This is a genomic window from Micromonospora sp. NPDC048170 (assembly GCF_040652795.1).
GTDB lineage: Bacteria > Actinomycetota > Actinomycetes > Mycobacteriales > Micromonosporaceae > Micromonospora.
The window spans coordinates 1-41,661 of record NZ_JBEZMR010000046.1 but is presented as its reverse complement, the minus strand read 5'-3'; the positions used below and the strand labels follow the sequence as shown (position 1 = coordinate 41,661).

Genomic DNA, 41,661 nt, shown 5'->3' with positions numbered 1-41,661 from the left:
CGAAAAGCATGCGACGCTCAAAGACCTGCCCGCCGTCCGGGACAAGCGGTACGTCGTCCTGGACTTCTCCTCCACCTCCGCAGGCGTGCGGAACGACGTCGCTCACCTCGATGTAGCCGGCCCACCGCAGGCCCAGACGGGTGTTCGCGTCGTACTTCATGTCGAGGTAGGACCTGCTGGCCGGCGACATGACCACCTTGTTGCCCCGCGCGGCGGCCTCGGCCAGGTCCGCGTCGGTGGTGCCGGTGCCCCAGAACTGGGGTACGACGTCGGCGGGCGGATCGACCTGCAGGATCTCGTGCCAGCCCGAGACGCGCTTGCCGTACTTCGCGACCAGTGGCAGCACGCGCCGCATGAACGTGCGGTACTCCTCGTCGGTGGTCGCGTGCGCCTCGTCGCCGCCGATGTGCAGGAACGGCCCGGGCGTGATCTCGGCGATCTCACGGATGACGTCCTCGACGAAGCGGTAGGTCAGTTCGTCGCCGATGCACAGGGAGCTGTAGCCGACCTCGATGTCGGTACGCGGGGGCGGCGCGACCCCGTCGCAGTTCAGTTCCGGATAGGTCGACTGGGCGGCGTTGGTGTGTCCCGGCATGTCGATCTCGGGCACCACGGTGATGTGCCGGGCGGCGGCGTAGGCGACCACGGCCCGGTAGTCGGCCTTGGTGAGGTATCCGGGCCCGACACCGTCGACGCCGGTGCCCGGGCCACCACCGACGGCGGCGAGCTTCGGCCAGGAGTCGATCTGGATCCGCCACCCCTGGTCGTCGGTGAGGTGCAGGTGCAGGTAGTTGATTTTGTACTGGCTGAGCAGGTCCACATACGCGGTGATCTCGTCGACGGAGTGGAAGTGCCGGGCCAGGTCGAGCATGGCCCCCCGGTAGGCGAAGCGCGGATGGTCCACGATCCGGCCGCCCGGCACCGTCCAGGTCACCCGCTGCCGGTCGGGCGCCTCGATCCGGGCGGGCAACAGCTGACGCAGCGTCTGGGTGCCGGCGAACAGCCCGGCAGCCGTGTTCGCCCGGATCGTCACGCCGCGACGGGTGACGTCGAGTTGGTACCCCTCCTGGCCGAGGCGCCCGTCGGCGCCGCCGAGCACCAGGGCGATCTCGGGTAACGGTGTGGAGCGGACCGGCAGCACCGGAAGCTGATAGCCGGTCGCGGGACGCAGTGTCTCCGCGAGCTGCCGCCCGACCCGCAGGGCGGCGGCGGAGCCGGGTGACGTACGGATGACGGTCTTTGGGCGGAGCGTGAAGGTGTCCCGAGCGGCGGGGCGCGTCTCCACCGGCGCGGGGATCACCTCGCTCAGCTGTCGGGCGGGGGCTGCGGGCGCGGCGACGGCCGCGGCTCCCGGGAGGGCGAACGGCAGTCCGATGGCGGCTACGGCGAGCAGCCGCGTGATGGTGTTCCGGCGACGCACGGATACCTCCAGCCTCGTAAAGATCGATGCCTTTCGATCTAATCCCGCACGCTACCCGCGCCGACTCCAACTGTAAACCTTCCTTACCGTAACGGGGGGAGGTGGCGAGCCGCTGGTCGGACACCGGCAGGGATCCGGTTGTCGGTGGCCTTCGGTATGCTCCCGCGCGGCGAGGCCGTAGCGCAGAGGTCGACGCGCCTTGACAGCAAGCTGGAGGACGCCGGTTCGAATCCGGCCGGTCTCGCCCCCACCCCTCACGAAGGAGCGTCGTGCCCGTCGATCCCGCCGAGCTGGCGGCCTGCCTCGCCGTGCTCAACCGGCTCGACGACGCCGACCTGGACGAGGCGATCCGGCAGGAGCTGGAGCGGGCGGTCACCGCCGCCCACCGGGGGGTCAAGAGGCGCGCCAAGGCCCGCCGGGACGCCACGACCCGGGCCGCGGACCGCGCGCTGCTGGCCGGCGCCACCCGCTTCCACACCGAGATCCCCGACCCCGCGCCGCCATCCGGCGTCGATCCCGCACCGCTGCCCGGCGCCGCCGCGGCCGGGAGCGCGCAGCTCCGCAGGGCACGGCACTGCTACGTGTGCAAGCTGCCCTACCGGCGGGTGGACGTGGACTACCACCTGATGTGCCCGCCCTGCGCGGCGGAGAACCGCGAGCGGCGCCACGCCCGCTGCGACCTGACCGGCCGCACCGCCGTGGTGACCGGCGGCCGGGTGAAGATCGGCTTCCACACCGCGCTCAAGTTGCTCCGCGACGGCGCCGACGTGATCGTGACGACCCGGTTTCCCCGCGACGCGGCCCGGCGCTTCGCCGCCCTGCCGGACGCCGACGAATGGGCCGGCCGGCTCTACGTGCACGGGCTGGACCTGCTCGACCTGGCCGGCACCCTCGACTTCGTCGCGCTGGTCGGGCGACGCTTCGCCGGGCTGGACGTCCTGGTCAACAACGCCGCGCAGACGCTGCACCGGCCGGAGGCGTACCACCGGGCGGTCCGGGCCGCCGAGTCCGCGGCGCTGGAGGGGCCGGCGGCGCGGATCGCAATCGGCGCCGCGCCCGCCACCACCACCGTGGCCGGGCTGCCCGCCGGGCTGGACGCGTTCTTCCCCGCCGGGCAGGTCGACGAGACGGGCCAGCCGCTCGACCTGCGCGAGGTCAACTCCTGGGTGCTCAGCGACGCCGAGGTCAGCCCGCACGAGTGGTTGCAGGTGCACGTGGTGAACGCCTTCGCGCCCTTCCTGCTCACCTCCCGGCTGCGCCCCCTGATGCAGGCGAGCGTCCGGCCACAGCGGCACGTCGTGCAGGTGTCCGCGATGGAGGGCAGCTACTCCCGCGCCGGCAAGACGACCCGGCATCCGCACACCAACATGGCCAAGGCCTCGCTGAACATGCTGGTCCGTACGGTCGCGCCCGACTACCTGGCCGGTGGCATCCACATGAACAGCGTGGACACCGGCTGGGTCACCGACGAACGGCCGCATCCGGGCAAGACCGCCCAGCGCGACCTCGGCTTCCGGCCACCGCTCGACGTCGTCGACGGGGCCGCCCGGGTCTACGACCCGATCGTGCGCGGCGTGCGCGGCACGCCGGTGAGCGGCCAGTTCCTCAAGGACTACCGGAGCGTGCCCTGGTGACCGACCCGACGCCGGTGCGCTGCCCGGCCATCGCCGACCCCGACGCCGGTCTCGCCGACCCCGGCGACTTCGATCCCCTGCTGCTCCGCCTCGCCGCGCCGGAGACGGTCGCCGGGCCCGAGGTGTTCCCACGCGGCACGGTGCAGCCCGACGGCCGGCTGGACCTGTGCAAGCAGGGCGTCGGCCCGGTGCAGACCGCCCGGCTCATGGCCGCCGCGGTCGACTCCCCGCTGGTGCGGCACCTGCTGCTCGGCACCAACGGGCTCGGTGCCGACGGCGCCCGGGCGGTGGCCGAGGCGCTGCGCCCCGGCCACCGCATCCAGACGCTCTACCTGGGCTGCAACCGGATCGACCCGAGCGGGGTCGACGCGCTCGCCGACCGGCTGGCCGGTGACGACACCGTGCGGGCGCTGTGGCTCAAGCGCAACCCGGTCGGCGACGAGGGTGTGCGCCGGCTCGCCGACGCGCTCGCGGTCAACACCGCCATCCGCACGCTCGACCTGGTCAACGTCGGGATGGGCGTGCCCGGGCTGACCGCCCTCGCGGAGGCGCTGGCCGCCCGCGAGCAACCCGTGCGTCGGCTCTTCCTCGGCGGCAACGGCTTCGGGCCGGACGCCGTCGGGCTGCTCGGCGCGCTCATCCGCTCCGCCGGCGTCCGGGAGCTGTACCTGGCGGCGAACCGCCTCGGTGACGTTGGCGCGGCGGCCCTCGCCGAGCTGGCCGACGGGGTGGAGCTGACGCTCGGGCTGGGCGGCAACGGCATCACCCCGGTCGGGGTCGCGGCACTGGCCCGCCACCTGGGGTCCTGGCGGGCGCTCGACCTGGCCCGACCGCCGTCGGAGCGGGCCCTCGGGGCACGCGGCAACGTGGTCGGCGACGAGGGAGCGGCGGCACTCGCCGACGCGTTGCCCGCCGCCCGGCTACGACGGCTCGACGTGCGGCGTACGGAGATCGGCGGCCGGGGCGCGCGGCGGCTCGTCGAGGCCGTCGAGGAGCACCCCACGCTGGAGTATCTCGGCATCAACGGCGGCGTGCCGCGCCGGCAGCGCCGCCGCGCCTCCGCGCTGCTCGCCGAACGACCGGTCACCGCGCCGCACGAGGACATCCGGGCGATCGCGAGCGTCTACCGGTGAACCCGCCCGTCATCGACGAGATCCGCACCTGGCAACGCGTCCGCCGGTACGCCGTGCCCGCCCCGATGATCGAGGCGTGCACCGCCGCCCGGGAGGCCGGCGACTGGCGGGCCGCCTGTGCCGCCGGGCGGATCGACGTGGCGTTCGACCTGGCCGAGGTGGCCCGGGAGCACGGCCGGTCCCGGGCCGGCCGGATCGAGGCGGACCTCGGCGTACTCGCCCCGGATCTGCTGCGCTGGCATCTGCCGCGGGTGCTCGGCGGCCGCACCGGTGTCGCCACCCACCAGCAGATCCTGCTGTCCACGACGGACGAACGGTTCGGCGACGACGCCGTCGCGCTGGTGCTGGAGACGCCGAAGACCGTGGACGGGTCGCAGCGGCTGCGGTTGACCGTCAGCCCCGTGCAGGCCGAGGAGACCATCCGGCCGGACCTGCCGCCGGCGTACTGGAGCGCCGCGCACGTCGACGGTCTCGCCGTCGCGTACGGCGGCTCGCCGGCCCGGCTGCCCGGCTTCGAGGTCGACGGCGCCCTCCGGCCGGTCGGGTCGTACGCGACGGCGGTCGACCCGTACGATCCGGCGAGCCGGGCCGAGGTCTTCGACCGGCTCATCGCCGCCGGCGAGGTGCGCGAGGCGTGGGCCGTGGCCGGCGTCGACCTGGACCCGGAGATCCACCATTTCGATCGCGGGGCGGCGGACGCGGAGCGGGGGCACCTGGTCCCGCTGGGGCTGGACGCCGAACTCGCCCGGCTCCATGCCCGCTACGGCGCCGACCGGGTCATGATCGGCTCCGGGTGGCAGCTGACGGCCGAGGTGTACCGGCAACGCGACGGCACGGTGGCCGCCTCGTTCGTCGGGTACGACCGGCAGCACTTCACCCGACCCCGGTTCGCCCCGGTGGTGCACGAGCGGCCCGCCGACCTGGACCTGATGCGGCACGGCCTGCTCGACCCCGCCGAGCTGCACCCCCTGGTGCGCCGGGCACTGTTCCCGACGACACCGCCGCCGCCGGCGGCGGGTCCGGCGGCGACGTCCGGCCTACGGGTGAGCGTGCCGGTGCGCTGCGGGAGCGGATGGCACACCCTCCTGCACGGCGACGGCCGCCTCGACCCGGTCTCGCACACCCCCGAAGAGGTCGCCGCCGAGGAGTTGCTGCGCGCCCTCGGCGGGCGGTCGGCGGGCTGCTTCGCCACCGTCCAGGCGTGGCGGGGCGGCACCGGCCGGCTGCCCCGGTCCCTGCGCCAGCTACGACGGGACGTGCTGCTCCGGATCCAGCACGGCGGCGCGGCGGCGCTGGCCGCCCTGCTCGACGCGGGGCTCGACCCGAGGATGACCGACGGCCGGGGCGGGACGCTGCTGCACCACCTGCGCGCCGTGGAGGACGTCGCGCTGCTGCGGCGACTGTGCGACGCCGGCGTCCCGATCGGGGCCCGGGACCGTCGGGGGCGTACCGCCCTGCACGTGGCCGTTGGCGACGGCGGCACCCCGGAACTGGTCCGCGCGCTGCTGGCGGCCGGTGCCGATCCGCACGCCCCGGACGGTGACGACCTCACCGCCCGCGACCTGGCGGAGGGAAAGGCGGGCATGTACGACGACGACGGGGACGACGTGCGGCCGGTGTCCGAGATCCGGGACGTACTGGCCGAGTGGACGGGCCGATGACGGCGAGCGTGCGGGCGCTGGCCGCGGCGGACGACCTCGTCGCCGCGACCCGCGCGTGGCGGACGGAGCCGGCCGCCGATCCGAAGGTCGAGGCGCTGGCCCTGACGGTGTCGGCGAACCTGCCAGTGCTGCTGTGGGGCGAGCCGGGCATCGGCAAGTCCGCCACCCTGCAACAGCTCGCCGACGGGCTGGGCCTGCCGCTGGAGACGGTCATCGCCAGCGTGCACGAGCCGTCGGACTTCGCGGGGCTGCCGATCGTCGGGGACTCCCCGGCGACCGACGGGGTGCCGATGGCCCCGCCGGACTGGGCGGTCCGGCTGGCGCGTACCGGATCGGGGTTGCTCTTCTTCGACGAGCTCTCCTCGGCGCCGCCGGCGGTGCAGGCGGCGCTGCTGCGGGTGGTGCTGGAACGCCGGATCGGCAGCCTCTCGCTGCCGCCTTCGGTGCGGATCGTGGCGGCCGCGAACCCACCGACCAGTGCGGCGGACGGCTGGCACCTGGCCCCGCCGCTGGCGAACCGGTTCGTCCACCTGCACTGGACGCACGACGCGCGCACCGTCGCACGCGGCCTGGCCGGCACCTGGCCGGCGGTCGACGTGCCCGCGGTCCGCCCCGGGCGCACCGGCACGGCGTTGGCCCGGGCGCGTGGGGCCGTCGCGGGCTTCCTCACCGCCCGGCCGGGACTGACCCACCACCTGCCCGCGGACGCCGAGGCCCGCGGCGGCGCCTGGCCGTCCCCGCGCACCTGGGAGATGGTGCTGCGACTGCTCGCCGTCCACCACGCCGCCGGTGCCGGGGCGGAGGCGCTGGCGCTGGCCGTGATCGGCGCGGTGGGCGACGGTGCCGGGTTGGAGTTCGTCACCTACCTGGAGAACCTCGACCTGCCCGACCCGGAGCGGGTGCTCGCCGACCCGGAGGCGTTCCGACTGCCCGAACGCGGCGACCGCCAGTTGGCGTTCCTCACCGCGGTGATCTCGGCGGTGCAGGCGAAGGTCGACCGGTCGCGCTGGGAGGCCGGCTGGGTGGTGCTGGGCAAGGCGGTCGAGGCGGGCGTGCCGGACGTGGCGGCGCGCGCCGCGATGGACCTCGCGGCGCTGCGCGACACCTCCTGGCCGGTGCCGCCGGCCATCCACGCCTTCGCCGAGGTGCTCGGGCTCTCGGGTCGCCTGGCCGGATGAGCCCCGACGGTCCCCGGCTGGACCGGACGAAGCTGCTCGCGGCCCGGTTCCGGGCGGCGCACGAGCGGCCCTACCTCGCCACCGCGCTGTACAGCCTCACGGTGGTGGAGTCCCGGGAGGTGTCCACCATGGGGGTGGACCGGCGGTGGCGCTGCCACGTCTCGCCGGGGTTCGTCGACCGGCTGCCGGTGCCGCAGCTCGCGGCGGTGTGGATCCACGAGGTGGCCCACCTGCTGCGCGACCACCACGGCCGCGCCGACCGCCTTCCGGCGGGGCAGCGGCGCGACCATCACCGGGTCAACGTCGCGCAGGACTGCGAGATCAACGACGACCTGCTGGCGGACCGGCTGCCGCTGCCGGCCGACCGGATCGAGCCGGCGACCTTCGGGCTGCCGGCGGGTCTGCTGTTCGAGGCGTACCTGCCGCTGCTGCCGGCACACCTGCGAGGGCACGACCCGCCCGACTGCGGTTCCGGGGCGCACGGCGTCGACCGGGCGTGGGAGAGCGGCGGCGCGGGCGGGGTCAGCGCGGTCGAGGCGGGGGCGATACGGCGGGAGACGGCGCACGCGGTCCGCGCCCACGTCCGGTCCCGGGGCACCGTCGCGGCCGGCTGGCAACGGTGGGCCGCCCAGGTGCTCGAGCCCCGGGTGGACTGGCGGCGGGCGCTGACCGGCGTGGTACGCGAGGCCGCGGCCTGGGCGAGTGGCGCGGTCGACTACACCTACCGGCGCCCCTCGCGACGCTCGGGGGCGATGCGCGGGGTGGTGCTGCCCAGCCTGCGACGCCCGGTGCCCCGGGTGGCGATCGTGGTGGACACGTCGGGTTCGATGGGCGACGGTCAGCTCGCGGCGGCGCTCACCGAGGTCGCCGGGGTGCTGCGGGCGGTCGGTGTCGGCGGCAACCGGGTCACCGTGCTCTCCTGCGACGCGGCCGTGCACGTCGTACGGCGGGTGCACACCGTCGGCGAGGTGCGGCTGGCCGGGGGCGGCGGCACCGACATGCGGGTCGGGATCGAGGCCGCGTTGACGGGTCGGCCGCACATCGTGGTGGTGCTGACCGACGGGCTGACGCCGTGGCCGGCCACGCCACCGGAGTCCGTCCGGGTGATCGCGGGGCTGATCGGCGCCGGCGCGCCGCAGCCCCCGTCCTGGATCGCCAGCGTCACGATCGACGACTGAGCTGGCACCAGCCGGTCGGCGGGCAGGTCGACTCATGCTGGTCCAACCAGTTGACGGGTTGATGTGCGACGCGCCACACTCCTCGGCATGACCTTCGCTCCCGTCCCCCGTTCCTCGGTCTCCGACCACGTCTTCGGCCAGATCCGCGACGCCATCGTCAGCGGCGGCTACCAACCGGACGAGGCGCTGCCCGGCGAGCGGGAACTGGCCGCCGCCTTCGGGGTCAACCGGCACGCCGTCCGGGAGGCCCTGCGCCGGTTGCAGCAGCTCGGCCTGGTACGGGTCAGCCAGGGCGGCGCCACCCGCGTGCTGGACTGGCGGGTGCACGCCGGGCTCGACCTCGCCCTCTCCCTCACCCGCTTCCACGACACCCTCCCGGTGGACACCCTGGTCCGCGACATGCTGGAGATGCGGGCCTGCATCGGCGTCGACGCGGCCCGGCTCTGTGCCGAACGCGGCGACGCGACGGTCCGGGCCGCGATCCTGCGCGCCGTCGAGGAGTACGCGGGCCTGGCACCGGACCTGACCGGGATGGGCGAGGCCACCATCGTGCTCTGGCGGCACATCGTCGCCGGCTCGGGCAACACCGCCTACCTGCTGGCCTTCAACAGCCTGGTGGCCGGCGCGCTCGCCGTCGGCGAGGTGCCACCGGAGCGGCGCGCCGCGGAACTCCTCGACGTCGCGGGCCACCGCCGGCTCGCCGACGCCGTCGTCACCGGCCGGGCCTCCGACGCCGTCCGCGAGGCACGGGCCCTGCTCACCGCCCCCCTCACCGCCCCCGCCGCAGCACCGAGAAGGGAAGCCCGGGCATGATCCCCGCCGTGCTCTACGCCGTACCGGCGTTCCTGCTCCTCATCGCCGTCGAGGCACTCTCCTACCGGTTCGCCCCCGACGACGACGAACGCGGGTACGAGCTGCGCGACACCGCCACCAGCCTGACCATGGGTGCGGGCAGCCAGGTCATCGGCGTGCCGTGGAAGCTCCTGACGATCGGCCTCTACGCCGCCGCGTACACCGTCACGCCGATCCAGCTCTCCCCCACCAGCGTCTGGACGTGGGTGCTGCTGTTCTTCGCCGACGACCTCGCCTACTACTGGTTCCACCGATCCCACCACGAGGTGCGGCTGCTCTGGGCCGGGCACGTGGTGCACCACTCCAGCGTCTTCTTCAACCTCTCCACGGCGCTGCGGCAGAGCTGGACCCCGATGACGTCCATCCCGTTCTGGCTGGGCCTGGCACTGCTCGGCATCCCCCCGTGGATGATCTTCCTCCAGCAGTCGGTCAGCCTGCTGTACCAGTTCTTCCTGCACACCGAGAGGGTCACCGTGCTGCCCCGTCCCATTGAGTGGATCTTCAACACGCCGTCGCACCACCGGGTCCACCACGGCGCCAACGCCGAGTACCTCGACCGCAACTACGGCGGCATCCTGATCGTCTGGGACCGGCTGTTCGGCACCTTCGAGCCCGAGCGCGCCACCGTCCGGTACGGCCTGACCAAGAACATCGACACGTACAACCCGCTGCGCGTGGCGACCCACGAGTACCGGGCGATCTGGGCCGACGCCCGGGCCGCCTCGTCCTGGCGGCACCGCCTCGGCCACGTGCTCGGTCGCCCCGGCTGGCAGCCCGCCCCGCAGCCGCAGCCGGCGGTGGCCCGATGAGGCGCCTCTGGCCGTTCGGCGTGGTGGCCGCCGTCGAGCTGGTCGGCGTCGCGGCCGACTCGGCTCTCCTACAGTGGCTGGCCAAGCCCCTGCTCGCGCCGGTGCTGCTGGTGTACCTGCTGCGGGTACGCCGACGCGTCGACCCCGTCGCCGTCGGCCTGGTCTTCGCGACGGGCGGCGACATCGCGCTGTTGCTCTCCGGCGACACGGCGTTCCTCGTCGGCATGGGGTGTTTCCTCGGCGCCCAGGTGGCCTTCCTGACCGCCTTCCTGCGCCACCGTCGGCCCCCGGTCGTCGCGGTCGCCATCTACCTCGCCTGCTGGGCGGCGGCCAACCTGGTGCTGTGGAACGGCCTCGGCCCGCTGCGGTTGCCGGTCCTCGGCTACAGCCTCGCACTCACTCTGATGGCCGCCGCCGCGGTCGGCGTCTCCCGGCGGGTGGCCCTGGGCGGCGGGCTGTTCCTGATCTCCGACCTGCTGATCGGGATGGGCGTCGCGGGCTCCCGGGTGCCCGGCCACGGCCTGGCCGTGATGACCACCTACATCGCGGCCCTGCTGCTCATCACCACCGGCTGGGTGGCCGCCAACCGGGTCACGGCCGGTGCCGGCAAACCCGCGCACGTCCCGGGGCCGGTGCCCGGCAACGCCCGGTAGCCGACCCGGCGGCGCCCGCCGGTCCGCCCCGGGCCGGCGGGCGCCGTCGTGGGCGGGCACGGCGGCACCGCGCGTTCACCCGGGATTCACAAGGCATCCACACGCCACTCACAGGTCGGCGGGTTTGGCTGGCGCCTGACCTCGTCCACCTACGAGATCGGCAACCGCCATGCGTCTCTCCTTCCGTGCCCGACCCGCGCCATCCGGTGCGATCGGCGACGAACCGCCGGCCCCCGGCGCTGGCCCGGGCGCACCGGCCACGGCCCGGGACACCGACCGGGCCGGGCACGCCCTGCGCGCGCCGAGCAGGCTGCACGCCTTCAACCGGTACGAGATCAAGTATCTCGTCGACAGCGCCGCCGCGCGGGCCCTGCGCGACGAGTTCGCGGCCCGGATGGACCTCGACAGCCACGGCGGCACCGGCGGGTACGGCGTGTGGAGCGTGTACTACGACACGGCCCGGCTGCGCTTCTACTGGGAGAAGATCGAGGGCCTCCGGTTCCGCCGCAAGCTGCGGATCCGGCACTACGGCGACCGCCGCACCGTCACCGACGACACCACCGTGTACGTCGAGATCAAGCAGCGGGTCAACCGGGTCACCCAGAAGCGTCGGATCGCCCTGCCGTACCGGCTCGCCCGCGAACTGTGCGACGGGCGGGTGGCGGTCGAGCACGACGAGTCCCAGCGCGCCTTCGTCCAGGAGGTCCTCGAACTGGTCTCGGGGCTGGACCTGCGACCGGTCGCGATGACCGGCTACCAGCGCGAGGCGTTCGTCGGCCGCGACGCCGACGCCGGCCTGCGCGTCACCCTGGACCACCGCGTACGGGGCCGCGACCGGGACTTCCACCTGGGCGCCGACGCGGAGAACCGGCTGATCGTGCCGGCGAAGCTGTCGGTGGTGGAGATCAAGGCCAACGAGCGGGTGCCGTACTGGCTCACCGACCTGGCCGCCCGATCGAACATGTCGGTCGTCCGGATGTCCAAGTACTGCCAGAGCGTCGAGGCCTTCGGCCGGGCCCCCCGATCCGTCTTCCACGTCGTCGACGAGGATCCCGCCGCCGGCCTGTCCCCCACCACCGTCACCAGCGAGGCCTGAGAAACCATGGACTTCACCTTCCAGGATCTGTCCGGCACGTTCAGCGTCGCGGACATCGCGATCGCCCTGTCGTTGTCGTTCCTGCTCAGCGCCGCCATCGGCTGGGTCTACCGGTTCACCCACCGCAACGTGTCCTACAGCCAGTCGTACGTGCAGACGCTCGTCATCCTCGGCATGCTCATCTCGCTGATCATGCTGGTGGTCGGGTCGAACATCGCCCGGGCCTTCGCGCTGGTCGGCGCGCTGTCCGTGGTGCGTTTCCGCAACGCCATCAAGGAGACACGCGACGTCGGCTTCATCTTCCTGGTGATGGGCGTGGGCATGGCCTGCGGCACCCGCTTCTACACCCTCGCCGTCGTCGCCGCCCTCGTGATCGGCATGGTCATCCTGGTCATGTACCGGTTCAACTGGTTCGCCTCTTCCGTGCAGCGGCAGGTGGTCAAGGTGCAGGTTCCGCCGGACGGCGACCACACCGCGTCCATCCAGGACGTCCTCATCCGGCATACCAGCGAGTTCGAGCTGGTCAGCATGGAGACCATCCGTGGCGGTGCGCTGACGGAGATCATGTACACGGTGCGGCTGCGCAAGGGCCACGAGCCGGGCCAGCTGATCTCGGCGCTCAGCGAGCGTACGTCCGGGCAGCGGGTGACGGTGCTGACCGGCTACGACCAGACGGACCTGTGATGCCGGCGCCCCCCGGCCCGGGACGGCGGCTGCTGCGTCGGATCCCGGTCCGCGTCCGGCACCACTGGCGGCTGCTGGCCGGCTGCGTCGCGCTCCTCGTCGTGCTGACGGTGGGGTTCAGCACGGTGCGCGTGCAGCCGTACGTCACCAGCGGCGGCAGCCGCGCCGGCGACGAGGTCACCCAGGACCTCGCCGGCACCCGGGAGCTGTTCGACCCGACCGTCGCGCACAGCATCAGCCTGACGTTCCGGGACTCGGACTACGAGCGGATGGTCGACACCTTCGCGAAGGAGGGCGAGAAGGAGTACCTGGAGGCCGACCTGACGATCGACGGCACCACCGTCCCGAGCGTGGGGATCCGGCTCAAGGGCAACTCGACGCTGGCCGGGCTGACCCGCGACGGCGAGGTCATCGGCAGCCGGCCCGGCGGGCAGGGCGGGCCGGCCGACGGGGAGGGTCCGGCCAGGGGCGCACCCGGAGCCGACGGGCCGGGTGGGGCACGGCCCGGCGACGCCGGAGCGGCGGGGAACCAGCCGGGGGCGCCCGGAGGTGCCGCCCGGCCCGGCGGCGCCGGCCGTACGGCGCTCAAGGCCGAGGAGCCCGAGACGCTGCCCTGGCTCATCCGGTTCGACGAGTTCGTGGCGGGCCGCCGCTACCAGGGGCACCGGGAGATCGCCGTCCGGGTCGGCGGCATGGGCGGCGGCTCGACGGTGCTCAACGAGGCCGTGTCCCTGCGCGTGCTCGCCGAGGCCGGGGAGGCTGCCCCGGCGTACGCGTACTCGCGGTTCGTCGTCAACGACCGGCCGGCCACGGCCCGGCTCGTGATCGAGCACCCGGGCAGCACCTTCGCCGACGGCCTCGACGGCGACGGCGTGCTCTACAAGGCCCTCGCCTCCGGGAGCTTCACCGACCAGGGCGACGACCCGACGGACTACCAGGACGACTTCCGCCAGATCACCGGCAGGGGCGACCACGACCTCCAGCCCGTCATCGACCTGGTGCGGTGGGTGGCCGACAGCAGCGACGCCGAGTTCGACGCACACCTGGCCGACCACGTCGACGTAGATTCCTTCGCCCGCTACGTGGCGTGGCAGAACCTGCTGCTCAACTTCGACGACATGTCGGGGCCCGGGCGCAACTACTACCTCTGGTACGACCTGACCACGAAGAAGTTCACCATCGTCGGCTGGGACTACAACCTGACCTTCAGCGGCAGCGCCGACCAGGGGCCGCACGACGCGGGCCGGATGGGGGGCGGCCTCCCCCGGCCCGGAGTCCAGCCCCCAGCCGGTGACCGGCCCACCGACGCCGACCGGCCAACCGCCGACAGCCAACAGCCGCAGGACGGGCAGGCTCCGCAGGACGGGCAAGGTTCGCAGAGCAGGCGAGCTCCGCAGAGCGGGCAGATGCCGGAGGGGGCGCGGCCGTCGGGCCGGGTGCCCGGGCAGGGTGACGGCGAGCGGATGGGCGGCGGGCCCGGCGGCGGCCACAAGCTCAAGGAGCGGTTCCTGGCCAGCTCCGCCTTCACGAACGCCTACGAGCAGGCCTACCGCGAGCTGTACCGGGAGGTCTACGCGGACGGCGCGGCGCTCACGGCCCTGGACGACCTGGTCGGGGTGGTCTCGACCGTGGAGGGGCACGGCGCGCAGAGCCTCGCCACCGAGGCGGAGCGGCTGCGCACGCTGATCCGCGAACGCACGTCGAGCCTCGCCGGGCACGAGGTCGTCACGGGGAACTGACGGCGCCGTACGTGGTGGCAGGCGCCCGGGGCGCCTGCCACCCGGTCAGTTGTACGGCATCGTCGGGAACCATCCCACGCCGAAGATGGCCGGCACGCGCAGGTCCCAGTACACGACGGTGAAGACGCCCAGCGCGACCAGCAGCGAGCCGGTCACGGTCGCGGCACGTCGCGGCGACGCCATCCAGCTGAGGAAGCGACCCCGGGTGAGGAGGATGAGCGCCGCGAAGAGCGCCGCCACGATGAGGATGTTGCCCAGCGACTGCAGGGCGAAGGCGAGGGCGCCGTACCCGGGGTTGCCGGTGTCGACCGCCCAGTGGAACAGCTTGTTGAACAGCGGGTACGGCCGGCCGACCAGGAAGCCTCCGACCAGGGCGCCCATGACGACGACCCGCGCCACCGGGCGGGTGGCGAAGACGTCGGGCAGCAGGCCGAGGGCCGCCAGGCCGAGGTACGTCAGCGCCAGACCGATCAGGCCGAAGACCACCGAGGACTGGATGAGACGGACGGGCATCCCGCCGACGGTGTCGGTGGACAGCTGCGGCAGCCGTTCGCCGAGGAGCACACCGACCGCGCCGTAGGTCGCCGACACCGCCAGCATGCCGACGGTCAGCCAGGCGACGGGCCGCAGCAGCGACCGTACGCCGTGGCGGTGGCCGGGCGCACCGGCCTGGCTCAGCGGCCCGACCGAGGCCGCCATCGCGATGTTGCAGGCGGTGAAGGTCCCGGCGAAGCCGGACACGAAGGCGAACAGCAGCCCCGCCGCCGTACCGCTGATGGCGACGCCCTTCGCGTCGTGGCCCAGCAGGGTGTCGGCGACGGTGTCGCCGATCACGGAGTCGACCAGCTCGAACGACCAGAGCACGGCGAGCAGCACGCCCGCCGCGGCGCTGATCAGCGCCGTCCGTCGACGGCCTGCCGCCGGCGGGGGTACGGATCCCACCGGTGCACGCGGTGGGGCCTCGGGGGTGGGGTGCACGTCGCATCGCCTCGCTTTCCTCTCTGGCGCGGGCCGGTGGGGCGGCGCGCGGGCGGCGGTCCGCTCCGGCGCGGCCCGACCGGCCCGGCGGCGCCCTCGCGGCGCGCACAGGCCTGCGCCGGCGGCGTCCGCTACGGTGCCCGGATCCGTCGGCGCCCCTCAGCGTGCCGGTCGCGTCGCACGACCGCGTCTTCGGACGTGCGGACTCTCGGCGTGCACCGTCGACGGGGCCGGACACGCCTCCGTCGCCGGCGGGCACGTTCTGGGCCGCGCCGGCGACGGAGTCGGTTGGTGCGTCAGGTGACGGCGGGCTGTGCCTCCGCAGAACGCCGGGAGCGGTCGCGCAGCCAGATGCCCCACCAGAGCAGACCCCGGGCGAGACAGACGATCGTCACGGCGAAGAAGAGCGTGTAGACGACGTTGAAGGTGATCAGTACGCCGTACACGGCCGCGACGCTCGCGCCGAACATGAACTGGGCCCGCCCCGAGCTGGGGGTCGTACCCGGGTCGGTGATCATGTAGTTGGTGAACAGCACGAACGCCACTCCGGTGATCGGCAGCAGGGCCGCCCAGAGCGCGACGTCCCAGATGAAGTGCCGCACCAGCGCCTGGATCACGAAGCCGCCCACCCAGCCCACGACCAGCGGGATCTTCTTGGTCAGCACCCCGTTGAGGACCGTGCCGGCCGTCAGGATGACCAGCGGCACGAGGATCCGGATCATGTCCGGGACGTCCTCGGTGAAGTGGTACGGCGGGGCGATGTTGACCCAGGAGAAGGCGACCAGGGTCACCGTGATGCCGAAGTTGGACGGGTTCATGAAGTGCCGCATGCGGCCCTTGATGGGCGCCAGGAAGATCGCCTTCTGCCCGATGGCGACGACCACCGCGAAGGCGATCGGCCAGAAGTTGTCGTTGGCGTAGAGCAGCATGTTCGCGGCGAGCGCGGTGATGTGGGTGGGCAGCAGGAACGTGTACATCCCCCAGGCGCCGTTGCCGGTGAAGGCCGGCGGGCGTTTGTTCGCCCGCGCGGTGACCAGCTCGACCACGATCTCGGTGGCGTAGCCGACCGCCAGGGCGAGCAACGGCCAGGTCCAGGGCTGCTCGAAGCCGAGCACCGTGTAACCGAGGATGTTGAAGATGCTCATCGAGATGGCGAAGTTGCGCAGGGCCAGGTATCGGGGATCCCGCCGGTCGACCCGCGGGGGCGCTCCGGGTGTGGCCGCCACCGACGCGTTGCGGTCGAAGGTGACGGCCGGCACCGGACTGACCGGGGCGTTGGCGACCGCGGTGCCCCCCGCCCCTCTCACGTCGGTGCCGTTGCGGGCGCTGTCTCGGACGTCGGTCATTTGGCGTTCATCTCCTGGGCTTTGTCCGTGAGCATGATCGTGTGCCAGCCCGCGGCGAGGTCGAGGGTCTGCTTGTGCACGCCACCGTCGAGGTCGCGCCAGGCGATCTCCGCCGAGACCGGCTTGTCGCCGGCGTCGCCGAGGCCGAAGAAGACGTCGAAGCTGCGCTTGCCCGAGTGACCGCTGCCGCCGTCGAGCTGGGCGACGCGGGTGCGACCGTCCGCGGTCTTCACCCGGACCTGGGCGCCGTACGCGGGCGTGCCGCGGCCGTCCTCGCCCGGCCGGCACAGGCGCAGGCCGAGGAAGTTGCCGTTGCCGGGCTTGTCGTTGCGGTAGTACGACGGGGCGGCCCACTGGCGGGCCACCGCGAAGTCCTGTCCCCCGTCGCCGTTGGTGTCGGCGACGGCCACGCCGCGGCTCGGGGTGCCGTCGGTCATGCCGAGTTCGGCGCTGATGTTCGCGTAGCGCCCGTTCTTCTCCCGGACCCAGAAGGCGAACGGTTCGGAGCCGGCGATGTCGTCGCCCGGCTCGGCCTTGGGCCACATGGCCGGGTTGCGGAGCATGAGGTCGTTGCTCATGGCCAGCTCCTGCAACCACGACCAACGGTTGATCTTGCCCTTGACGAACCCGGCGGTCTGGACGACCGTCATCTCGCCGCTGTTGTCGAAGTCCGCCATCTTGGCATCCCAGCCCCAGCCGACCCAGGCCATGTTGAGTTCGGCGGCCTTGTTGTCGAAGACCGCCTTGCCCTCGCTCAACCGCTTACGGGCGTCGGCCAGGCTCGACGAGTTGTTGCGCCAGACGAAGTTGCTCTCCTCCAGGCCCCAGGAGGTGGTGATGTTGCTGACGAACATGTCGAACTTGCCGGTGCCGCCGAGGTCGCCGAACTCGATGGACATGCCCTTGAACGAGTCGTGGCCGACCACCATGGACTTCGGGGTGAGCGCGCCACGGCGCCCCTCCGCGACCGCAAAGCGGATCTTTCCCGGCGTGGAGACGTTGTGGAAGAACCGGTCCCGTCCGAAGTCGTTGGCGAGGTACAGCTCGGGCAGCAGGTCGCCGTCGATGTCGGCGGAGCCTGCGCCGAGGGTCCAGCCGGTGGCGTACGCCGGGGGGATGGCGGACTGCTCCTCATAGGTCACCGACGGGTTGTCGCCGCCGGTGGCGCCGGTCCACCGCAGCACGTGTGCCCCGCCGGCGTTCTCCGCCCGGGACAGCGAGTGGTTCATCTCGACGTTCGGCTGGCCGGCCGGATCGAGCACCTGGCTGTCGGGGAAGTAGTTGAAGACGCCGATGTCCGGGCGGCCGTCGCCGTCGAAGTCCGCGACCGAGACCGCGTTGGTGTTCCAGAGCTTGCCCTGGTACTCGCCGCCGGATGCGGACGGCTGACCGACCAGCTCCGTGGGCTGGAAGGTCCCCATGGCCAGCGGCGCCGTCGCGGACGCGCGGTGCAGGAACACCACGGGGGTACGACCCCAGTAGTAGGCGAGCAGGTCCGTCCGGCCGTCGAGGTTGAAGTCGCCGGGCACGCAGCCCATCGGCGCCATCGCCTTGTGGGTGGGCAGCGGCGCCGGGTCCAGCACGAAGGGTGCGTACCGGGCGGGACCGTCGGGCGACGGCGTGACGATCACACTGTCGCTGCGGCTGTCGACCAGGCAGAGGTCGTTGGCGATCATGTCGCCGTCGAGGTCGTTCGCCGCGACGGCGGCACCGACCGACGACACCCAGGCACGAATGTGCTCGTACTCGGGATTCACGGCCCGCACGGTGCGCTCGGGCAGGCCGGGCGGCAGCGCGATCGGCAGCTCGGTGAAGCCGAACCGCGACGCCAGCGTCTGACGTTCCTCGGCCGACGCGCTGGGCAGCCGGGCGACGGCGAAGAACGCGGCCACGAGGACCAGCACGAAGACAGCGGGAATGATTCGGCGGATCGCGCCGACGGGTTGGGATGGCAAGGGGTTCCCCTCCAGATTCGGCCACCACCCGTGCCGTGCAGCGGCTGATTTCGCCGTGCGGCCGGGTCTGGCGACGGGCAGTGTCGGCGACTGAGAAATGGAGTGGACTATCCCGGAAGCAATTATCTCGCTGTCATCCTTCAGCAGTTCATTGCCGCCGGAACTGGGCACCCACCATGCGGGGCGCTACGGCGTACGTTGCCGGCGCTGCCCATTCTCAGCCGTTCGAGGCATGACGTGCGGTCCCTTCACGATGCCTTGTGAACCGGCCGCGAAAGTCGCCGCCGGCTCACTTATGGTCGCGGGAGCACGGCTCGAGTTCTTCTCAAAAGTTGCTCAGTGCCCGACTACGCGCCGCACGTTACCGACCGGTTCGAACCGGCATGTCACCCGTTCGACGGCCTTCGCTCAACCGCATTCAGCGGGAATCGCAGCGCGGCGTGGTGCTCGTGCGCCATGCGGCGCAGGGCGGACAGGGCGACCCCGAACAGGACGCTGCGGACGATCGCCGGCCCCTTCTCGCTCCCGCCGTCGCCGGCGACCAGGTCGAGTTCCGCGACGACGAGCTGCTCGGCGGCGCGGGCGTAGGAGGTGAAGAAGGGAGCGTCGGCCGCGCACCCGAGGCTGCGCAGCCCGGCCAGGACCTGCGCCAGCACCTCGCCGCCGGACGCACTGGCCTCCCGGGACCAGCCGAGCTCCTCGGCGAACTCGGCCACCTCCGCCCGTGCGCAGTCCACGGCGGCCCGCCCCAACGTCTCCGACCCGTCGAGGTAGAGGGCGTTGTCCAGCACCTGGTACGCGTCCCGCAGGGCGATCTCGTCGTCGTCGATCGCGGCCAGGATCTCCCGGACGGAGGAGAGGTCGAGCCCGGCGATCCCGGTCAGGGTCCGGATCAGCCGGATCCGTCGCAGGTGCCGCTCGCTGTAGTCGGCCTGGTTGCGACCGGTGGGCAGGCCCGCCGGGAGTAGTCCTTCGCGCAGATAGAACTTGATCGTCGGGACCGACACGCCACTCTGTCTACTGAGCTCCGAGATACGCACGCGTCCTCCGCCCTGGCGAACGTTTGGGCAATCTTGCCATAGAGATCGATCGCTAGCCATTGATGGACCTCAAACATGACAGGTGGGCGCGCTGGCGACACGGGAGGCCCGGCCACTTGATCGCCACGCATCGGAACGCGCCGCCGATGTCCGAAAAATCGCACTAATGATTGATAGTCGACGGCACGGATACTGGCGAGTTCCACAATACGATGAGCAATCTTAGCGATCTTCATCCCGACCGTACAGTGGCACGTGCCAATTCTGGGCAAGAATCGATAAGCCCCGCCTCATCACTGCGCGCTACCCTCCGAACGCAGAACGTGTTGACCGGCCGACCGGCCTCGGCTAGCATCGACTGCGGTTAGCGGGGAATAGTGGCGGTCGACACCTGCAAATGACTCGGCCCAATTCGCCACATCCACAAATTGGGATTGTCCGCAATCCGGGGGAGACAAATGCACGACAGCGCAGAGCAGGCAGTGGAACGGGCGATCGACACGATGCGCAGCAATTTATCGGAGCAGTTGACGGTGGACGACATGGCACGCGCAGCCATGTTCAGCAAGTTCCACTTCACGCGGATCTTCCAGCGGGTCACCGGCATCTCGCCGGGTCGATTCCTGTCCGCGATCCGCCTGCAGGAGGCCAAGCGGCTGCTCACCACGACCAGACTCAACGTCACGGACATCAGCCTCCGGGTGGGCTACAACAGCGTCGGCACGTTCAGCACCAGGTTCACCAAGAGCGTCGGCCTGCCACCCACCACGTACCGGCGGATGGGCGGCTTCGCTCCTCGCATCCCCACCCAACGCCCGACGGGCATGACGCAGGGCGTCATCACCGGGCGGGTCACCGCCCCCGCCCGCGGGCCGGCACCCGGGATCATCTTCATGGGCCTGTTCCACCACCGCATTCCCGAAGGCCCGCCGGCGCACTGCGCCATCCTGGAGTCCCCGGGCGTCTACCACTTCACGAACGTGCCCGACGGCACCTGGTACCTGCTGTGCCACTCGGTCTCCGGGGACGTGCTCCGACTCCAGCAGGACATGATGATGGTGTCCGCGGTGGGTCCACTGGTCGTCCGCGGACGCCAGACCCTGACGGCCGACGCCCACCTCAAGCAGGTGTCCAAGATCGACCCGCCGGTGCTCCTGGCCCTGCTCGACAGCCGGAAGGCAGCGAGCGAACGCCAGGCCCGCAGAGAGAACCGGGCCGAGGTGTACGCGGCCTGACCCCGCCCACCGGCGGAAGCATCCGGTCTCCACGGGCAGGGCTCCGCAGTGCCGCGTCCCCCCGTGGTCGACACGCGACACCCCGACCGCCAACGCCCACAGTGGCGTCCGGCGGTCGGCGTGCATCCTGCAAGACCACGAACGGAATCACCCCTGGCTCGCCCCGGCCCGGCCTGGCCCTGCCCCAGCCCGGCCCGCCCCAGCCCGCCCCGGCCCGGCCCAGCTCGGCCCGGCCCGGCCCGGCCCGGCGATCTTGCACTTTCGGCCCCCTCTTTGTCACCTTTTGCACCTTCCGACCGGGCACAAAGTGCAAGATCGACGGGGAGAGGGGGCGGGAGCGGGCGCGCGAGGCGCGGGGCGCGGGGCGCGGGGTGGTGTTCGACGCCGTTCGGCTGTGGACGGAATGACGTACCGGTCCCGTGGACGCCGTGGCGTCCGCGGGACCGGTACGCGGGGATCAGTCGACCTTGTGCACCGTCATCGGCAGGCCGCCGCGCACCCGCAGCGACAGCATCGGCTCGGGCACCACCGGACGGCCGGGCACGCCGGCCAGGCGTACGTCCCTGAGCAGCATGGCCAGGACGAGGGTGGCCTCCATCATGCCCAGGTTGTTGCCCACGCAGAACCGTGGGCCGGCGCCGAAGGGGATGTACGCGTACCGGGGGCGCTCCGTGCTGCGTGCCGGGTCGAAGCGGTCCGGGTCGAACCGCTCCGGGTCGTCCCAGAACCGGGGGTGCCGGTGCAGGGTGTACGGGGAGATGAGGATGTCCGCCCCCGCCGGCACGTGGTACCCGCCGATCTCGTCGGCCTCCTGGGCCTTGCGGGGCAGGAGCCAGACCGGCGGGTAGAGCCGGATGGCCTCCTCCACCACCATCGCCGTGTACCGCAGCCGGTGCAGGTCCTCGTACCCGGGCAACCGGTCGCCCAGCACCGTCACGGCCTCCTCGCGGACCCGCTGCCGGATCTCGGGGTGCCCGTCGAGCAGGTGCAGGCTCCAGCCCAACGTGCTGGCGGTCGTCTCGTGCCCGGCCAGCAGCAGCGTGACCAGCTCGTCGCGCAGCCGCTGCCGGGCCACCCGTGGATCCTTCTCCAGCCTGGTCGAGACGATCAGGCGGGAGAGGACGTCGTCCCGCCCGTCCACGTCCCGGCCCCGGCCGGCGACGAGTTCGTCGACGACCTCCTGGAGGTGCCGGCGGGCGCGCCGGAACCGCAGCTGTCGGGGCAGCGGGATCCACGGCGGCACGGCACTCAGCGTCTCCAGCTCGAACATCGCCTGGTCCTGCACGGCGGCGAACGACCCGCCGACGCCGTGGAAGCCGCTGAGTTCGGCGTCGAGCAGGGTCCGCCCGAGCACCCCGAGGGTCAGCGTGGTCATCTCCTCCAGCACGTCGACCGGAGGGCCGTCCGCCCGGGCCACCAGCCGTTCGACCAGCAGCCCGGCCTCCTCGCCGATCACGCCCGCGTACTGGGCCAGCCGCCGGTTCTGGAACGCCGGCTGGATCACCTTGCGTTGCTTACGCCACAGCTCACCCTCGCTGGTGAGCAGGCCGTCGCCGAGCGCCCGGCGGGCGTGCACCAGGCCGATGCCCTTCTGGTAGTTGGCGCTGTTGTCGGACAGGACGTGCTTGGCGTGGTCGGGGTGGTTGAAGAAGTAGAGCTGTTTGGGGCCGACCGGCAGCCGGGCGGCGTCGCCGTACCGTTCCGCTGCCAGGGTCATCATCCGCAGCCGGTCCCGGCCCATGAGGACCAGCATGTGCAGGCCGGCGGAGCGGGGCGGGCCCGGCGGGGTACGCCGGGCCGCTCCCTCGATCGTCGTCATGCCGCCTCACTCCGCTCCCGCTCGACCTGACGGAACCGTCCGGAGAGGAAGAGCAGGGCCTCCCCACCCGCCTGGCGCTCCAGGGAGAGCAGCCGGCCGAGGAAGATGGTGTGGTCGCCGCCGTCGTAGGTTCGCCACACCTCGCACTCGAAGTGGGCGAGCGCGTCGGTGATCAGCGGCGCCCCCGTCGTCTGGCCCGGCCGCCAGTCCACCTGGTCGAACTGCTCGCTGCCGAGCGGTCGCCGCCCGTCGGCGAAGTACCGGGCCACCTGCTGCTGGTCGTCGGTCAGCACCGAGACCGCGAACGCCGGGGTCTCGGACAGGCAGGCGTGCATCACCGCGTTCCGGTCGACGCACACCAGCACCAGCGGCGGGTCGAGCGACACCGAGGTGAACGAGTTGGCGGTCATCCCGTGCGGGGTGGCACCGCCGACGGTCACCACCGTGACGCCGGTCGCGAACGCGCCGTACGCCCGCCGCAGTGCCGTCACGTCGGGCGTCCCGACGGTGAGTGTTCGCTGTACGTCCACGACGTCTCCTCCTCGCGCCGTCAGGAGCGCCGCGCCGAGGTGTACGGCGCGAGCGCCGCCACCAGTGCCTCCGGCACCCTCGCCGGCGCGGTGCGGGTGTTCGGGCCGCGCATGCAGGCGATGCGCTGCCGGCCCCGGGCCACCAGCGTCTCGCCGCCGTCCCGTTCGAGCTTGACGTAGTCAAAGCTGAACTCCAGTTGGGTCTGTGCCAGCTCCACCAGGCGCATCCGGACGGACAGCTCGTCGAACGCGGTGATCTCGGCGAAGAACTCGCAGTCGACGCGGAGGGTGAACAGCTTCAGGTCGCCGCGCACGTCCGCCAGCACGTCCGGCGCCCGCTCCTTGAGGAACATCTCCCGGCAGCGCCCCTGCCAGCGCAGGTAGTTGACGTAGTACACGTTGCCGACGAGGTTGGTCTCCTCGAAGCCCACCGTGTGCAGGTACTCGAAGTACTTGTCCATCGCCTAGGCCCGCCCTTCCGTCAGGATCGCGAACGCCATCGGCTGGGGCAGGTCCCGCACGGTCGTGACGAGCGTGGCGATCCGCAGCTCACCGGAGGCGAACACCAGCCAGCCGGCCCGGTCCGAGGGCACCGCGACCAGCGGCGCCCGGTGGGAGAGGCCGGCCTTGCGCAGGCACTCGATCGCCGCCCACACCCGGGTGGCCGCCGCGTCCAGGGACTCCCCGCCGTCTGCGGAGCAGAGCCGGGCGAGGTCGACGTGTGCGCCGAGGAGCCCGTGCCAGACCGACTCCTGCCTGGCGCGTACCGCCTCCACGTCGCAGGCGAGCGGCCCGGTCCCCACCACGCACAGCGTCAGGTCCTCGGCGTGGGCGGCGGAGAGGGCGCGGCCGTCGGCCAGCTCGGGGCGGCCGTCCGGCCGGTACGCGACCTCGACCGGCCCGCCCGCGGCCCGGCCGGCGGCTGTCGCGGTCCGGGCCCGCCGCCGACGGGTCTCGTCCGGCGTGCCCTGCCCGGACGACTCGCCGCGCCCGGCCTGGTCCGCCGGGGTCGGCTCCACCGCCACCGCCACGTCGCCGCCGACGAGGTCGCCGACGGCCCGTTCCAGGTACGAACCCAGCAGCGGCGCCGCCCAGGGACCACGGCCGTCCTTCTTGCGTACCGCCCGCAGCCGCAGGCCCTCCCACCGTTCCACGACCGTGCCGTCGGCGGAGCGCAGGGCGATGTCGTAGACGTAGGTGTCGCCGTCGCGGCTGCGTTCCTCGGCGCAGTAGCGCAGTTCCTCGGTCTCGGTCAGGCGGGTTCCCGCCGGGTGGAGCCGTTCGATCCCGGCCGGCAGCAGCGTCGCGTCGGGGACGCAGACCTGGTTGCCGTGCATGAGGGCGTCCCGCACGCCGGGGTCGCCGAGGAGCAGGGTGTCCGGCAGGTAGTCGGCGAACCATCGCGTCTGCGGCGCCGTGACGACGTCGGCGTCGACGTGCCGGGCGGCCGACCGGTGGTAGCGGCGCAGCCGCTGGAACCGTCCACCCTGGAACAGGATGTCGCCGTACAGGTCGGTGGCGGGATCCAGCGGCACCGCCGGCAGCCCGGCGGGCACCTGCTCGGGCGGACCGGTCGGCGGGCGCGTCCCGGTGAAGTGCAGCCGCGCCCGGAAGTGCGCGGCGCTGAACTCCGTCTCCGCGCTGTAGATGACAGCGTCCACGACGTCGTCGTCGACCACGAGGGTGGCGATCCGGATGGTGGTGCTGCCGGCCGGCGGCACCACGATGGGCCGCAGGAACTCGGCCCGCTCGACCACCGGCGTGTCGGTCCGCCCGGTCACCGCCGCGGCGACCTGGGCCATGGCCTCCATCCCGAACACCGCGGGGAACAGCAGGTTGCCGTCCAGCCGGTGGTGGTCCAGGTAGAGGTCGGTGACCGGCTTGAGCTCGGACTCGGTGACCAGTTCGACGCCGTGGTAGCGGACGAGCGGCCGGTCCACGAACCGCAGCAGCGGCAGCTCGGGAAGGTCCGTCCGGATGGTGTCGATGCCCTCGGTCCGCCCGCTGACGACCACCACCGGCGGTGCCTGCGGGTCGGCGAGCAGGCGCCGGAGCATCTCCACCCCCTGGTCGGGGGTGACCGGGGTGATGCCGTCACGGGTCAGCGCCTCGACCACGGACAGCCGCTCGCCCATGCCGACGCCGGACCAGACCGACCACTCCAGGCAGAGGCTGCGGCAGTTCGGGTGGCGTCGGCCGAAGTCGACGGTCAGCTCGGCCAGCCAGTCGTTCGCCGTCGCGTAGTGCGCCTCGCCGCGCAGGCCGGCCCGGCCGATGATGCTGCCGAACGTCACCAGCAGGCGCAGCCGGTCGGCGTCGACCGCGTCGAGCACGGCCCGCAGGCCGTCGACCTTCGGTGCGAAGGTGCGGTGGAAGGCGTCCATGGTGAGGCCCGTCAACGCCGCCGGCTCGTTGCGGCCGGCGCCGTGCAGCAGCGCCGTGACCGGTCCCAGCTCGGCGACGAGCCCGTCGACGGCCTGCCGTACCTGCTCCGGGTCGGCCACGTCGGCGCGGGCGTAGCGCACCCGTACGCCGGCGTCCGCCATCCGCTTGAGGTTCGCGGCCAGCTCGTCGTCCTGGGCGGGGTCCGAGCGGCCCAGCACGGCGAGTCGGGCGCCGCTGTCCGCCGCCATCGCCAGGGCGCACTCGGCGGTGATGCCCTTGCCGCCTCCGGTGACCAGCAGCAGGTCCTCGGCGCCGAGCGGCTGCCGCGTCTCGGCCGGCCGCACCGGCAGCCCCCGCAGGGTGGGCACCCGCCGCCGCCCGGCGGCGTCGTGGTGGACCTCGACGAACCCGTCGGTGGCGGCGACCTCCGCGGTCACCCGGGAGACGGCCTCCGGCACGGGCGGGGTGTGCACGATGGTGGTCCGCAGGTGCGGCGCCTCCAGCCGCAGCGTCTTGGCCAGCCCGGCCGCGCCCGGACCCTGCTGGACGAGGACGAAGCGGGTGCCGGGGGCGGCGGCGGTCGCCGCCTGCGCGCCGCGCAGGGCCAGTTCGAGATCGGCCCGGGCGCACGGCTCCGGCAGGCACACCAGCACCCCGGCCCCGACGCCGGCGCCCTGTAGGGCCGCGCGCAGCGGCTCGGCGAGCGGGTGGCCGGCGGGGGCGAACAGCTGCCACGGGCCGTCGGCGTCGACCCGGGCGGCGACCGGGGACGGCGCGTCGTCGAGGTCGACCGACCAGGCCCGGCACCAGTCGGCGACGCCGTGCACGTGGGCCGGGCCGGTCGCGTCGGCGTCCCGACCGGTCCGGGCGAGCTGCTCCAGGGCCTCGGCGAGCTGCCCGACGGTGGCCGTCGCGAAGTTGGTCGGGGTCTGCGCGGCCGGCACGCCGAGGTGCTGCGCCGCCTGGTTGACCAACTGGCCGACGGTGATCGAGCTGAGGTGGAGGTCGTCGAGGAGTTGGCTGCCGTCATGCACCATCTCCAGCGGCAGCTCGGCCCGCTCGGCGGCCAACCGGCGGAGCAGTTGCAGGCTCGACTCGCCGGCCGGCTGCTCCGCCGCGGGCTGCTGCCCGTCGGCCGTCGACGGTTCCGCCGGCCGGACGCCGGAGCCTCTGGGCAGGCTCACCACGGGGGCGGACTCACACGGGCTGGCGAAGAAGCGGAAGTTCTGTCCCACCTCCAGCGGCCGGACCAGCCGGTCGTGGAAGAGGGTGCCCTCCACGCCGCCGGCGCCGACGACGTACGCGGCTGCCGCGACGCGCAGCAGGCCCGCCAGCGACTCGTCGTCGGTGTTGAGCGCCACCGCCGGCAGGTCGGTGCCGGCCGACGCGAGGCCGGAGAGCACCTGCCCCGGACCGACCTCGACGAACAGGTCGACCTCCTTGGCGGCGAGGGCGACGGCCTGGCTGAACAGCACCGGATCGGTGATCTGGCGGTGCAGCAGGGCGGTGACGTCGGTGTCGTGGGCGAGCGGCTCACCGGTGACGGTGGAGATGACCCGCCGGGTGACGGGACCGAACCGCTCCCCCGCCAGCGCGTCGCGGAAGGCGTCCGCGGCCGGCTCGACCAGCGGCGAGTGGAACGCGTGGGACACCGACAGTCGGGTGGTCCGCAGGCCGGCGGAGCGGGCCCGCTCGCAGGCGTCCTCCACCGCGGCCTCCGAGCCGGCGACCACGGTCTGCTCCGGCCCGTTGTACGCGGCGATCACCACGGACAGGCCGGCGACCAGCCCGGCCACCCGCTCGGGCGGGGCGCCGATGTTGGCCATCGTGCCGGACGCGCTGCGCTCCCCCATCGTCCGGCCGCGCACGCCGGCCACCCGGAGCAGGGCCTCCTCGTCGAGCACGCCGGCCCACTGGAGGGCGGCGATCTCGCCGAGGCTGTGCCCGACGGCGACGGTCGCGTCGAGGTTGAGCAGCGACAGCGCCCGCAGGCCCGCCAGCGAACCGGTGACGATCCGTGGCTGGGCCACCGCGGTGGCGACCATGTCGCCGGTGCTCGGCAACGCCGCCCGCTGGTACACCTCCTCCACGTCGGCGAAGCGGCGGCGCAGCGCGCCACCCGAGGTGCCCCGGCCGGACCCCTGCCCGGGGAAGAGGAAGCCGATGCGACCCGGACCGCTGACGTGGCCCAGGAAACAGCGGCCGTCGGAGGAGAACAGGCGCACCTCGCCGGCGTCGAGGGTGTCGCAGACGCGGCGCAGCTGCCGCTCGGTGTCCTCCGGCGAGGAGACCACCACGCCCGCCCGGTACGGCAGGTCACGCAGTTCCCGGTGCAGGGTGGCGGCGAGGTCGCCCAGTTGCGCGTACGACACCGTGGGCACGAACTCGACGAGCCGCTGCAACCGCTCGCGCAGTTCCTGCGGGCTGCCACCGTCGACCAGGAGGAGCTCCACGTCCTGCATGGACGCGGCCAGGTTGCGGAAGCGGCTGTCCAGCCGGGACGAACGGCGCGGCTGCCCGTTCTCCAGCACGATGTGGGTGTTGATGCCACCGAAGCCCATCGCCGTCACACCGGCGCGTACGGGCAGGCCGCGCGGCCACGCCTCGGCCTTGCGCAGGGCCCGCAGCGCGGACTGCTCGGCGGTGAGGATCTCGTGCGGGTCGACGCAGCCGATGGTGGGCGGCAGGACCTCGTGGTGGACCGCCATCGCGGCCTTGATCAGGCCGGCTACGCCGGCTGCCGCCTTGGTGTGCCCGATCATGCCCTTGATCGAGCTGATCGCGGCCTGCGGGGAGTTCCCGTCGGCGGTGCGGCGGGCCAGCGACAGCGCCTGGAGTTCGGTGGCGTCGCCCACCGCCGTGCCGGTGCCGTGGCCCTCGAAGAGCCCGACGGTCTCGATGCCGAACCCGGCCCGGTCGTACGCCCGCCGCAGGGCGAGCTGGTAGCCGGCGACCTCCGGGCGGGTGATGCCGCCCTTGCCGTCGGAGGAGATGCCCCAACCGGCGATGGTGGCGTAGACGCGGTGCCCCGCCTGGCGGGCCTCCGCCTCGCGCATCAGGACCACCATGCCGCAGCCCTCGCCCGGCCAGAACCCGTTCGAGCCGCGGTCGTAGACCCGCATCTCGCCGCGCGCCAGGGCGCCGGTCTTCGCGAAACCGATGATCTCGAAGGGGTCGATGGAGAGGTCCACGCCGCCGGCGATCGCCACGTCGACCTCGCCGTCGGAGAGGGTCTTGCACGCGGTGGCGACGGAGAGCAGGGAGGAGGAGCAGGCGCCGTCGACGGTGTAGCCGCCGCCCTTGAAGTCGAAGTGGTTGCAGATGCGGCCGGCGATGGTGTTCGACAGCCCGCCCGCGAGGGTGTCCTCGTCCACCTCGGGGAACGGGCCCTTGAACGTCGCCTCGAAGTCGTCGAGGAAGGTGGTGAGCTGGTCGTCGTCCCAGTCCTGTTCCTTGAGCGCCGCGGCGACCATGCGGCGCACGTAGGGCCAGCGCAGCCGCAGCTGGTTGGCCCGGGAGAACTCGCCGGTCAGTGTGTTGCCGACGACCACGCCGGTCCGCTCGCGGGGGAGCCCCTCCGCCATCGGGAAGCCGGCGTCGGCCAGCGCCATGGCCGCCATGTCGAGGGCGAGCCAGTGGGTGAGGTCGGTGGAGCGGTAGGTGCTGCCGGCGATCTTGTAGGCGATCCGGTCGAACTCGTAGCCCTCGATGACCGCGGCGTTACGGGCGTAGAAGCGGTCGGGGGTGGCCGGGTCCGGATCCCAGTAGTCGTCCAGGCTCATCCGCACGTCGGGCAGCCGGCGGAAGGCCCGCCGCCCGGCGAGGGCGTTCTCCCACAGTTCTCGCGGCGACGTGGCGTCCGGGTAGCGGCACGCCATCCCCACGACAGCGATCCTGGTCACGAGGTCTCTCCTTCGTTGCGTGCGGTGGTGGACCGCCGGGGCGCGGGGCCGGCCGGTGGGTGAGGCGCCACGATCAGCCCCGCCCCTCGAACTCCGCGGCGATGGCCTGTCGCCACCGCTCGTAGGCGGGCGTGGCGCCGTCCCGGTCGCGGGGCAGCGTCACGTCGGTCACCTTCGACGCCTCGGCGGTGGACATGCCGCAGAAGACCTGCGTGGCGACCTCGTTGTGTGGGACGACCAGGCCGGCGCGGACCCGGGCCCCGGCCGCGAAGGCGCTGCCCTGGGCGAGGTCCACGCGATGGTCACCGGCCAGGTCGCGGAACCGGTGCAGGTCCGCCTCGGTGGCGCCCCCGGCGTAGGTGGCGGCGAGGCCGGCACCGGCGTACAGGTCGGCCCTTCGGTGCGCGGGGAACCGGCTGAAGATCTCCGTGACCCGGTCCACGTCGGTGCCGCCGACGAACCAGGTGGCCCGGCCGACGCCCTGGTCGATGACCCGGTCGACGTACTCGCGGGGCCCTTCGGCGGGCCAGGGGAACCGCGGGTGGCGGTACTGCCCGTACACGTACCGGTCGGTGTGGAAGTACGCCTGGTGGAAGCCGTACCCGTCGAGCACCAGCCACCGGAGCAACGGGTCCGGGGCGTACAGCTGGCCCCAGCGGATCCGGGGCACCCGGGCCATCGCCCAGCCCACGCCGACGTACACCATGTAGACGTGCGCGTCGCCGCGCCCGGCGAGCAGGCTCTCCACGTGCCGGGGTCGGCCCGGCCGCAGCGCGTCCCGGACGGCGAAGGCCATCCCGGCGCCCTCGTACGCGAAGCCACGAAACCGCGTCGGCACCGTTTCCAGCCGTCGTTCGGCCGCCACGGTCCTCGGCGCCTCGGCGGCGTATCCGAAACCGGCCAGGAATGACGAGCCGACAGTTTCGAGCAGCGCCTTCGATTCCTCGTTCTTGACGTGGAAGCCGCGCACGTCCATTTTCGTCTCGGAGATATCTGGCGTCAGGATTCTGCGCCGCAGATCACGCAGGCTCTGCATCGCACGTTCCCCCAAAGGGTCGATGTTTCCGTTTACCGGGGATGGACATCCATTTCGATGATGACAAGTGCGAAGAGGATCTTTTTCTTCAACCTTGCGCATTCATCGCAACTATCCGGAACATTCACTTTCCGCGGGGCGTGCGGCAGCACGACCACCGCCGGACGGTGCTTAGTGGCCGTGGCCGATGTCGGCCGGCTCGAAGTGCGCGCGGACGTTGCGTCGCCATATCTCGTACGCGGGCAGTCGCCCGGCCGACTCCGCGCGGACCGCCACGTCGTCGGCGAGGGCCGCGGCGGCGGCGACGGACCGCCCGCCGAGCGCGCGCATCGCCGCCTCGCTGTGCGCCGGCACGTACCCGGCGTGGCTGCGGGCCTTGGCGGCGAACACGGCGCCCTGGGCCAGGTCCGGCGCGCACGTTCCGGCGTCGCCGCGCAGCGCGGCGAGCGCGTCGGCGTCGGCGCCGCCGGCGAAGGTGGCGGCGAGCCCCACCCCGCTCCACAGGTCGCCGTGCCGCTCGGCGGCGAAGGCCCGGACGGCGCCGGCCACGTCGGCGGTACGGGCACCGTGGATGAACCACAGCGCCCGCCCGAGGCCCTGGTCCGTGGCGCGGACGAAGTAGTCCCCGTGGTCCTGCCACGGGTACGCGGCGAGCCGCTCCTGCCGGGTCACCCACCGGTCGAGGTCGAAATAGGCGCGGTCGAACCCGTAGCCGTCCACGGCCAGCCAGGTCATCGTCGGGTGGTACGGGGAGCCCGTGAGATCCGGGACCACGTGCCGCCAGAGGCGTCGCGGCAGGCGCGCCATCGCGAACCCGATGCCGATGTAGGCGAGGAAGAGGTGCGGCGCGCCCGGGCCCCGCAGCAGGTCGCGGGTGCGGGTGCCGCGCCGGGGCCCCATCGCGTCGAGGATGGTGCAGGCCATCGTGGCGCCCTCGTAGGCGAAGCCGAGCAGCTCCCGGTCGACGAGCGCGAGCCGTCGTTCCAGCTCCCACGGGTCGCGGGTGTCGATGCCCCACTCGAACCCGCAGACCACCGACTGCGGAACCGCCTCCAACCGGCGGGTGACCTCCGTGGCCGGGCCGGGGAAGCCCCGACGCGCGAAGGTCACGTCCGCGAGCGTGGGCGCCATCAGGAGTCGACGCACGGAACCCAGTACCGTCGGCATGGCAGCTCCCTCTGTCGGTACGACGACGCCGGCCCCGGCCGGCGGGTGACTTCATCGTCACCTCACGCCGGCCGGGGCCGCCTCTTCTGCTGTGCGCTCATCCGCCACCACGGGCGGGTGGCCGGGGCAGCCCGGCAGGGCCGCCCTCGGCTGGTGTGTCGCCGCGACGCCACCGCCGTCGGCGGTCGGGTCACAGGCCGGTGACGGGACCTCTCCCCCGCTGCGGGCGGAGGAACATCAGCAGCAGGGCCACCGCGACGAGGCCCAGGTCCAGCAGGAGGAGCACGCCGTTGATGCCGTCGATCCGGGCATGGTCGTGGCCGGCGGTCGCGGCCGAATCGTCGATCGGCGCGGCGACGGACCCGGCCGGGACGGCGCCGGCGGTCACGGTGAAGCCGGCCAGGCCGGAGACCTGCCGGCCGTCGGGCAACCGGGCACGGTAGGCGACGCGGTAGGCGCCCGTCCCGGCGTCGCGCACCGCCACGACCAGGCGGCCGTCGCGGACGAACGGCCTTCCGGTCGAGACGACCGCACCGGTCGGTCCGGTGACGGCCAGGTGCAGGTTCTCGGCCGACTCGGCGCCGCTGAGCGTGAGCGTCACCTCGGCGGGCGCGGCCCCGACGACCGCGCCGTCGCCCGGGTCCAGCATCAGCCTCCGGCTCTCGGCCGGACTGCCGAAGGCCAGCAGTGCCAGGATCGACAGCACGACCCCGGCCGCCACCACGATCGCCGCCCGCTGCACCGCCCCGGCCGGCGCGGGTGGCGAGGGCGTGCGGGCGGCGTCCACGCTGGTCACGACGGCTGCGCGGCGGCCTCGGGCTGCCGGCAGCTGCACGACATCAGCGCCGTCTCCGCCGCGGAGGGCCGCAGGTGCAGGTACATCGCGATCACCATCGGCACGAAGACGACCGTGTTGTAGAACAGGTGCAGCTCGACCCGGGGGATCACGACCTGGAGCACGCTGGTGGGCACGGGGCTGTCGAACAGGTGCCGGCCGGTCTGCGCCTGCAACAGCAGCAGCAGGTGCTCGATGTGGTGCCAGAACTGGATCGCCAGGGCGGCGGTCCACCAGCTCCGGCTGCGCCCGACGAAGCCGGGGCGCAGCATCCACAGCCCGACCAGCATCAGGATGGCGTAGCCGTAGTGCAGCCACTCCGAGCTGACGAGCCAGGGGAACGGCATGCCGAGCACCCCGCGCGCCTCGGGCCGCGACCAGCCCAGGCCCCAGATCTGGTACGCCTGCACCAGGTGCTCGGCCCAGTGCGCGAGCACGATCACGAGAAAACCGTTCAGGGCCGCCCGATGGTACGAGCCGTTGAGTGCCGCCCAACGCCCGGACGCTCCGGGCAGGGTCGCCTGGTGGCTGGTCACGTTGCCTCCTCGAGGGGTCAAGGACGCGCAGGAACGCCGCATCCTCACCCAGCGTGTCGGCTCGGACACGCCGACACGTCTCCGATGTTGCTCACTTCGGACCGGAAGGCCGTCAGCGCGGTCCGGGCGGGCCGGCGGGGGCGTACCACGCGCCGACCCGACGCGCCGCCGCGAAGCTGGCCCAGGCGACCGCGTCGACCAGGGCCGCGTCGCCCGGCTGGTGGCGGCGGAACTCGGCCACCACCTCCTCGTCGACCTGGTAGGAGGCGAACACGGTCAGCAGGGCCAGACGGCCGGCGGCCCGCTCCGCCTCGGGCAGCGGCGCGATCAGCCGTTCGCACCACTGTCGACTCAGGCCCGTCTCCTCCCCCCGCCAGGCGTCGAGGCGTTCCGCGACCAGTTCCCGGACCGCCGGCGGGACCGCCCGCTCGCCCGCCGCCTCGAACGCCGCGTACGCCCGGGCCATCGCCCCGGCCACGTGCGGGCTGCCCGCCGCCCACGCCGCCTCGGCCGGCAGCGGCGCCGGCGGCAGCAGTTCCACCGAGCGCCCCGGCTCCCGGGCGTCGCGCAGCGTCCCCTGCAACACCCAGCCGATGCCCCGCTTCAGGCGCCGCCGGGCCCGCGGCGTCAGCCCCGGCGGGAGCAGGAAGTTGGAGAGGAACACGTTGACCACGCGGGCGACGTAGTGGAAGCCCACCACCACGCCGATCAGTTCCGGGCGGTCCCGCTCCGGAAACGGCACGGCGGGCCGTGAGGACTGCGGCTGGTGCGCGGTACGGCCCCACTCCGCCGCCGCGCGCAGGCGCCGGTCGGCGATCTCGGAGATCCGGTCGGCCACGATGGCCTCCGCGTCGTGCTCGCTGGAGAGTTCGTAGAGCCCGACGCTGTGCATGTCCACGCAGTACGGGCAGATGTTCGCCACCGACACGGCGGCGGCGACCGCCTCCTTGGTCGCCCGGTCCACGTTCTCCGTCGGCAGCAGCGGCTCCCGCATGACCATCCAGTACGCGGCCAGCGCCTCCGGCGACGGCGAGTGCAGCTGCGCCGGCGGCACCACCAGTTGCATCTCCTGCGCGACCTGGGTGTAGACGGAGTCCACCAGCCCCCGTGCGGATCCCTGCGGCACCGGCGTGACGTAGTTGACCTGGCGTTGGACCACCGACGAGGCCACCCGACGAGCGATCATGATCTGCCTCCTGCTCCGCGCCGCGCCGCCGGGCCGTCACGACGACGGCTCCCACGACTGCGGCAATGCCAGTATTGGGAAACCGGGGGCGCAGGCAACGCGATCGACGCCGGTTGAGCACCTTGGGAGAAGGAGTGCCCGGCGACGCCTGCCGATGATGGGCGCGACCCAGTCCCCCAACCTCGGGAGTCGCGATGCTGGTCCTGGTAACCGGTGGCACCGGATTCATCGGCTCCCACTCGACGGCGGCCATCCTCGACGCCGGCCACCGGGTCCGGATGCTCGTACGTGACCCGGCACGCGCCCGCCGGGTGCTGGCCGCGCTGGGCGCCGACGCCGGTCGTGTCGAGCTGGTCACCGGTGACGTCACCGAACTCGCCGACGTGGCCCGGGCCGCCGACGGCTGCGCCGCCGCGCTGCACGCCGCCGGTGTGTACAGCTTCGACTCGCGGGACCGGGCCCGGATGCGGGCGGTCAATCTACGCGGCACCGAGGTGGTGCTCGGGGCGGCGCGGACGGCGGGTCTCGACCCGATCGTGCACGTCTCCACGTTCGGCGTGCTGCTGCCGGCCGCGCGGTCGCCGCTGACCGTCGACTCGCCGGTCGGCGCTCCCCGGGAGGCGTACCTGAGCAGCAAGGCCGCCGCCGAGCACGTCGCGCGCCGGCACCAGGACGACGGCGCGCCGGTGGTCGTCACCTACCCGCTGGCCTCGCTCGGCCCCGACGATCCGCACCTGGGCGACCAGACGACCCGGGTGCGCAACGCCCTGCGCGGGCTGATGCCGATGTGGCCGACCGGCGGCTTCCCGGTGGGCGACGTGCGGGACGTGGCCCGGCTGCACGCGGCGGTGCTCGAACCGGGACGCGGTCCCCGCCGCTTCCCGGCCCCCGGCCGGTACGTCACCACCCGCGAGTTCGTCGACGCGCTGCGCCGGGTCACCGGGCGGACCCTGCCCGTCCTCCGGCTGCCGGCCCCGGCCATGCTGCCGGTGGGCCACCTGGTCAGCGCGGTGCAGCGGCTGTCGCCCGTGCACCTGCCCGCCGAGCACGGCGCGATCTACCTGTGCGCCACCGCCCGCCCGATGGACGCCACCCCCACCGAGGAGTTGCTCGGGCCGGAGAGCCGGTCGCTGGACGAGACGATGGCCGACACCGTGCGGTGGCTGCACCGGACCGGACGGCTGAGCCGCCGCCAGGCCGGGCGCGCCGCGCTCCCGGCCGCCGCCGCGACCGCGGAACCTGCCTGAAATTGCGCGCCGCCCCGCCGTCCACAGTTTCCCGATAATCGGCCGGGCTGCCCGGGGCACCGGGCTCAGCAAAACAAGAGATGCGTGCGACCTGTATCGGTAGACACGATAATGCAGGACTTCGCGCACCGCCCGGTACCGCGCGGAACGATTCCGCACGACCACCATTTCTTTTCCTGCTTCCGCCGCCTCAGTGGGCGGTGGTCCCAGCTGCCCGAAAAACGTTTGGCGGGACCGGGCACCGACGCCCCGCCCCAGAAGGAGGTAGCCGCCGTGCAACCGGAAACACCCGAGGAGCAGCAGGCACGCGTGCTGACGCTGGAAGCGTTCGCCGACACCATCATCCCCGGGGCGAAGCGGTCCGCCGACGACCGGGCGATCGCCGGCGTCTCGACCGACGGCGGCGCCGTCGAGTGCGGGGCGCTGGCCCTGATGGAGGACCCGGCCGGCGGGTTGTCACTGATGTTGGGGACGCTCGGTGAGGCCCTCAACGCGCACGCGACCGGCTACGCCGAGGCGAACGGGCTGACCCTCGATCCGGTGGTGCCGCCCTTCGTCGCCCTCTCGTTCGACCACCGCACCGCGCTGCTGAGTCACCTGCTCGCCCCCGACAACCCGGAGAAGGAGATGTGGGTGGGGCTCGCCCTGTTCAGCAACATGGCCTACGACAGCGCCGCCCACATGAACACCGTCGACGCGCTCGCCGCCGGGCATCCGGGGCTGCTGGCGATCGGCATCACCCGGCCCGACGACGACGGGCTGTGGCGGTTCCCCGAGTACTCGTACGGACGCCCGCTGTCGCGAACGCACCCACACACCACGCCCACAGGGAGCCCGGCATGACCAGTAGCGCAAGCACCGACGTCGTGGTGATCGGCAGCGGCTTCGGCGGCGCGATCCCGGCGTACCACCTGGCCGCGGGCGGGGCACGCGTGGTGGTCCTGGAGCGTGGACCGTGGCTGTCCAGCGAGGAGTTCGACCACGACTTCAAGCTCGGCTCGTCGTACACCCGGATCTTCGACTTCACCGTCGGCGACGGGATGAGCGTGCTGGGCGGCAACTGCGTCGGCGGCGGCAGCGTCGTCTACTTCGCCACCATGCCGCGCGCGCCGCGGTTCGTCTTCGAGCGGCAGGGCAGCATCGGCCGCCGGATGTGGCCGGCGGCCATCACCCGTGACACGCTCGATCCCTGGTACGACCGGGTCTGCGAGTCGCTGCCGGTGACGATGCAGAGCTGGGACAAGGTGCCGTACGCCGGCGGCCTCTTCGCGGCGGCCTGCGCGCACGCCGGACGCACGGCCAACCCGGTGCCCTCCGCCGTGGACGTCGACAGGTGCACCAACTGCAACTGGATGATGGCCGGGTGCCGCTTCGACGCGAAGCGCTCCCTGCTGCTCAACTACCTGCCGGCGGCCCTGGCGCACGGCGCCGAGATCCGGCCGCTGCACGAGGTGCAGCACCTCTCCCGCACCGACGACGGCGGGTACCGGGTGCACTACCGCATCGTCGACGCGGAGGACTACCGGATCCTGCACGACAGCGGAACGATCGATGCCAAGATCGTCATCGTGGCGGCCGGGGCCGGCGCCACCCCGGTGATCCTGCAACGCTCGGAGCCCACCCTCGGCGCGATGCCGCCGGCCGTCGGCCGGTACTTCTCCGGCAACGGCGAGCGGCTCAACACGGCCGTCTTCGACGACGACCGGGTCCGCGAGGTGCTCGGCCTCAGCCGGCCCGACGGCAGGGGCTACGCCGCCAACCAGATCGGCCGCGGGCCGACGGTGGCGACCTGGGACCGGCTCGACCCCGACCTGCCGGAATACGAGCGGTACTCGTTGGAGCAGCTCTTCTTCCCGCTGGGGCTGGGCACGATCCTCGCCCAGGTGCCGGACGCGATCGGCCCGACCTGGTTCGGCCTGGCCAAGAAGGACATGCTGCGCCGCTGGCAGTCGTGGCTGACGCTCTTCACGATGTCGGAGGACGACAACGAGGGGGTCTTCGGGCCGCCGCCGGCGACCGGCAACGCCGACCGCATCTCCCAGCAGATGCTCGGCCGGGGTCCGTTGACCTACCGGCCCACCGCGAACACGTTGCGTGGCTGGGCCGCCGCCGACGCGGACGCCCGCGACATCCTGGAACGCGACGGGCTGGCCCGGGTGATGCCGTGGACCAACGACGTGGTCGGCGCGTACACCGTGCACCCGCTGGCGTCCTGCCGGATCGGCGACGACCCGGCGACGTCGGCCCTCGACGACCGGCACGAGCTGCGGCAGCACCCCGGCGTCTTCGTCACCGACGGCTCGGCGGTGCCGGGCGCGCTCACCGTCAACCCGGCCCTCACCATCGCCGCGCTCGCCGAACGGGCCGTGCCCGGCATCGTCCGCGCGGCTCAGGAGCGCGGCGTGCCGGTCAGCTACCACGGCACGCTGCCCGACGGATCGGTCACCGCGGTGCCCCAGGTCGTGCCCAGTTAGGACACGGCGGCCGGGGGCGCACCCCCGCCCCCGGCCCCCGGTCTGCCCGACCAGGAAGGAAACCGATGGGCAGGCGACTGGCTCGGGTGACGAGCCGAACCATGCTGACCCACGTCCGACACGTGACGCCGGTCGCCCCGGAGGCCGCCGACGGGCCCGTCGCGCGGGTCTACCGGCAGATGGCCGACGACTTCGGCGTCCTGGCTCCCCCGGTGCTGCTGCACTCCCCCTCCCCCGACGTGCTGCGGGCCTGCTGGCTGATGCTGCGCGAGACACTGCTCGCCGACGGGCTGGTCGGCCGCGAGGCCAAGGAGGTGGTCGCCGCCGCCGTCTCCGAGAGCAACCGGTGCCCGTACTGCGTCGAGGTGCACGGCGCCACGGCGGCCGGGCTGCTGGGCGAGGCGGGCGGGTGGCTGAGCGCCGGGGTCGGCGGCATCGGTGACCCGCGGCTGCGGGCCCTGGCCGAGTGGGCCCGGCACAGCGGGGCCGGGGCGCGCCGCCGCCCCCCGCCGTTCCCCGCCGAACACGGGCCCGAACTGATCGGCGTGGCGGTGGCCTTCCACTACCTCAACCGGATGGTCAGCGTCTTCCTCCAGGACTCCCCGTTGCCGCCGGCACCGGCCGGGATCCGCGCCGGGGTCCGGCGGACGGCCGCCCGCATCATGGGGGCGCTGGCCCGCCCCGGGCGGACGCCGGGCCGCTCCCTGGACCTGCTGCCCCCCGCGCCGCCGGAGGACGACCTGGCCTGGGCCGTCGGGCAGCCGCACGTGGCCGCCGCCTTCGCCCGGGCCGGCCAGGCCGTCCGCCGCGCCGGTGAGGCCGCCCTGCCGGAACACGTCCGCCGGCGGATCCTGACCTGCCTGGCCGATCCGCCGCCCCCGGAGCCCGGCGGCGGCCGGTGGTTCGACGCCGCCGTCGCCGAACTGTCGCCGGCCGAGCGGCCCGTCGCCCGGCTGGCGCTGTTGACGGCGCTCGCGCCGTACCGGGTCACCGACGCCGACGTCACCGCCTGCCGCGACGGCGGAGCCGGCGACGCCGCGCTGGTCGCGGCCACGGCCTGGACGAGCCTGGCCACGGCCCGCCGGATCGGCGCGGGCCTGCACGGGGACCGCACCGGGCCGGCCCCGCTCGGCGCGCCCGGCGTCGCCGACAGGGAGGAGACGTCGCGTGCGGGCGAGGCATGACCCGGAGCGGGGCGACGCCCCGGTGACGACGCCGCCGCGACCGGGGCGCGCCAACCCGTGGGCGGCCCTGCTGGTGCTGTGCCTCGGCAACTTCCTCATCCTGCTCGACACCAGCATCGTCAACACCGCCGTGCCGGACATGATGCGGTCCCTGGACACCGGGATCGACAGCATGCTCTGGGTGCTGAACGGCTACCTGCTGGCGCTGGCGTCCCTGCTGATCGTCGCCGGACGGCTCGGCGACCTGTTCGGCCCGCGTACCGTCTTCATGGCCGGCATGGCGGTGTTCGCGGTGGCCTCGGTGCTCTGCGGGGCGGCCCAGTCCCCGGAGCAGCTCATCGCCGCGCGGGTGGCGCAGGGCGTGGGCGCCGCGGCACTGCTGCCGCAGGCCCTCGTCCTCATCTCCGGCATCTTCCCCGCCGCGCGGCGGGGCGCCGCCTTCGGCATCTTCACCGCCGTCGCGGGCATGGCCGCCGTCAGCGGCCCCACCCTCGGCGGCCTCGTGATCACCCGGCTCGGCTGGGAGTGGATCTTCTACCTCAACGTGCCGCTCAGTGTGGCGGGCGTCGCCCTGGCCTGGTGGCTCGTTCCCGACCTGCGCACCCGCCGGCCGCGCCACCTCGACGTGGTCGGCGTGCTCCTGGCCACCGCCGCGCTGGTGGGCCTCATGTACGCCCTCATCGAGGGCGAACGACACGACTGGGGCACGATGCGCGGGCCCGTCAGCATCCCGGCGATCCTGGGCCTCGCGGCGGTGTGCGGGGTGGTGTTCGCGCTCCGGGAGCGCCGGCAGCGCGAGCCGCTCGTCCCGCCCGGCCTGTTCCGCCTCGGCAACTTCGGCCCGGCGACCCTGATCACGCTCGTCAGCTCGTTCGGGCTGTACGGCTTCCTGCTCGTCTTCGTGATCGAGACGCAGGCGCTGCTCGGCATGAGCCCGCTGGAGTCGGGCCTCGCCGCGCTGCCCTGGACGGTGGTGCTCAGCGCCGTCGCGCCGGTCGCCGGGCGGCTCACCGACCGGCTGGGCGGCCGGCGCCTGCTCGCGGGCGGGCTCACCGTGTACGCGCTCGGCGTACTGGGCATGGCGCTGCTGGTCACACCGCGCTCCACGGCCGGCACCTTCGTCGTACCGCTGATCGCCGTCGGCATCGGCATGGGGGCGTCCATCGCGCCGACCACGACCGAGGCCATGCGCGACGTGCCCGCCCGGTTGGCCGGCGCCGCCGCGGGCGTGCTCAACACCGCGCGTCAGGTCGGCGGCGCGCTCGGCGCGGCGGTCGTCGGTGCCGTCCTTCAGCACCGGCTGGCCGACACCCTGCCCGAGGCCGCCCGGGCCGGGGCGGCGCAGCTGCCTCCCGAGGCCCGGGCGGACTTCCTGGGCGGCTTCGGCGGGGAGGGCGTCAAGCTGGGCGCCGGTCAGGCCGGCGGGTTCGCCGTACCGGCCGGGACGCCGCCGGAACTCGCCGACCGGTACCGGGACGTGGCGGCGGGCGCGTTCGCCGACGCGTTCCTGCCCGCCGTCCGGCCGGCGCTGGGGGTGGTGGTGGGCGTCCTGTTGCTCGGCGGTCTGTTCGCGCTCAGGCTGCGTGGACGCCCGGCCCGCGCCGAGGCGGATCCGTCGGCGGACGCCGCACCGTCGCCCGACGGCGGGCCGGGCCGCGAGGCCCCGGAAACGGTCGGACCGGGCCGCGAGGGGCGGTCGCGCTCCGCACAGTGGGAGAAGACACCCACCACGGCACCCGCCGATGATTGATGCGCCGGCACCGACCCGATTTCGCCGGCTTCCCCGTCAACCGCCGGCCGTACGGCGCCGGCGACGTGCGGCACCGCACCGGTCGACGGTCACCCCCCGCGACGACGCCCGGGGTCCGCATCGTCCGCCCGGGTCGGGGCGGCACCGCAGCGAGAGGATGAGCGCGTGGCAGAACAGGACGTGTTCGCCGCCCTGGCGGCCGAGGGCGACGACGTCGACCGCATGGTCGCCGAGCTGGACGACGCCGGGTGGCGGACCCCCACCCCCGCCGAGGGCTGGACGGTCGCGCACCAGATCGCCCACCTGACCGCCACCTTCCGGATGGCCGGCCTGGCCGCCGCCGACCCGGACGGCTTCCAGGCCCTCATGTCGCGCATGAGCGGCAACTTCGACGCGAACGTGAACGCGGCGATGGCTCCGTACCTGGCCGAGGCGCCGGCGGCGTTGCTGGCCCGGTGGCGCGAGGAGCGGGCCCTCGCCGAGAAGGCACTCGCGGCCGTCCCGGTCGGGCAGCCGGTGCCGTGGCTCGTCCGGCCGCTTCCGGCGCCGGTGCTCGCCGCGGCGGGGATGATGGAGCTGTTCGGGCACGGCCAGGACATCGCCGACGCCCTCGGCGTGCGACGGCGCCACACCGACCGGCTCCGGCCCCTCGTCGAGTTCGCCGTCCGCACCTGGGACTTCGGCTACCTGGCACGGGGGCTGGAGGTGCCCACGAGCACCTTCCGCTTCGTCATCACCGCCCCGTCCGGCGCGGTCTGGTACTTCGGGCCGCCGGACGCGGAGCATATCGTCAACGGTCCCGCCGAGGACTTCTGCCTGCTGGTGACGCGGCGTCGGCACCGCGACGACCTGTCGCTGCGGGCCGTCGGCGCCGAGGCCCACCACTGGCTGGACATCGCCCAGGCGTACCGGGGGCCGGCGGGCCCTGGTCGGCGGCCCGGGCAGTTCGCCACCTCCTGACGTCCCGTGCGCCCCGGCCGGACCGCCGGGGGGCACCGGGCCACCCGCCACCACCGCCC

General features: G+C 73.4%; 32 protein-coding genes and 1 tRNA gene. 19 read left to right on the top strand and 14 right to left on the bottom strand.

Translation table 11 applies throughout. The annotated features are described in order from the left end of the window. Positions 1 to 1,420: beta-N-acetylhexosaminidase (locus AB0D32_RS31210; RefSeq protein ID WP_357097955.1), on the bottom strand; the 1,420-nt coding region annotated here is incomplete at its 3' end. A 171-nt stretch (positions 1,421 to 1,591) separates the two neighbouring features. Between AB0D32_RS31210 and AB0D32_RS31205 the strand changes: the two genes are divergently transcribed. The 12 genes from AB0D32_RS31205 to AB0D32_RS31150 all read left to right on the top strand — a co-directional run bounded on the left by AB0D32_RS31205 (position 1,592) and on the right by AB0D32_RS31150 (position 14,037). Next, positions 1,592 to 1,664 (top strand) — tRNA-OTHER (locus AB0D32_RS31205). Between the two features lie 25 nt (positions 1,665 to 1,689). Then, positions 1,690 to 3,054, top strand: coding sequence for an SDR family NAD(P)-dependent oxidoreductase (locus AB0D32_RS31200; RefSeq protein WP_357097952.1), 1,365 nt, complete (start codon positions 1,690 to 1,692; stop codon positions 3,052 to 3,054). Next, a complete protein-coding gene (locus AB0D32_RS31195; RefSeq protein ID WP_357097949.1) occupies positions 3,051 to 4,187 on the top strand; it encodes a gala protein in 1,137 nt (378 codons plus the stop codon). Before AB0D32_RS31200 ends, AB0D32_RS31195 begins: the two co-directional genes overlap by 4 nt. Before the next feature lie 65 nt (positions 4,188 to 4,252). Beyond that, positions 4,253 to 5,848: an ankyrin repeat domain-containing protein gene (locus tag AB0D32_RS31190; protein WP_357097964.1), complete on the top strand. Its 1,596-nt coding sequence runs from the start codon at positions 4,253 to 4,255 to the stop codon at positions 5,846 to 5,848. Then, positions 5,845 to 7,026, top strand: a complete 1,182-nt coding sequence (locus tag AB0D32_RS31185) for an AAA family ATPase (RefSeq protein ID WP_357097946.1) — start codon at positions 5,845 to 5,847, stop codon at positions 7,024 to 7,026. The genes AB0D32_RS31190 and AB0D32_RS31185 overlap by 4 nt, the downstream gene beginning before the upstream one ends. Then, entirely contained in the window at positions 7,023 to 8,204 is a 1,182-nt protein-coding gene (locus AB0D32_RS31180) for a VWA-like domain-containing protein (protein WP_357097943.1), read from the top strand. Before AB0D32_RS31185 ends, AB0D32_RS31180 begins: the two co-directional genes overlap by 4 nt. An 87-nt stretch (positions 8,205 to 8,291) precedes the next feature. After that, on the top strand, positions 8,292 to 9,017 hold the full coding sequence (locus tag AB0D32_RS31175) for a GntR family transcriptional regulator (RefSeq protein WP_357097940.1): 726 nt from the start codon (positions 8,292 to 8,294) through the stop codon (positions 9,015 to 9,017). Further along, complete coding sequence (locus AB0D32_RS31170; RefSeq protein ID WP_357097937.1) at positions 9,014 to 9,865, top strand: sterol desaturase family protein; 852 nt, start codon at positions 9,014 to 9,016, stop codon at positions 9,863 to 9,865. Before AB0D32_RS31175 ends, AB0D32_RS31170 begins: the two co-directional genes overlap by 4 nt. Continuing rightward, entirely contained in the window at positions 9,862 to 10,518 is a 657-nt protein-coding gene (locus AB0D32_RS31165) for a lysoplasmalogenase (RefSeq protein WP_357097935.1), read from the top strand. Before AB0D32_RS31170 ends, AB0D32_RS31165 begins: the two co-directional genes overlap by 4 nt. Positions 10,519 to 10,687: 169 nt before the next feature. Further along, on the top strand, positions 10,688 to 11,614 hold the full coding sequence (locus AB0D32_RS31160; protein WP_357097932.1) for a polyphosphate polymerase domain-containing protein: 927 nt from the start codon (positions 10,688 to 10,690) through the stop codon (positions 11,612 to 11,614). A 6-nt stretch (positions 11,615 to 11,620) separates the two neighbouring features. Continuing rightward, on the top strand, positions 11,621 to 12,298 hold the full coding sequence (locus AB0D32_RS31155) for a DUF4956 domain-containing protein (protein ID WP_357097929.1): 678 nt from the start codon (positions 11,621 to 11,623) through the stop codon (positions 12,296 to 12,298). Next, positions 12,298 to 14,037, top strand: a complete 1,740-nt coding sequence (locus AB0D32_RS31150; RefSeq protein ID WP_357097926.1) for a CotH kinase family protein — start codon at positions 12,298 to 12,300, stop codon at positions 14,035 to 14,037. Before AB0D32_RS31155 ends, AB0D32_RS31150 begins: the two co-directional genes overlap by 1 nt. Before the next feature lie 45 nt (positions 14,038 to 14,082). Here AB0D32_RS31150 and AB0D32_RS31145 read toward each other — a convergent pair whose 3' ends face one another. The 4 genes from AB0D32_RS31145 to AB0D32_RS31130 all read right to left on the bottom strand — a co-directional run bounded on the left by AB0D32_RS31145 (position 14,083) and on the right by AB0D32_RS31130 (position 19,416). Continuing rightward, complete coding sequence (locus AB0D32_RS31145; protein ID WP_357097923.1) at positions 14,083 to 14,979, bottom strand: hypothetical protein; 897 nt, start codon at positions 14,977 to 14,979, stop codon at positions 14,083 to 14,085. Between the two features lie 332 nt (positions 14,980 to 15,311). Further along, positions 15,312 to 16,361: an enediyne biosynthesis protein gene (locus tag AB0D32_RS31140; protein WP_357097920.1), complete on the bottom strand. Its 1,050-nt coding sequence runs from the start codon at positions 16,359 to 16,361 to the stop codon at positions 15,312 to 15,314. Then, positions 16,358 to 18,265: a CRTAC1 family protein gene (locus tag AB0D32_RS31135; RefSeq protein ID WP_357097961.1), complete on the bottom strand. Its 1,908-nt coding sequence runs from the start codon at positions 18,263 to 18,265 to the stop codon at positions 16,358 to 16,360. The genes AB0D32_RS31140 and AB0D32_RS31135 overlap by 4 nt, the downstream gene beginning before the upstream one ends. A 437-nt stretch (positions 18,266 to 18,702) precedes the next feature. Further along, entirely contained in the window at positions 18,703 to 19,416 is a 714-nt protein-coding gene (locus tag AB0D32_RS31130) for a MerR family transcriptional regulator (RefSeq protein WP_357097916.1), read from the bottom strand. Positions 19,417 to 19,814: 398 nt separating this feature from the next. Between AB0D32_RS31130 and AB0D32_RS31125 the strand changes: the two genes are divergently transcribed. Next, complete coding sequence (locus tag AB0D32_RS31125; RefSeq protein ID WP_357097913.1) at positions 19,815 to 20,591, top strand: AraC family transcriptional regulator; 777 nt, start codon at positions 19,815 to 19,817, stop codon at positions 20,589 to 20,591. 457 nt (positions 20,592 to 21,048) lie between these two features. Here AB0D32_RS31125 and AB0D32_RS31120 read toward each other — a convergent pair whose 3' ends face one another. The 9 genes from AB0D32_RS31120 to AB0D32_RS31080 form a co-directional block, all read right to left on the bottom strand. Continuing rightward, positions 21,049 to 22,410: a cytochrome P450 gene (locus AB0D32_RS31120; protein WP_357097910.1), complete on the bottom strand. Its 1,362-nt coding sequence runs from the start codon at positions 22,408 to 22,410 to the stop codon at positions 21,049 to 21,051. Continuing rightward, positions 22,407 to 22,901, bottom strand: coding sequence for a flavin reductase family protein (locus AB0D32_RS31115; protein ID WP_357097958.1), 495 nt, complete (start codon positions 22,899 to 22,901; stop codon positions 22,407 to 22,409). The genes AB0D32_RS31120 and AB0D32_RS31115 overlap by 4 nt, the downstream gene beginning before the upstream one ends. Before the next feature lie 59 nt (positions 22,902 to 22,960). Then, positions 22,961 to 23,401 carry an acyl-CoA thioesterase gene (locus AB0D32_RS31110; protein ID WP_357097905.1) on the bottom strand — a complete coding sequence of 147 codons (441 nt, stop codon included), beginning with the start codon at positions 23,399 to 23,401 and terminating at the stop codon, positions 22,961 to 22,963. Positions 23,402 to 23,404: 3 nt separating this feature from the next. Further along, positions 23,405 to 29,227 carry a type I polyketide synthase gene (locus tag AB0D32_RS31105; RefSeq protein ID WP_357097902.1) on the bottom strand — a complete coding sequence of 1,941 codons (5,823 nt, stop codon included), beginning with the start codon at positions 29,225 to 29,227 and terminating at the stop codon, positions 23,405 to 23,407. A gap of 73 nt (positions 29,228 to 29,300) precedes the next feature. Then, positions 29,301 to 30,263, bottom strand: a complete 963-nt coding sequence (locus tag AB0D32_RS31100) for a DUF1702 family protein (protein WP_357097899.1) — start codon at positions 30,261 to 30,263, stop codon at positions 29,301 to 29,303. A 171-nt stretch (positions 30,264 to 30,434) separates the two neighbouring features. After that, positions 30,435 to 31,430, bottom strand: a complete 996-nt coding sequence (locus AB0D32_RS31095; protein WP_357097896.1) for a DUF1702 family protein — start codon at positions 31,428 to 31,430, stop codon at positions 30,435 to 30,437. A gap of 190 nt (positions 31,431 to 31,620) precedes the next feature. Then, entirely contained in the window at positions 31,621 to 32,226 is a 606-nt protein-coding gene (locus tag AB0D32_RS31090) for a copper resistance CopC family protein (RefSeq protein ID WP_357097893.1), read from the bottom strand. Next, entirely contained in the window at positions 32,223 to 32,801 is a 579-nt protein-coding gene (locus tag AB0D32_RS31085) for a hypothetical protein (RefSeq protein WP_357097891.1), read from the bottom strand. Before AB0D32_RS31085 ends, AB0D32_RS31090 begins: the two co-directional genes overlap by 4 nt. Positions 32,802 to 32,913: 112 nt before the next feature. Further along, positions 32,914 to 33,987: a carboxymuconolactone decarboxylase family protein gene (locus AB0D32_RS31080; RefSeq protein ID WP_357097889.1), complete on the bottom strand. Its 1,074-nt coding sequence runs from the start codon at positions 33,985 to 33,987 to the stop codon at positions 32,914 to 32,916. A gap of 194 nt (positions 33,988 to 34,181) precedes the next feature. Between AB0D32_RS31080 and AB0D32_RS31075 the strand changes: the two genes are divergently transcribed. The 6 genes from AB0D32_RS31075 to AB0D32_RS31050 all read left to right on the top strand — a co-directional run bounded on the left by AB0D32_RS31075 (position 34,182) and on the right by AB0D32_RS31050 (position 41,602). Then, the gene (locus AB0D32_RS31075; protein ID WP_357097886.1) at positions 34,182 to 35,234 is read left to right on the top strand and encodes an SDR family NAD(P)-dependent oxidoreductase; all 1,053 of its coding nucleotides are present in this window, start codon (positions 34,182 to 34,184) and stop codon (positions 35,232 to 35,234) included. Between the two features lie 273 nt (positions 35,235 to 35,507). Continuing rightward, the gene (locus AB0D32_RS31070; RefSeq protein WP_357097881.1) at positions 35,508 to 36,077 is read left to right on the top strand and encodes a DUF5987 family protein; all 570 of its coding nucleotides are present in this window, start codon (positions 35,508 to 35,510) and stop codon (positions 36,075 to 36,077) included. Then, the gene (locus AB0D32_RS31065; protein WP_357097878.1) at positions 36,074 to 37,708 is read left to right on the top strand and encodes a GMC family oxidoreductase; all 1,635 of its coding nucleotides are present in this window, start codon (positions 36,074 to 36,076) and stop codon (positions 37,706 to 37,708) included. The genes AB0D32_RS31070 and AB0D32_RS31065 overlap by 4 nt, the downstream gene beginning before the upstream one ends. A 101-nt stretch (positions 37,709 to 37,809) precedes the next feature. Continuing rightward, on the top strand, positions 37,810 to 38,892 hold the full coding sequence (locus AB0D32_RS31060) for a hypothetical protein (RefSeq protein WP_357097875.1): 1,083 nt from the start codon (positions 37,810 to 37,812) through the stop codon (positions 38,890 to 38,892). Beyond that, the gene (locus AB0D32_RS31055; RefSeq protein WP_357097872.1) at positions 38,876 to 40,642 is read left to right on the top strand and encodes a DHA2 family efflux MFS transporter permease subunit; all 1,767 of its coding nucleotides are present in this window, start codon (positions 38,876 to 38,878) and stop codon (positions 40,640 to 40,642) included. Before AB0D32_RS31060 ends, AB0D32_RS31055 begins: the two co-directional genes overlap by 17 nt. A gap of 165 nt (positions 40,643 to 40,807) precedes the next feature. Further along, positions 40,808 to 41,602: a TIGR03084 family metal-binding protein gene (locus AB0D32_RS31050; RefSeq protein WP_357097869.1), complete on the top strand. Its 795-nt coding sequence runs from the start codon at positions 40,808 to 40,810 to the stop codon at positions 41,600 to 41,602. The last annotated feature ends 59 nt before the right edge of the window (positions 41,603 to 41,661 follow it).

Excerpts from the sequence above, each read along its gene's own strand:
- AB0D32_RS31110 (WP_357097905.1), bottom strand. The coding sequence starts at position 23,401 with ATGGACAAGTACTTCGAGTACCTGCACACGGTGGGCTTCGAGGAGACC.
- AB0D32_RS31185 (WP_357097946.1), top strand. The coding sequence starts at position 5,845 with ATGACGGCGAGCGTGCGGGCGCTGGCCGCGGCGGACGACCTCGTCGCC.
- AB0D32_RS31180 (WP_357097943.1), top strand. The coding sequence starts at position 7,023 with ATGAGCCCCGACGGTCCCCGGCTGGACCGGACGAAGCTGCTCGCGGCC.
- AB0D32_RS31190 (WP_357097964.1), top strand. The coding sequence starts at position 4,253 with ATGATCGAGGCGTGCACCGCCGCCCGGGAGGCCGGCGACTGGCGGGCC.
- AB0D32_RS31125 (WP_357097913.1), top strand. The coding sequence starts at position 19,815 with ATGCACGACAGCGCAGAGCAGGCAGTGGAACGGGCGATCGACACGATG.
- AB0D32_RS31165 (WP_357097935.1), top strand. The coding sequence starts at position 9,862 with ATGAGGCGCCTCTGGCCGTTCGGCGTGGTGGCCGCCGTCGAGCTGGTC.
- AB0D32_RS31075 (WP_357097886.1), top strand. The coding sequence starts at position 34,182 with ATGCTGGTCCTGGTAACCGGTGGCACCGGATTCATCGGCTCCCACTCG.
- AB0D32_RS31060 (WP_357097875.1), top strand. The coding sequence starts at position 37,810 with ATGCTGACCCACGTCCGACACGTGACGCCGGTCGCCCCGGAGGCCGCC.
- AB0D32_RS31100 (WP_357097899.1), bottom strand. The coding sequence starts at position 30,263 with ATGCAGAGCCTGCGTGATCTGCGGCGCAGAATCCTGACGCCAGATATC.
- AB0D32_RS31150 (WP_357097926.1), top strand. The coding sequence starts at position 12,298 with ATGCCGGCGCCCCCCGGCCCGGGACGGCGGCTGCTGCGTCGGATCCCG.
- AB0D32_RS31095 (WP_357097896.1), bottom strand. The coding sequence starts at position 31,430 with ATGCCGACGGTACTGGGTTCCGTGCGTCGACTCCTGATGGCGCCCACG.
- AB0D32_RS31140 (WP_357097920.1), bottom strand. The coding sequence starts at position 16,361 with ATGACCGACGTCCGAGACAGCGCCCGCAACGGCACCGACGTGAGAGGG.
- AB0D32_RS31170 (WP_357097937.1), top strand. The coding sequence starts at position 9,014 with ATGATCCCCGCCGTGCTCTACGCCGTACCGGCGTTCCTGCTCCTCATC.
- AB0D32_RS31080 (WP_357097889.1), bottom strand. The coding sequence starts at position 33,987 with ATGATCGCTCGTCGGGTGGCCTCGTCGGTGGTCCAACGCCAGGTCAAC.
- AB0D32_RS31160 (WP_357097932.1), top strand. The coding sequence starts at position 10,688 with ATGCGTCTCTCCTTCCGTGCCCGACCCGCGCCATCCGGTGCGATCGGC.
- AB0D32_RS31130 (WP_357097916.1), bottom strand. The coding sequence starts at position 19,416 with ATGGCTAGCGATCGATCTCTATGGCAAGATTGCCCAAACGTTCGCCAG.
- AB0D32_RS31065 (WP_357097878.1), top strand. The coding sequence starts at position 36,074 with ATGACCAGTAGCGCAAGCACCGACGTCGTGGTGATCGGCAGCGGCTTC.
- AB0D32_RS31120 (WP_357097910.1), bottom strand. The coding sequence starts at position 22,410 with ATGACGACGATCGAGGGAGCGGCCCGGCGTACCCCGCCGGGCCCGCCC.
- AB0D32_RS31175 (WP_357097940.1), top strand. The coding sequence starts at position 8,292 with ATGACCTTCGCTCCCGTCCCCCGTTCCTCGGTCTCCGACCACGTCTTC.
- AB0D32_RS31155 (WP_357097929.1), top strand. The coding sequence starts at position 11,621 with ATGGACTTCACCTTCCAGGATCTGTCCGGCACGTTCAGCGTCGCGGAC.